Origin of the sequence: Pseudomonas sp. VD-NE ins (assembly GCF_031882575.1) — a bacterium.
In the GTDB taxonomy this organism is placed as follows: Bacteria; Pseudomonadota; Gammaproteobacteria; order Pseudomonadales; family Pseudomonadaceae; genus Aquipseudomonas; species Aquipseudomonas fluorescens_BZ.
Genome location: NZ_CP134772.1, coordinates 4,697,264 through 4,754,934 on the forward strand (window position 1 = coordinate 4,697,264; position 57,671 = coordinate 4,754,934).

Consider the following 57,671-nt stretch of genomic DNA (forward strand, 5'->3'; position numbering starts at 1 on the left):
TCAGCGCTGCGGCAATGCCACGGCCACGCAGGGCGTTGGGCACAAACGTGCGATAGATATCCAGGGTCTGTTTCCCCAGATCCATATAGGTCAGGTAGGCACGATGACCGTCCACATTGGTCTCGAACTGATGACCAGCCTGGTCATGGTGGATGGACAACGCCTCGCTCATCACTACTCCTCGCGGGTCTTGAATTCTGACCCCTACCTTACCGATGTTTTTCCGGCGAAGGAACATCTACGCCACCCCGTGCCTGATGGACACCGAGAAGAGCCACACCGATCTCGCGCAACCTGGCACCTGATAAATAGTAGGCACCATTGGCAAAAATGCTCAAGGTACGCTCGTCATCAAGCGGGTTGACGGGGGTTGCTCCGATGGACGCAGAGGTGACTGGGGAGAAGATCTTCCCGGGCCACTCACCTGAACATTGCCGGATGTTGAGACTTAAGACGTGCAGCCTTTTTTAAAGTCACCTCAACATGGACAAAGATAAGCGAAGCAGCACGCAAAATCGGAACAAAAGTGTGGACGAATTCATCTAGACAGACTTTAGCCAAGACTGCAAAAACAGCACATGGCAACGGGAACTTTTTCTCATTAACTCGCTCAGCTCGGGGCTTGCAGCTGGGTATTTTTTAAACAACGCAGTTAAAAGTTGCTCGAAAAAGAATCAACGCCTACAATTTTTTTTGCTTCTTGCCTTACGTCAGTTTACTTACTACAAGTAATGGGTAGTATGTACGCCGGCTATTTCCTCAATCGTGAGGAGACAGCCACTTAATTGAAAGTCCTTGAAGGGGAACACGATGAACAACGTTCTGAAATTCTCTGCTCTGGCTCTGGCCGCAGTTCTGGCTACCGGTTGCAGCAGCGCATCGAAAGAAACCGAAGCACGTCTGACCGCTACTGAAGACGCAGCTGCTCGCTCCCAGGCTCGTGCAGACGAAGCTTACCGTAAAGCTGATGAAGCTCTGGCTGCTGCTCAAAAAGCACAACAGACTGCTGACGAAGCTAACGAGCGTGCTCTGCGCATGCTGGACAAAGCTAGCCGCAAGTAATAATCCCTCGGGATTGTTATCAAGCCGATCCGATGTCTGGGTCGGCTTTTTTGTGCCTGAAGCTTTTGTCCGGGCAATAAAAAAACCGCCGACGCTTTACACATTGGCGGGTTCTGAACGCCGACTTACTGCTGCAAATCGATCGGTGTGCTCGAGACCATCGGCGCCGAGGTACTCGGTGTGCCGATTTCCGTCGGCAGGCCATCTTCGGCCGCGACTACATCCCGTACCACATCCCAGTTCACGCGCAGGTTGCTGGTGACGTCTTCACGCTTGAGCATCGCGTTGATCACTGCAGTGTGCTTGTCGACCACTGACGGATTGCCCTTGTCGTCGATCGGCGTGTGCGCTTCCAGATAAACCTTGCCGCCACTGCTGCCGAACTTGTAGGCATCGTTGAGGATGCGCACCGACGTGCCTACCGGGACCATGCCGGCCATTTCCAGCACGTTGTTGTTGAACATGCGGAAGCAGCCGTGGCTGGTGCGCATGCCGATACCGAATTTCTTGTTCGAGCCGTGGATCAGGTAACCCGGGGTGCCCAGGGTGAACTTGAACGGGCCTAACGGGTTGTCAGGGCCGGCCGGCACTACGTTCGGCAGCGGATCACCGTCGGCGGCATGTTCAGCCTTGATCGACGCTGGAGGCGTCCAGGTCGGATTTGGCGTCTTGGCGGTGATCGAGGTGTGCGCGATTGGCGAACCCCAACCTTCACGACCGATACCCAGCGGGAACGTGTAAACCACGTTCTTGCCTTTCGGGAAGTAATAGAGGCGGTATTCAGCGAGGTTGATCACGATGCCTTCGCGCGGGCCCGGCGGCAGAATGAAACGGGTCGGCAAGACGATTTCGGTGCCGGCCCCCGGCAACCAGGCATCAACGCCCGGGTTGGCCGCGACCATCTCCGAGTAGCCCAGATCGTACTTCGTACCCAGATCGGCGAAGGTGTCTTCGTACTTGGCTTTGATTACCTGCACCTGACCGATGATGTCTTCACCAGGTGGTGGCAGGGGAAACTCCAATGCAGCAACGGGACCGGCCACACACAGGGCGGCAAGTGACAGGCAGCGGGTGACGGCAGGAAAGCGCGGCAACATCCGGAAAATCCTTCGCATGATCAACAAGGGTATAAGAGCGCGATTGTACACCGCACTTTGAATATTCGGGGAGCCACGCCGATGGACCGTGCTGAATGCGAAAAGATCGCAGCCTTCGTCAGCTCCTACAGGATCACGCGAACCCATGCAGGAGCTGACGCAGGCTGCGATCTTTTGCTCTTAAAGCTCGAAACGCAGCTCTGGCCAGATCGGCGAGGTGCCGCGCTTCTGCGACTCCAGAATTGCCCGGCACAACGAACACAGGCGCTGATCCTGAAACACCCGGCGATCCACACTCGACCAGCGCGGCTGCGCCGGCAGCAGGCTGCCGCACAGGGTGCGATCGGCCGAGCCACCGAGTTCGAGTTGACGGGTCACCAGATGCACCCGCACTTCCTGGCAGGCGAACAGATCCAGCTGCTCGTCAGGCTCGATCAGTTGGTAGGCAAACAGGGACCAGGCAGAACGCGACATCGGGGGCTCCAAATAAGGGGGCGCCACATTAGCCGAAAGCCTGCCCTTAGAAAAGCCTCATAACAGCGGTTTTAGCGTCGGCCAGACATTTTCCAGCAACTTGCCCTGAGCCCCGACTGCCGGGTGCAGACCATCGGCCTGCATCAGGTCCGGATGACCGCCGACGCCGTCGAGGAAAAACGGTACCAGGGGGATCTTTTTATCGTCGGCGAGTTTGCCGTAGACCTCGGCGAAGGCATCGGTGTAACGCTTGCCGTAATTGGGCGGCAGTTGCATGCCGAGCAGCAGCACCTTGGCCCCGCTCTGACGCGAGCTGTCGATCATCGAGGCAAGATTTTGTTGCAATTGAGTTGGCGGCATTCCGCGCAAGCCATCGTTGCCACCCAGTTCGAGGATCACCAGTTCCGGCTTATGCTCTGCAAGCAGCGCCGGCAGCCGCGCCTGGCCTCCGGCACTGGTGTCGCCGCTGATCGAAGCATTGACCACTTTGTCGTCGAAACCCTCCTGTTTGAGCCGTTGTTCGAGCAACGACACCCACCCCAAGCGGGTATCCAGTCCGAAACCGGCGCTGATACTATCGCCAACGATCAGGACAGTACCCGCCGCTGCGTTCTGGGCCATGCACATCAAGGCCAGGCCAGCACTCAAAAACCACACACGCATCGGATTCTCCATGGGCGCAAGCATTCTCACCGCGAAGAACCTCAGCAAAGTGGTTCCCAGCGCGGAAGGTGAACTGACTATCCTGCACGAACTCAGCCTGGAACTGAACAAGGGCGACAGCCTCGCCATCGTCGGCGCCTCCGGTTCGGGCAAATCCACCCTCCTCGGCCTGCTCGCCGGCCTCGACCTGCCAAGCAGTGGCGAAGTCATTCTCGCCGGCCAGAGCCTGAGCAATCTCGATGAGGACCAGCGCGCACGCATTCGTGCCGAGCATGTCGGTTTCGTCTTTCAATCGTTTCAACTGCTCGACAGCTTGAATGCGCTGGAAAACGTCATGCTGCCGCTGGAACTCGACGGCCGCAAAGATGCCCGTGAACGTGCCACCGAATTACTCCAGCGCGTTGGCCTCGGCCAACGCCTGACCCACTCGCCGCGCCAGCTCTCCGGTGGTGAGCAACAACGCGTGGCGATCGCCCGTGCGTTTGCTGCCGAGCCCGACGTGCTGTTCGCCGACGAGCCCACCGGCAACCTCGACAGCCACACCGGTGAGCGCATCAGCGACTTGCTGTTCGAATTGAACAAGGAACGCGGCACCACTCTGGTGCTGGTGACCCACGACGAACGCCTGGCCCATCGCTGCCGGCGCCTGATCCGACTTGAAGCCGGGCTGTTGGTCGCCCCTCTGGAGCCTTGATGGCACGTTTGCCGCTGTTGCGTCTGTTCAGTCTCGCCATACGCCAACTCATGCGCGATGCCCGCGCCGGGGAATTGCGCGTGTTGTTCTTTGCGCTGGTCGTGGCGGTGGCGGCAAGTACCGCCATCGGCTATTTCGGCGCCCGCCTGAACGGCGCGATGATGCTGCGCGCGACCGAATTTCTCGGCGCCGACCTGGTGCTTGAGGGAAGTTCGCCAGCACGCGAAGAACAGATCAGGAGCGGCACCGAGCTGCGTCTAAATCATGCGCAAGTGGTGGAATTTTCCAGCGTCATCGCCACCGACAATGGCATTCAGTTGTCGAGCATCAAAGCCGTCGACCGCGCCTATCCATTGCGCGGTGAACTGAAGAGCGCACCTGCCCCCTTCGCCGCCGAAGAAACCGGCGGTGAACCGCAACCCGGCGAAGCCTGGGTCGAGGCACGCCTGTTGACCGCACTGGATCTGAAGATCGGCGACAGCATTGATGTCGGCATGAAGACATTGAAACTGGCGCGCGTACTGACCTATGAACCGGATCGCGCCGGCAACTTCTACAGCCTCACGCCCCGAGTGATGATCAACATTGATGACCTCGCCGCCACCGGCGTGGTGCAACCCGGCAGCCGCGTGAGTTACCGCGAACTGTGGCGTGGTGAACCGCAGGCGCTGGAAACCTATCGACAGCTGATCAAACCCGGGCTCGCTGCGAATCAGCGGATTCAGGACGCCCGCGATGGCAACCGGCAGATTGGCGGTGCACTGGGTAAGGCCGAGCGCTATCTGAACATGGCCAGTCTGGTCGCGGTGTTGTTGGCCGGCGTGGCAGTGGCGTTGTCGGCGAACCGTTTCGCCAGCCGCCGTTTCGATGCCAGTGCGTTGTTGCGTTGCCTCGGTCTTTCGCGCCGAGAAACCATGGTGCTGTTCAGTTTGCAGTTGACCGTGCTTGGTTTGCTCGCCGCTCTTAGCGGTGCCCTGCTCGGCTGGTTGGCGCAACTGGGCCTGTTCGCTCTGTTGCATGATTTGTTGCCAAGTGACGTGCCACCGGGCGGTCTGTTTCCAGCCATCGCCGGGATCGGCACAGGGCTGGTCGCCTTGGCGGGGTTTGCGCTGCCGCCACTCGCTGCGTTGGGCCGCGTTCCGCCGCTGCGTGTGCTGCGCCGGGACATGCTGCCGATTCCGTCGAGCACGTGGATGGTTTATGGCGCCGCTCTGGGTGCGCTAGGCCTGATCATGTGGCGCCTGAGTCTGGATCTGCTGCTGACATTCGCCTTGCTCGGCGGTGGCGTGGTCGCCGCGTTGGTATTGGGTGGTTTGCTGTTGTTGCTGCTGCAAAGCCTGCGGCGGATGCTCGCCCGTGCTTCGCTGCCATGGCGCTTGGGCCTGGGACAGTTGTTGCGCCATCCGTTGGCAGCGGCCGGCCAGTCGCTGGCGTTCGGTCTGATTTTGTTGTCGATGGCTTTGATCGCCCTGCTGCGTGGCGAACTGCTCGACACCTGGCAAAACCAGCTACCGAAAAACGCTCCCAACTATTTTGCCCTGAACATTCTGCCGGCAGACAAACAGGCCTTTACCGATCACCTGATCAAGGTCTCCGCGCAAGCGGCGCCACTGTATCCGGTAGTGCCAGGACGATTGATCAGCATCAACGGCGACGCCGTGCAGCAAATTGTCAGCAAGGATTCGGCGGGCGACCGCGCCATTCAAAGAGATTTGAGTCTGACCTGGGCCGCTGATTTACCGGCGGGCAACAAGCTCACTGCCGGTGAGTGGTGGAAAGATCAGCCAACCGACAGTGTTCCCGGGGTATCGGTAGAAGGCAAAGTCGCCGAAAGCCTCAAGCTCAAACTCGGCGATCACATGGTGTTCAGTGTCGGCGGCGTCAATCGCGAAGCGAAGGTCACCAGCCTGCGCGAAATCAACTGGGACAATTTCCAGCCAAACTTCTTCATGATCTTCCAGCCCGGTACGTTGAAGGATCTGCCGGCGACTTACCTGACCAGCTTCTATCTGGCCCCCGGTCATGATCAGCAGATCGTCGAACTGTCGCGCGCATTCCCGGCGGTGACCATTCTTCAGGTCGAGGCCCTGCTGGAACAACTGCGCAGCATCCTCGCCCAAGTCACTTTGGCGGTCGAATATGTGCTGTTGTTTGTGTTGGCAGCGGGCATGGCCGTGCTGTTTTCCGGTTTGCAGGCAACGCTGGATGAAAGGATCCGCCAAGGTGCGCTGTTGCGTGCATTGGGTGCGGAGCGGCAGTTGCTGATCAAGGCGCGGCGCATCGAATTCGGCCTGCTCGGTGCAGTCAGCGGATTACTCGCCGCGATCGGCTCGGAAGTGGTGAGTCTGGTGTTGTATCGCTACGCGTTCGATCTGCCGTGGCACCCGCATCCATGGCTCTTGGTGCTGCCATTGATTGGCGCGGCGCTGATTGGTGGTGCCGGCGTGTTCGGTACGCGCCGGGCACTCAACGCAAGTCCACTGACAGTGTTGCGTGAGGGTTGATAGACTCAGGCGGTCTTAATCACAAGAAGTTGCCATGAGCCGTTATCGCCCTCCCCGCACCGCCGGCACCGCGCTGATCACCCCTGAAGGTGAAGCGCGGATGCGCGCCGAATTCCATGAACTGTGGCATGTGCGCCGCCCGCAGGTAACGCAATCGGTCAGCGAAGCGGCGGCTCAGGGCGATCGCTCGGAGAACGCCGAATACACCTATGGCAAGAAAATGCTGCGCGAGATCGACAGTCGCGTGCGCTTTCTTACCAAACGCCTGGAAGCGTTGAAAGTCGTCAGCGAAAAACCCAGTGATCCGAACAAGGTCTACTTCGGCGCCTGGGTGACTATCGAAGACGAAGACGGCAAGCAATCGCGCTACCGCATCGTCGGTCCGGATGAACTGGATCTGAAACTGGGCCTGATCAGCATCGACTCGCCACTGGCCCGCGCCTTGATCGGCAAGGCGCTGGATGCAGAAGTCAGGGTGCAGACGCCAACGGGTGAGCAGTTGGTTTACATCGTCGCCATCGACTATCCGTGAAGCGTATCAGCGGCGAGTGATCAGGCCCTGCCGCGCAACGCGGACCAGTTGCTTGATCATCTCTGGCGCATCTTCGGCAGTCGGGGCCTGAATCACCGCGAGATCAAAACTGTCACTGGCAAAACGCGCCAGCGACTCGCCGTCTTCAACAAACTGGATCAGGAACGCGGCAGGACCGCCACTGCGACGTGGCCAGCCATCGAGATAACGCAACAGCGTCGGCTGATGTTTGCCGCCAAGGAGGATTTTCGGGTTGCGTTGAGTGATATGCGCAGTTATCGGCGCGGGACGTGCTGGAGGGCGTAGTGCATTCATCGTGTCGTGTCTCTGCCTCAAAAGTCTGCATGGCAGGTGAGAGGCAACACCGAACCAGCGCTTTAGCGGTATTTCGAAGCCCTGTTCCGGCTTCTGACGGCAACTGTTGAAGTCACCTGGCGCCCCGCAAGTAGCTGTTTAAATCGGCGCATGGGCAACATCCTAGAGAACGTGACCGATCAGTGTCAAGAATCAGCCGCAACAAAAAAGGCCCGCACAATGCGGGCCTTTTCCTTGAGCCAGAGCGCTTAACCGGCGATGGCGCGATCCACCGAAAGCTTGCCGGCGCCTTCGATCAGCACGGCGAGACTGCCACCGAGCAGGGCCAGAGCGAACTCGTAACCGTTATTGGCCATAAACAGACCGTTGCTGATGTGTACGGTGAAGATCGCCACCAGCGACAGGAAGGTCAGACCCAATGCCGCCGGACGCACCAGCAGGCCGATGATCAAGGCCAGGCCAGCGAAGAACTCAGTGCCACCAGCCAGCGTCGCCATCAGGTAACCCGGGTGCAGACCGATGCTGTCCATGTACTGCGCGGTGCCCGCCAGACCGTAGCCACCAAACAGACCGAAAAGTTTTTGCGAACCGTGGGCAGCGAAGATCACGCCGACAGCGATGCGCAGGATGGTCAGACCGTAGCCGGCGCGGGTGAACAGTACTTTGTTGATCAGAGAGCTCATGGGGGCATTCCTTGTTTTTGCGAGAAGTTGTGTGTGTTGGTTGGCCGCTATATTAATCAGTAAATTTCATGTTAAAAGCGCAAATATTCCGCCATAACAATCAGTTTATTAGATCATTTACGCGAGACGACTTTTTGCGCCCCGGGCTCCAACGACTCCCGCTCCCGGTCGAACGCCAAGTAATACTTGTTCACGCTATTAACATAGCTGACGGGCCCCATTCCTACCTGTTCCATGGCGATGCGCTCAACCTGGAAGAACCACTGATTGGGGTTCAGCCCACGCCGCCGGGCCTCAGCGCGCATGCCCTGCACGCGCTCGGGGCCGATGTTGTAGGCCGCCAGCGTGAAGGCCATGCGTTCGCGCTCATTGAGCTTGGGGCTGTTGAAGAACTTGCGGCGGATCATCGCCAGGTACTTGGCTCCGGCCTGCACATTCGCATCGAGATTCTGAATGTTGTTCACGCCGACTCGCTGAGCGGCGGAAGGCGTGATCTGCATTAGCCCGGTCGGGCCACCGCCGCTGCGCGCGTTGGGTTGCAGGCGTGATTCCTTGAACGCCAGTGCGGCCAGATTGAGCCAGTCCATGTTCTGCGCGTCGGCATGCTTTTGCAGGGTCGGACGCAGTTTTTCCAGGCGCTGGCGGTCACCCTTGGCCAATGGATAGTGGACTTGATAGAGACGGCGATAGATGCGCAGAAACGCAACGTCTTCGTTGGACGGCTTCTTGTAACCGCCGAGGAAGCGGTCAATGCTTGCGCGCAGCATCGAAGCATCGCGGCGCACGAACCAGTATTCCTCGCCCGGCTCGCTGATCATCAGTTGCCGGTCAAAACGCAGCTTCGGCAGGATCTTGCCCCAGCGCTCGGCGATGGGTTGCTCGACGATGGTCAGGTGGAAAATGCCACCCTGAACCATTTCCAGCACATCTTCGACCGCCAGGGTCGGATCGACCCATTCGATCTTGATCGGCGCCAGTTTGTGCAACGCCAGTTTCTGATTGAGCTGACTGACCGCCTCCCCCGCTGCGCTGCCGGCGGGCAATGCCAGGGTTTTGCCGGAAAGCTGCTCGACCTTGGTGTAGCGCCGCTCGCCCTTGATCCCGACCAACACCAGCGGCACATTGCTGGCGATCGGTTCGCTACTGGCCACCGCGTGGCCCGGTTGCAGCTCAAGCAACTCGCCCGGCGCGACCAGATCCCCCTCGCCACGCTGCAAGGCGCCGAGCAATTGATCCTTGGCTTTGGGAATGATCTTGAGGGTGATTTCCTGGCCGTCACGGGCGTGGCCATTGAGGTATTGCTCGAAGGCGCGCAAACGATGGTATTCGACGCCGATGGCCTGGCCCTGCACTTCGCCGGAGCTGTTGCGGCTCTGGTTGACCAGCACGCGCAGTACACGGCTGCTGCGGATCTCGGCCAAGTCGGGCACCTTGGCCGCCGGCACGGCTTGCAGCGGCCCGGGCAGGCGCGCGGCCGCCGTCATCGGCAGTAGCAGCGATCCACACAACAGGAGCAAAACCGAGGGACGAACCATCCACTCTCCGGAAAGAATACGGGGCGATTTCATCGTTAAAAGATCGAAATCACCGACGAAAACAGAGCGCCATGAGCGCTGGCAACGTGCGAGAGACTGGCACAGTAATGGCACTTCTACCAAACCGGTCTGCGTCGCGGCATCAACAGACAGCTATAACTCGTTGTAGTTCTTGGCTTTTCTTATGAATCTACAGCTCTGGTATGCTTTCCGGCCTTCGGCCCGAGGTAGCAACCATGCAACTCATCGATATCGGCGTCAACCTGACCAATCCCAGTTTCGCCGACAAACACCAGGCCGTGCTCGACCGTGCCTATGCTGCCGGGGTCTGCCAACTGGTGCTGACCGGCACCAGCGTCGAAGGCAGCGAACAGGCGCTGGAGCTGTGCCAGCAACTGGATGACAGCGGTCAGCGGCTGTTCGCCACCGCCGGTATTCACCCGCATTCGGCCAGCGACTGGAACGCCGATAGCGCCCGTCGTTTGCGCAGTCTGCTGCAAGAGAACAACGTCGTCGCCGTGGGTGAATGCGGCCTCGATTTCAACCGTGATTTCTCACCCCGCCCCCAGCAGGAAAAAGTCCTCGAAGAACATCTGGCAATGGCCGTTGAACTGCAAATGCCGGTGTTCCTGCACGAGCGTGATGCCAGCCAGCGCCTGCTGGAAATCCTCAAAGGCTTCCGCGATCAACTGCCTGCCGCTGTGGTGCATTGCTTCACTGGCGAGCAAAAAGCGCTGTTCAGCTATCTCGATCTGGATCTGCACATCGGTATCACCGGCTGGATCTGCGATGAGCGCCGTGGCACGCATTTGCATCCACTGGTGAAAGAGATCAAACGTGGACGCTTGATGCTGGAAAGCGATGCACCTTATTTGCTGCCGCGCACTCTTCGACCGAAGCCGAAGAACGGCCGCAATGAGCCGGCGTATCTGACTGAAGTGCTGCGCGAAGTGGCGCTGCATCGCGGTGAAACCGAGGAAGATCTGGCGGCGCACACCACCGCGTGTGCCCGCGCGTTCTACAACCTCCCCGCCCTTCCTGACACACCATAATTCCCTTGTGGGAGCGAGCCTGCTCGCGAAAGCGGTGGTTCAGATGGCAATGATGTTGACTGACACGTCCTCTTCGCGAGCAGGCTCGCTCCCACAGGAGGAACAATGCGCCCTGTTGACTCATATCAAGATCTTCCGAACTGCATAGCGGCACAATGCTGGCACCTTGCCAAAACTGTTTCCGCTATCAGAGAAGACCTCCATGGGTGCCTGGCTTAGCAATATCTCGCTGAAATACAAATTCTGGGCGGTCAATGCGGTCGCCTTCATCACCACCCTGCTGCTGGTGCTGTACGCCGTGCAACTCGAACAACAGGCGCGCAGTCACGCCTCACAGGCTTCGGCGCAAGCCCAGGCGCAATTGCTCAAGGCCTGGCCGGCCGGGCAACCGCTGCCGAAGACCGATCAGGTGCTGACCTTCAAGCGTGGCAAAGCACCGCGCCTGAACGATCAACCCTTGCTGGAAATCACGGAAAGCAACGGCTGGAACGAGATCAATCACCTGCCGCTGTTCGGCGACAACCCGTTGATGGGCGCTGAGGTGTTCAGCCGCGCCGATGGCCAACAGGTTGCGGTGATTGCCTATGGCCCAAGCCTGAGTCAGGTGTTCAGCGAGCGTTTCGCCAACTATGCAGTGGCGGTGTTCATCCTGATGTTCGCCATGCTGTGTGCCTCGCAATTGCTGATCCGCTTCCTGCTCAGCCAGCTCAACACGCTGAAAGACGTGATGCTGCACGTCGAGAAAAGCGGCGATCTCTCGGCACGTGTACCGCTGGCCGGCAAAGACGAAGTCGGGCAGATGGCCAATGCGTTCAACGCGATGCAGGCCGGTTACCAGCGCGTTGTGACGACCGTCGCCAACACCGCGCGGCAACTGGATGTCGGCGCGGCGCGACTGGCATCGAGCATGAACGAAGTGCGCCACGGCATGCTTGGTCAACAGAGCGAAACTGACCAGGCGGCCACGGCGATCAACGAAATGACCGCCACCGTTTATCACATCGCCCAACACGCCGGCGCCACCCGCGACCTGTCGCAGACTGCCGATGGCCTCGCCGGCAGCGGTCAGCAAGTGGTCGCCCGGGTACAGCATTCGATTGCAGGGTTATCCAGCGGCGTGCAGCAGACCGCCGAGATGATTCAACGGCTGGCCGAGGACAGTCAGAAGATCAACGGCGTGGTCAGCGTGATTCACAGCATCGCCGAGCAGACCAATCTGCTCGCCCTGAACGCCGCCATCGAAGCGGCGCGCGCCGGTGAAATGGGCCGAGGCTTTGCGGTGGTCGCCGATGAGGTGCGCAATCTGGCGAAACGGGTGCAGACCTCGACCGACGAGATCACCACGATGGTCTCGGCCTTGCAGGCGGGCACCCGCGATGCGGTGGATTTCATGCAGGAGAGTTCGTACAAGGCCGACGATTGCGTGCAGCAAGCGCAAGAAGCCGGTGCGGCGCTGGCGGAAATCACCGGCGCGGTGGCGCAGATGCGCGAAAGCAATACGCAGATTGCCGTGGCGGCGGAGCAGCAGAGCCAGGTCGCCGAAGAGATGAACCGGGCGGTGGTGAGTATTCGCGATGTGACCGAGAACACCGTGCAGCAAACGGTGGATTCGGCGACGACCAGTAATGAGCTGGCGACGTTGGCTGGGGAGTTGAGCAAGGCCATAGGTCAATTGAAACTCTGAAGGCCCTTTCGCGAGCAAGCTCGCTCCCACATTGGATCTGGTGCGCTCATAAATCCTCTGTGGGAGCGAGCTTGCTCGCGAAGGCGTCAGACGGGGCGACATCGAATCCTGCGATGACGCCTATCACTTCAATAGCCAACCTTGATTCGCCGCCCTCCGCGCCCAGGCCTATTCTTCAACCATGAGTTCAACATGGATCGAGGAGTAGAAAACATGGGCAAACGTCACCCCAACCTTCCCGCGTGGCAATGGCGCGCGTACCCGGGCAATCATCAGCACCCGACCAATCTGGTGCTGCACCTGATTGCCGTGCCGTTGTTCATCGTCGCGTTTCTGCTGATCGTCTCCGGGGTGTTCAGCCTGAGTCTGGCCAGTGTCGCCATCGGCGTGATCGGCATCATCGCGGCGCTGGGTTTGCAGCGCCACGGTCACAGCCTGGAAGCGCAAACCTCCGAGCCGTTCAGTGATCGTAAAGATGCCGTCTCGCGTTTACTGGTCGAGCAGTTTCTGACTTTTCCACGCTTCTTTCTCAGCGGCGGCTGGTGGCGCGCCTGGCGTGAGCGCCACCGTCGGCATTGAGTCAGGCGAAGATCGTGACGGTCTGACGACTCATCGCAATCAACTCACCTTCCGCGCTCCACAGCTTGGCGGCGACATGGCCGTAGCCGTCGGCGGCGTATTCGATGTCGGCCAGGTACTGGCACCAGTCCAGCGTGCTCAAATCGTGTAGCGGCTGTACGAATTCGATGGTCCAGGTCAGCGTGCTGCCAGGCGCAGGCTTCTTCAGATACGGCAACAGCGCGGGTGGCCATGCATCTACCAAGGCCAGCAGATGCGCCTCATTGACTGGCTCTTCTTTGACATCTCCACGCAAACGCACCCAGCCTCCCATCAAACGCGATTGATTGCCGGTGAACGGCATGCCACCGACGCTCCAGCGCATCGCCAGATGGCGCATGAATTCCGGGGTCACGCCTTTGATGAAGGGCAACTCCTGGCATTCGTCCCAGTGTTTCATTGACGGCGCCGGATACGCTTCCACGGCGACCTCCGAGGGCCGCGAGGCACCAAAACTGCCTTGAACGATGGTCACCACCAGGCCATTCTGCATCGCCCGGCCCATGACCTGACTGACGGCTTTGCCTTCGCGCAGCACCTCCACTTCGAAGCTCACCGGGACTTCAGGCTCGACCGGTCCGACAAAGGTGATCGCCAGCGAACGCACCGGGCGATCCGCCGGCACTTGCGCGCGCATGGCTTCATATTGCAGCGCCGCCACCAGACCACCGAAACTGGCACGGCCCTGGCCCCATTCAGCGGGAATCGTCAGTTCCGGTTGGCGGCGGACCGCATCGAGCAGATCGCTAAAGCGCATGGGGCAACCTCAGAAAGCGAGAAAGGAATGCAGGGATCTTAACCAGACCTGCAGAGCGCCGCAGCGTCTATTCCGGTCAAATGGGCTGACAGAAAGGCCTTACCGGGCTAACCGACACACACAACACCCTGTGGGAGCGAGCCTGCTCGCGAAGAGGCCGTGTCAGTCGACATATTTGCCGTCTGAACCAGCGCTTTCGCGAGCAGGCTCGCTCCCACAGGAATCGTTGTGATTGGAGAGTTATTTGAAACAGGCTGAACTGAGTTTTTCCAGCACGCGATCAGCCTTGATTTCAGCTTCGATCATGGTCGCCTGCCAAGTGGCGACGCACGGTTGAAGATCAGCCTCCAGCTCGGCTTTCGCCAACCATTGCCAGCAATCGTGCCAGTCGCCCAACGCGCCTTGCGCGGACTTCAATCGCTTCAACGCTGCGGCGGGCAAGCGGTCCAGTTCGGGATAGGCTTCGATGCCGTAGCGCACGCGCTTGATCAACAGGCGCAGGCGATGGCGGTCGTGGGCTGGATCGTGCAGCGCCTGGTCGAGTTTCCGCCATTGCTTGCCGAGGCGTTTTTCGATGCGCTTGTCCAAGCCCTTGAGCAAGCCCTGACGCTGGGAGGCGCGCAGGAATCGCGGGAAAGCGTCGAGGATCATCAGCAGCGAAGCCACCTCGGCACTCGCCGCCAACGCCGGATAGGCCTCGGCCATTTGCGCCATGCGGCGTTGCGCCGCTTGCGGCTGGTCATGCTGGAGCAGATACGCCGCCAACACCTCGCGATCACGCCACGGGGTGGTCAATTGGCCGACTGCCGAAGCGGCGCCTTCCAGTTGTTCGACACCCGGCAAACCGCGCAATGGCCGCAACAGACTGCGCAAGCGCCGCACCGTGGTGCGCAGATCATGCAGCGCTTCGGGGTCGGTACGTGCCGTCAATCGCGCCTGACAGGCCAGCAGCCGCACCTCCAGACTCAGGACATGAGCCACCAACCGATCAACCAACGCAGACATCACTTGCTCCTGATTCAAATGGCTCTGACGATCATTCTGCTGCCCAGCGAACGCAGCCTCCTTGCCTCACGTCAGCAGCTTAGCGGCCGGCGCGGGATTCGCGAATGTAGAAACGCGCCTTCTCGGCCTTCTTGCTGCAACCTTCAAACCCTTCGAATTGCTGCTGGGTCTTCGCGGCGGTCAGCAGCGACAACGCTTTGGAATAGCTGACGGTGCCGGCAAAGCCTTCGGCCTTGGCCAGATCCAGCTCGTGCCAAGCCGCGTCGAGCTGGCTGCCGCAGCTGTCGCGGTAAGCGGTTTTACCGGCGCAACCGGCCAATGCCAGAGCCATCAACGGCACACAGATCCAGGCTTTCATCACTCACACCTCAAAATAGGTCAACAGTCGTGCAGGTAAGACGGCTTGGCTGCGAAAAAGTGCCTCGCCAGCGGGTGAAACCGCGCAACTGAGAAGGATAGCGCTGAAGGGTCATGCAGTATCAAAAAAACGACGTCGCCGGCGCACTCAACGACCACGGCGATTGAGCCGGCCCGGCGATGGGTGCATTGTGGAACCTTGTCGGGAGGATGCTGGATGAAAAAACGTGTCGCGCTGGTACTGGGCTCCGGTGGCGCCCGGGGCTATGCCCATATCGGGGTCATTGAAGAGATCGAAAAACGCGGTTACGAAATCGCCTGCATTGCCGGTTGTTCGATGGGCGCCGTGGTTGGCGGGATCTACGCCGCCGGCAAACTCGACGTTTACAAGAACTGGATCGAAAGTCTCGACTATCTGGATGTGCTACGGCTGGTCGACGTGAGTTTTCGCCTCGGCGCGATTCGCGGCGAGAAAGTCTTCGGGCAGATTCGCAAGATCGTCGGCGAGGTCAACATTGAAGACTTGCGCATCCCCTACACCGCCGTCGCCGCCGACCTCACCAACCAGCAGGAGATCTGGTTTCAGGAAGGTTGCCTGCATCAAGCCATGCGCGCCTCGGCGGCAATTCCCAGCCTGTTCACCCCGGTGATGCAGGGCAATCGCATGCTGGTCGATGGCGGCATTCTCAACCCGTTGCCGATCGTGCCGGTGGTGTCGAGCCACTGCGATCTGATCATCGCAGTCAATCTCAACTCGACCAACCAGCGTCACTACAAACTGCCGGTGATCCAGCGCCCCGCCGCGTTCCGCTCACGCTTCGACAGCCTGATCAGTTCGCTGGGGTCGAAGATGCCGTTCCGCCGAACACAGGCCGAGCAACTGTTGCGGCTCGAGCAGGAAGCGCTGCGCGCCGAAGCGGCGGACATCAATCCCTGGCTTGACGGTGCCGAGCCGGAGAGCCAGCAACCGGCGGCCGCGCCTGAGCGTGAAGGCGCGCCGAAATCGGCGACCGGTTCGTTCATCATCGATAACGTCGGGCCGGCGTCGTTGCTGGATCTGATCAACCAGAGTTTCGAGGTGATGCAGACCTCGCTGGCGCAGTACAAGATTGCCGGGTATCCGCCGGATATCCTGATCAACGTGCCGAAGCGCGTGTGCCGGTTTTTCGAGTTCTACAAGGCGCCCGAGTTGATCGCGTTGGGACGGGAGATTGCGCGGGATACGCTGGATCGGTATGACAGTGAGCAGAACCGAGAGCCTTGAAGTTCTCCGCAGTCTGTAAGGGCCTCAACGCTGGCAAGCCAGCTCCCACAGTGATCGATGTGATACACAGATTTCAATCACAGCTGAAAAACCTGTGGGAGCTGGCTTGCCAGCGATGGCGTCTGCCGGGACAACACATGACTAAAGATCGTTGTCACTAATCAGCCGATAACCAACCCCTGCCTCGGTCACGATAAATCGCGGCCGCGTCGGATCATCCGCCAGTTTCTGCCGCAAATGCCCCACCACAATCCGCAGATAATGGCTGTCCTCGGTGTGCGTGGGTCCCCAGATATCCTTGAGCAATTGCTGCTGGGTAATCACTCGCCCCGGATGCCGCGCCAGTTGCGCCAGCACCGCGTATTCCTTGCGTGTCAGCGCTACTTCGACACCGTCGAGCAACACCCGCCGATAGGCCAGATCCACCGTCAACGGACCGAAACTCAGCGCCGCCTGCTGCGCCTCCCCCGCGTGTGCCTGACGCAACAACGCACGCACCCGCGCGAGAAATTCCTGAATACCGAAAGGCTTGGTCACGTAGTCATTGGCGCCGCCATCCAGCGCCTGAACTTTCTGCCCTTCGCTGGCGCGCACCGAGAGCACCAGCACCGGCGCCGTGGCCCACTCGCGAAACTCGCGTAGCACTTGCTGGCCGTCCATGTCCGGCAAGCCGAGGTCGAGCACCAGCAAGTCCGGCTTGTTCAGCGCGGCCTGCGCCAGGCCTTCGGCGCCGGTGCCGGCCTCGAGCACTTTGTAGCCTTGGGAAGCGAGGCTGATGCGCAGGAACTTGCGAATCTGCGGTTCGTCGTCGATGACCAAAATGGTCGCGGTCTGGCTCATGAATTCACATCAATACAAAAGATTGGCAAGAGAGTAGCGCAGTCGCAATCAGGCTTCATTGTCCATTCCCGGCTGTGTCTGCAACGGCAAGTGCAAGGTGATGCAAGTGCCGCGTCCGTCGATGCCGTCGGCGACACTGATGCGACCGCCGTGCGCACCGACCATGCCCTGACAGATCGCCAGGCCAAGACCGGTGCCCTGCCCCCCGCGATCTCCCCGGGCAGCGGTGTAGAACATGTCGAAAATCTTCGCCCGTTCCTCTTCGGGAATCCCCGGCCCTTCGTCGCTGACCGAGAAGAAAATCTCTTGATCATCCGCGCCTGCGTTCAGTTGCAGTCGACCGTGAGCTGGCGAAAAGCGCGCTGCGTTTTCCATCACATTGACCAATGCCTGTTCGATCAACGCGGCATGGACGAACAACAACGGCAACTCGCCCGGCACGTCGGTGCTGACCTGCAACGGCGCGAGCACCGCGCGCAGGCGATTGAGCGAACTGCCGACGATGTCGGCGGGCGACACCCAGTCCCGCGCCAGCTTCAGCGCGCCGTGACCGAGGCGGGTCATGTCGAGCAGATTCTGGATGTAGCGATCAAGACGCTCGGCTTCATCGCGGGTGCCTTCGAGCAGTTCACGGCGATCCTCCAGCGGGATCGCTTCGCCGAGGGCCAACAGGCTGTCGATGCTGCCGCGCATGGCGGTCAGCGGCGTGCGCAAGTCATGGGACACGGAGGCCAGCAAGGCACTGCGCAGTTGTTCGGTTTCGCCATGCAGGCGCGCGGCTTCCAGATCATCGGCCAACTGCGCGCGCGCCAGCGCTTGCGCCAACGGCTGACTCAACGCGGTGAGCAAACGACGGCGCTGGCCACTCAAAGTCTGGCCCTCTTTCGCACAGACCCCGAGCAGCGCCAGCGGCCCGTCCTCGACCGACAGCGGCCACCACCACCAACGCCCGAACGGCAATGTGCCGGTGCCCATGCCCGCCGGTTGATCGTGTTGCCAGGCCCAGTCGGCGGCGGCGCGTTCGGACTCGGTAAACTCCAGCGGCCCGCCGGTCTCGACTTTCCAGCCGCCCTGGCCGTCGCGGTTGAGCAGACACAGCTGCAGATCGCTCCAGCCATTGAGGTGTTGCGCGGCGGCGCTGACCACCGCTTGGCGATCGGTCGCGGCGGTGAGTTTGCGCGACAGGTCGAGCAGTTCGGTGGTCTCTTCCTGGGTATCGCGCAGGGCCTGCAATTGCCGACGCTGACGCGCCGCGAGGTTACCCGTGAGCGCCGCCATCAGCAGGAAAAACAGCAAGGTCAGTACGTCTTCTTCGCGCTGAATGCTGAAAGAAAAATTCGGCGGGATGAACAAAAAGTCGTAAGTCAGAAACGACAACGCCGCACAGGCCAGCGCCGGGCCGAGGCTGCTGCGTACCGCCACCAACAACACCGCCGCGAGAAACACCAGTGAGATGTTCGGCAGCGGCAACACGCTCGACACCGCCCACGCCAAGGCACTGGCCAACACCGTGGCGACCAGCGCCAGCGCATAATCGAACCACACCAGCGTCAGCGGGTTTCGTTGGCGCGGTTGATGCTGTTGCTCATCGCTGTCGAGGACGTTGATTTCCAGACCGTGGGCCTGCCGCAGAAGGCGCGCCGCGAGCCCGCCACCGAACAGACGACGGCGCAGACGCGGTCGGGATTGACCGACCAACACCAGACTCGCGCGGCGTTCAGCGGCGTGCTGGATCAGGGTTTTCGCCACCTCACCGGCGCGCAGCAACACCACTTCACCGCCGAGGCGCTCGGCCAGTTGCTGAGCGCTTTGCAGACGCAGACGCGATTGTTCGTCGCGTACGCTGCCGTTGTCGACATGCACCAGACTCCACGGCAAATGCCGCCGCTGCGCGACACGACTGGCGTGGCGCACGAGGCGTTCGGCCTGCGCATCGCCATCGACGCCGACCAGCAATCGCCCACGTACCGCCGGGGCGGCCTGACCGAGTTGGCGATAGCCTTGGGCAAGGTCGTTATCGACCTGCGCGGCGGCGGTTTGCATCGCCAATTCACGCAACGCGGTGAGGTTGGTCTGGGTGAAAAACGCATCGATCGCCGCCCGCGCCTGCTCGGGCACGTAGACCTTGCCTTCGCGCAGACGCTCGAGCAATTCGCGCGGCGGCAGGTCGATCAACAGCAGTTCGTAGGCTTCTTGCAGCACCCAGTCCGGCAGGGTTTCGCGCACTTGCACACCGGTGATGCCGCGCACCTGATCGTTGAGGCTTTCGAGGTGCTGGACATTGACCGTGGTGAACACGTCGATGCCGGCGGCGAGCAGTTCCTGAATGTCTTGCCAGCGCTTGGTGTGACGGCTGCCGGGGGCGTTGCTGTGGGCCAGTTCATCGACCAGCACAAGCTTGGGCCTGGCCGCGAGAATGCCGTCGAGGTCCATTTCTTCGAGCATCACGCCACGGTATTCCGAGCGCACCAGCGGCTGCTGCGGCAAGCCGCCGAGCAGCGCTTCGGTTTCGGCGCGGCCGTGGGTTTCGACTACCCCGGCGAGGACTTTCACGCCCTGACGCAGTTGCGTATGCGCGGCCTGAAGCATGGCGTAGGTCTTGCCGACACCGGGGGCGGCGCCGAGGAAAACCTTGAGGCGGCCACGGCCGTCTCGGGGCAGGTCTGCTAACAGTGCGTCGGCGCGGCCGGAGTCGCTCATGCTTGATGTTCTCTCTTCCTGATAGTTATGCGGTGTTCTTTCGGCCCTCTTCGCGAGCAGGCTCGCTCCCACATTTGGAACGCATATCCCTGTGGGAGCGAGCCTGCTCGCGAATGGCCGCGCCACCGATCTACAGTTTTTCCAGTGCCATGTTCAGCGCCAGCACATTCACCACCGGCGGCCCCACCAGCGGCTGTTCGATGTGCGCATCGAGCAGTTGCTGCACAGTCGATACCGGCAGATTTCGCGCCGCTGCGACACGCGCCAGTTGATAGGCAATTGCCGCCGGTGGCAAGTGTGGATCGAGACCGCTGCCGGAGGTAGTCAGCAAGGCCAATGGCACCGGACCCTGACCGGGCACCTGCAATTTATTGGCATCATCGATCACCCGCGTGGCGAGTGCCGGATTGCTCGGTGCCAGGTTGCTGGCGCTGCTGGAAACGGTCGCAAACGCACCGGCGGATGGCCGTGGGTGGAACCAGGCATCGCCGACAAAATCCTGGGCGATCAACGACGAGCCACGGACCTTGCCGTCGGCGTCGTGCACCAGGCTGCCGTTGGCTTGCGCGGGGAATGCGACTTGGGCGACACCGGTTACCACCAGTGGATAGGCGACGCCGGTGATCAGGGTCATCAGCACCAGCAGGCTAAGGGCGGGACGTATCATTGCGGACATTGCAAAATCCTCGAATTCGTTGGGCAAACTTTGGTGGGGTGTCAGGGGGATCTTTTCCCCCTCACCCCAGCCCTCTCCCCCAAGGGGCGAGGGGGAAAGGGAGCCGACTTGTATGCTTTTCAAAACCTGAGTTCGGCTCGATATCTCAAATCGGTGTAACTCACGCAACCACCTCAATCAGTCCGCTCGCTATAAGTGCGCGAGGGAAAGGGAGCCGATTTCTGTGCTTTTCAAAATCTGAGTTCGGCTCGGTATCTCAAGTCGATGTACCTCTGATAAACCACTCGGTCAGTCCCCTCTCCCTCTGGGAGAGGGTTAGGGTGAGGGGCTTTTTTCAGCCTCACACCAGATGCAGCGCCGTGAGCAACATGTCGATCGCCTTGATCCCCACGAACGGCACCAGAATCCCGCCCAATCCATAGATCAACAGATTGCGCCGCAGCAACGCCGCCGCACTCGCCGCCTGCACGCGCACACCACGCAGCGCCAGCGGAATCAGCACAACGATGATCAAGGCGTTGAACACAATCGCCGAGAGAATCGCGCTCTGCGGACTGGTCAACTGCATGATGTTCAGCACACCCAGTTGCGGATAAATCGAAGCGAACAGCGCCGGCAGAATCGCGAAGTATTTGGCCACGTCGTTGGCGATGGAAAAGGTCGTCAGCGCACCACGGGTCACCAGCAATTCCTTGCCGATCTGTACCACGTCGAGCAGCTTGGTCGGGTCGCTGTCGAGGTCGACCATGTTCGCCGCTTCGCGGGCAGCCTGGGTGCCGTCGTTCATCGCCATGCCGACGTCAGCCTGAGCCAGTGCCGGGGCATCGTTGGCGCCGTCGCCGCACATCGCGACCAGGCGACCGTCGTTCTGCTCGTGACGGATACGCGCGAGTTTTTTCTCCGGGGTGGCTTCGGCGAGAACGTCATCGACGCCTGCTTCAGCGGCGATGGCAGCGGCAGTCAGCGGGTTGTCGCCGGTGACCATCACCGTGCGGATCCCGAGTTTACGCAGCTCGGCAAAGCGCTCGCGAATGCCCGGTTTGACCACGTCCTTGAGGTGGATCGCGCCGAGCAGTTTGCCGTCGGCACAGACCAGCAGCGGGGTGCCGCCGCTCTGGGCAATCTTGTCGATTTCCCGCGACAGGGCCGGCGCCAGATCCGAACGTTTCTGGCCGAGGAAACTCAGCAGCGAATCCACCGCGCCTTTGCGGTAGACACGACCCTGATAGTCGACACCGGACAAACGGGTTTCAGCGCTGAACGGCACAGCGATCAAGGTTTCCAACGCCGGCTCAGGCTGCGGATGCAGACCGCGCAGGTACTCGACGATGGATTTACCTTCAGCGGTTTCGTCGGCCAGCGAAGCGAACAACGCGCCTTCGGCCAGCTCACGACCACTCACACCCGGCGCTGCATACACCGCGCTGCAACGACGGTTGCCGAAAGTAATGGTGCCGGTCTTGTCCAGCAACAGCACATGCACGTCACCTGCCGCTTCCACCGCGCGCCCAGACTTGGCGATCACATTGAGGCGCACCAGACGATCCATCCCGGCGATACCGATCGCCGACAACAGACCGCCAATGGTGGTCGGGATCAGCGTAACCAGCAGCGCCACCAGAAACACCAGCGGCAGGCTGCCATTGGCGAAACGGGCGAACGGTTGCAGGGTCACGACCACCAGCAGAAAGATCAGGGTCAGACCGATCAGCAGGATATCCAGCGCCACTTCGTTCGGGGTCTTCTGGCGTTTGGCGCCTTCGACCAGGGCGATCATGCGGTCGAGGGTCGACTCACCGGGATTGACGGTGATCTTCACCAGCAACCAGTCGGAGACCAGACGGGTGTTACCGGTGACGGCCGAACGATCGCCGCCGGACTCACGAATCACCGGCGCCGATTCACCGGTGATCGCCGCTTCGTTGACCGCCGCGATGCCTTCGATGACTTCGCCGTCACCGGGGATCATCTCCCCGGCTTCGACGCGCACCACATCGCCCTTGCGCAGGCTAGCGGCTGGCACCACTTGAAAGCTGCCATTGGCCTGTTTGCGCCGTGCGCTGAGGCCTTCGCTGCCGGCCTTGAGGCTGTCGGCGCGGGCCTTGCCGCGACCTTCGGCCAAGGCTTCGGCGAAGTTGGCGAACAGCACGGTGAACCACAGCCACAGGGCGATTTGCGCGGCGACGAAAGTCGGCACGTCGGCATCGGGAATGAAGCACAGCACGGTGGTGAAAATCGCCGTCAGCTCAACCACCAGCATCACCGGCGAACGCTTCAGTTGCCGTGGGTCGAGCTTGACGAAGGCTTGCACCAGCGCCGGCCGCCACAGGGCCGAGATCGCGGTTTTCGCTTGTTCCGGCGCCTTGACGGCGGCGGGTTTGATTGCGGGCATATTCATCATCCAGCTCCTAAAATGAAAGGCTTAGAAGCCCATGCTCAGGTGTTCCGCGATTGGGCCGAGCGCCAGGGTTGGCAGGAAGGTCAGGCCGCCCACCAGCAAAATGGTTACGGTCAACAGGGTCACGAACAGCGGGCCATGGGTCGGGAAACTGTTCTGCCCGATCGGCGCGGTTTTCTTCATCGCCAGGCTGCCGGCCAGTGCCAGTACCGGGAGGATGTAACCAAAGCGCCCGATCAACATGCCCAGGCCCAGCATCAGATTGTGGAACGGTGTGTTGGCGCTCAGGCCACCGAACGCCGAACCGTTGTTGGCACTGGCAGAGGTGTAGGCGTAGAGCAACTGGCTGAACCCATGCGGGCCGGGGTTGCTGATGGTCGCTGCAGCACTGGGAACCGCTGCGGCAATCGCACCGAGCACCAGCACGCCCACCGGCATGACCAGCAAGGTCACCACCAGCAATTGCACTTCCCGCGCCTGCAGTTTCTTGCCGAGGTATTCCGGCGTACGGCCAATCATCAGACCGGCGAGAAACACCGCGATCAGCACGTTGAGCAACATGCCGTAGAGCCCGGCACCGACGCCGCCGAAGATCACTTCGCCGACCATCATGTTGACCAGTGCGACCATGCCGCTGAGCGGGTTGAGGCTGTCATGCATGGCGTTGACCGAACCGTTCGAGGCCGCCGTCGTCGTCACCGACCACAGCACCGTGGCGGTGGTGCCGAAGCGCGCTTCCTTGCCTTCCAGCGGCGCGGTCTGTTCAACCGCAGCGTTGTTCAGCGTCGGGTTCGGTTGGTATTCAGCCCACAGCGAGGTCGCGCCGCCGATCAGGAACAGCGCCAGCATGCAGGCGATGATCGCGCGACTCTGACGCAGGTCCTTGACGTAGTGGCCGAAGGTGAACACCAGCGCCACCGGGATCAGAATGATCGAAGCGACTTCAAACAAGTTGCTCCACGCGGTCGGGTTCTCGAACGGATGCGCCGAGTTGACGCCGAAGAAGCCACCGCCATTGGTGCCCAGTTGCTTGATCGCGATTTGACTGGCCGCTGGGCCGAGCGGGATCACTTGATCGACACCCTGCATCGTCACCGCATTCACATATTGCGCGAAGGTTTGCGGCACGCCCTGCCAGACCAGATACAACGCCAGCAACAGGCACAGCGGCAACAGGCCGTAGAGGGTGGCGCGGGTCATGTCGACCCAGAAGTTGCCGAGGGTTTTCGTCGATTTACGGCCGATGCCACGGCACAACGCAACCAGCACGGCGAGGCCGGTGGCGGCGCTGACGAAGTTCTGCACGGTGAGGCCGACCATCTGGCTCAGGTAGCTGAGGGTCGCTTCACCGCTGTAGGACTGCCAGTTGGTGTTGGTCATGAAACTGACCGCGGTGTTGAACGCTTGCGTCCATTCCTGGCCCGGCAGGTTCTGCGGATTCAGCGGCAGGTGATCCTGGAACAACAGAATCGCAAACAACAGGAGGAAACCGGCGAGGTTGAATGCCAGCAGCGCCAGCGTGTACTTCTGCCAGCTCTGTTCAGCCTCGGCGTCGACACCGGCGATGCGATAGCAACCGCGCTCGACCGGGCCGAGAACCGGCGTCAGCCAGGTGCGCTGACCTTCCATTACCTTGTAGTAAAAGCGCCCGAGGAACGGCGCCGGCAGCAAGACCAACGCAAAGAACGCGAGGATCAGCCAATAGTCATAACTGTGCATAGCCGCTCCTAGTTCCGATCCGCGCGCAACAGCGCAACCAACAGATAAATGAACAGCCCCACTGCCAATAGCAGTGACACCCCGTCCAGAACGCTCATGGAAGATCTCCGTGTTACGGCGTATTGCCGCGTGTGGAGGCATTGTCGGAAAGGAGGCTGTAAAGGAACGAGAGCGAGGGTGCTGGCTGTGCATAAAGAAAGCGTAAAGAGTGGGTTTATGCAGGCGTTACAGCAGGTTTTTACGCCGTCAGGCCGGGCCCTTTCGCGAGCAGGCTCGCTCCCACAATTTGAAATGCATTCCCCTGTGGGAGCGAGCCTGCTCGCGAAGACGGCATAACTGCCAGCATCGCACCCAACTGGCGCACAAAAAGCAGCTATCCCACCGCGAACATCCCCGATACGACAGCTTTCAACTCATTACGACTTGTTTCAGCGCACTGGCACGCCCACTGCAAACGCCCTCCCCGAGCTTTCCAAACCGTTCAGGGAGCAAACGCATGAACACACAACTCAAACCCACGCTGGGCACCTTGCACTTGTGGGGCATTGCCGTCGGGCTGGTGATTTCCGGGGAATACTTCGGCTGGAGTTACGGCTGGGGCGTGGCCGGGACACTGGGCTTCCTGGTGACCTCGTTCATGGTCGCGACCATGTACACCTGTTTTATCTTCAGTTTCACCGAACTCACCACGGCGATTCCCCATGCCGGCGGACCGTTTGCCTACAGCCGTCGCGCTTTCGGCGAAAAAGGTGGATTGATTGCAGGCCTGGCCACGCTGATCGAGTTCGTGTTCGCACCCCCGGCGATTGCCCTGGCGATTGGCGCGTACCTCAATGTGCAGTTTCCGGCACTCGATCCAAAACACGCAGCGGTTGGCGCCTATATCGTGTTCATGGGCCTGAACATTCTTGGCGTGAAGCTGGCGGCGACGTTCGAGCTGATTGTTTGCGTGCTGGCCGTCGCCGAGTTGCTGGTGTTCATGGGCGTCGTCGCGCCGGCGTTCAGCTTCAGCAACTTCGCCCTTAATGGCTGGGCGGGGTCGGATGTGTTTGGCGCACCGGCAATTGCCGGGATGTTCGCGGCCATTCCGTTTGCGATCTGGTTCTTCCTCGCCATCGAAGGCGCGGCGATGGCCGCCGAAGAAGCCAAGGATCCGAAGCGCACGATTCCCAAGGCCTACATCAGCGGCATCCTGACCCTGGTGTTGCTGGCGATGGGTGTGATGTTCTTTGCCGGCGGTGTCGGCGACTGGCGCACCTTGGCCAACATCAACGATCCGCTGCCGCAGGCCATGAAAACCGTGGTCGGCGACAACTCCGGCTGGCTGCACATGCTGGTGTGGATCGGCCTGTTCGGTCTGGTTGCCAGTTTCCACGGGATCATTCTCGGCTACTCGCGGCAGTTCTTCGCTCTGGCCCGCGCCGGTTACCTGCCGGTCTCGCTGGCGAAACTCTCGCGTTTCCAGACACCGCACCGCGCAATCATTGTCGGCGGCATCATCGGCATCGCCGCGATCTACAGCGACGGCCTGATCAACCTCGGTGGCATGACCCTCACCGCCGCGATGATCACCATGGCCGTGTTCGGCGCGATCGTGATGTACATCATGAGCATGCTCAGCCTGTTCAAACTGCGTAAATCGGAACCCAATCTCGAGCGTACTTTCCGCGCGCCGTGCTATCCGTTGATTCCGCTGATCGCTTTGGTACTGGCGGTGGTGTGTCTGGTGGCGATGGCGTGGTTCAACGCGTTGATCGGGTTGATCTTCCTCGGCTTCATGGCAGTCGGTTTCGGTTACTTCCTGCTTACCGGACAGCTGCGTGCCGACGCGCCAGCCGATGCGATGCTGACAGGTCATTGAGGGATTTCGGGTGTACCGGGTGCAAGCGGCCTAGAATGGAACCACTGCGAAGTCACTTCGCTCAAACGTGGTATGCAGCGTCGCACGGCGAAATCCTCGCCCGTCGTCCTGCCCTTAAGGAGAGCCGTTATGCCTTGGTATGCCTGGTTGATTCTGGTCGTTGCAATCGGCTCGATCGTCGGCGGATTGATGATGTTGCGCGACACCGCCAACAAGGTCGATCTGACCGATGAAGAGCGCCGACGCGTTGCCCAACGCAATGCCGAAGCGGACGCCAAAGACGCGCAGGACCGCTGAACACAACCCCGCCTGATCGGCGGGGTTTGTGCTTTTTATAGCCATTTGACCTATCCGCACGCTTTTAAGAAGTAGAAGTACAGTCACCATCCAATTTTCCTTGGTTAAGATGGGGACATTGTTGCGGAGAGTTCCAAATGCGTTATTCGCAGGATCATAAAGCCCAGACCCATCAGCGCATCATCAAGGAGGCTTCGGCACGCTTTCGCAAGGACGGAATCGGCGCTACAGGCCTGCAACCCCTGATGAAAGCACTGGGTCTGACCCATGGCGGTTTCTATTCACACTTCAAGTCCAAGGACGAGTTGGTCGAGAAAGCTTTGCAAGAGGCCGGCAACCAGGTCGACGGTTTATGCGCCGAGATTTTTTCCCAGGACAAACCGCTCGATGTCTTCATCGAAACCTATCTGTCCGAATGGCACCAGACATCGCCACATGAAGGTTGTCCGTTGCTGACCATTTCTTCCGAGCTGGGCCTGCGTGGTCAGCCGAGTCCCACCAGCGACGTGGTTCTCAACGCGCGGCTGGAGCAGATCGAGAATAGCCTCGAAGGTGAGAACAGCGCTGACCGCGCCATTGTCATCATGTCGACACTGGTCGGCGCGCTGCTGCTGTCACGCAGTGTCGCGGATGCCGGGTTTGCGCAACGCATCCTCGATGTCACCCGCGATCATCTCAAGAACCGGGACTAAGCCTGCCAGCGCTTGAACAGCACGCTGGCATTGACCCCGCCAAACCCGAAACCATTGGACAGTGCATATTCGATCGACATCGGCCGCGCCTGGCCATGGACGATGTCCACCCCTGCGCTCGCCGGATCGGGATTGTCGAAATTCAAAGTCGGCGGCACCACCTGATCACGAATCGCCAACAGTGTGAAAATGGCTTCAAGCCCACCGGCAGCGCCGAGCAAATGACCGGTGGCTGACTTGGTCGAGGTCACGGCGATTTTATTCTGCGTGCCGAACAACGCTTTGATCGCCGCCAGTTCGCCGAGGTCGCCCACCGGGGTCGAAGTCGCATGAGCGTTGAGGTGCTGCACCTGTTCCGGCTCGATACCCGCCTGCGTCAGTGCCAACGTCATCGCCCGCCGCGCACCGCTGCCATCTTCCGGTCCGGCCGTCAGGTGATAGGCGTCGGCGCTGGTGCCATAACCGACCAGCTCAGCCAAAGGCTTCGCGCCACGCGCCAAGGCATGCTCCAGAGATTCGATCACCAGCAGCCCCGCGCCCTCGCCCATGACGAAGCCGTCGCGACCGCTGTCGAACGGCCGAGAGGCGCGCTCCGGGGTGTCGTTGTAACCGCTCGAGAGTGCCCGAGCTGCCGCAAAACCGGCAAGACTGACGCGGTCGATGCAAGCTTCCGCGCCGCCACACACGGCGATATCCGCTTCGCCGGCGCGGATCAAGCGCGCCGCATCGCCAATCGCTTGAACACCCGCAGCGCACGCCGTCACGGGTGCGCCCAAAGGCCCCTTGAGACCGTGTTGAATGGACACGTGCCCTGCCGCGAGATTGACCAGAAACGACGGGATGGTAAACGGTGACAAACGCCGAGGGCCGCGACTGTCGGTCGTGCGTACAGCGTCGGCAATCGCGCCGAAACCGCCGACACCGGAGCCGATGATCGTCGCCGTACGCTCCTGGCTTTTGCTTTCCGAGGGATGCCAGCCAGCCTGTTCCAGTGCCTGCCGGGCAGCTTCCATGGCGAACAGAATAAAGCGGTCCATCTTCTTCTGTTCCTTGGGTGGCGTGGCGCGATCCGGATCAAATCCTGCCTCGGCGTCCTCTTCCAGCGTTGGCACCGCGCCGCCGACTCGCGTGGGCAAATCAGCGACCGTTGCCTCAGGCAAGTTACGCAAACCAGAACGCCCGGCCAGCAAGCGCTGCCATACGACTTCAAGATCGCTGCCCAAGGGTGAAACCAGGCCCATGCCTGTGACGACTATTCGACGCGAATCCATACCGTGGTGACCTCTGATCAATTCAATTGCCGGACTTGTAGCGTTGGGCTGCAGCACTGCGGGAAAGGTTCGGTGCCATGACATGGCGAGCCGCAACAAAGGCGTGCCATTCGCATGCATCAGGCAGCGAAGGAATGGTGATCAACTCGCCCTGATCCAGGCCGGCCAGCGCCGCATCAACCATCTCGCCTGCGTCCATGACCATTTCTGCCGGAATGCCGCTGGCATCGATGCCGGAACGCTCCCAGATTTCGGTGCGGGTTACACCGGGCAGCACGGCCTGGATCTGCACGCCTGTGCCTTCAAGTTCAGTGTTCAACGACTGGGTCAGGCTCAGTACATAAGCTTTGCTGGCGCTATAAGTAGCGTTGAAGCGTTCCGGAAACAGCGCCACCACCGAGGCGATATTGATGATCGTGCCACGACCGGCCTTGGCGAAACTGGCAGCCGCCGCCGATGCCAGGCGCGTGACGGCGGTGATGTTCAACTGGATCAAGCGCTCCAACTGGTCCATATCGGCGTTGGCCAGCAGTCCGTCCGCTGCCACGCCGGCGTTATTGACGAGCAAGCTGATGCTGGAATCGCTGCGCAGGCGTTGTTCGAGTTTGAGCACGTCACCCTTTTGCGTCAGGTCCGCTTTCAGCACTTCAACCTGAACGCCATGGGCGTCACGCAACTGGCTCGCAGCACTCTCCAGACGGTCCTTGTCACGGGCAACCAGTAGCAGATCAAAACCACGCGCCGCCAGGCGCTGAGCGTAAATCGCACCGATACCGGACGATGCGCCGGTAACCAGAGCAGTACCTTGTGATTGTGCAGAATTCATGAGAGTGCTCCTGGAATACAGATGGAGGAAATCGCCGCTGAAGCGCGTTGGCCCAAAGAACCGGCGAATTATTATAGCCATAATCCAAACGCAATATGATAGACGTAATTTTAGATTGTTCGACGAGCGCCCTTTCCACTGCTATGCGCTGCCATGCACTGGGCAAAACAAAAAGGCCGGTCAATGACCGGCCTCTTGGCATAGAACACTCAGCTTAGTTGACTTCCAGCTTGTCGCGGTTGCGATCCAGAATCGCCTTGCCAATCCCCTTCACTTCCAGCAACTCATCCACCGATGCAAAAGGCCCGTTTGTTTCACGATACGTAACAATTGCTTTGGCTTTAGCCTCACCGACTCCAGCGAGTTCCTTTTGCAGCGTCGCCGCGTCGGCATCGTTGAGATCGACTTTTGCACTTTGGGAAGGTGTCGCTGTATCCATGACCAAAGGCGCTTTGGACGACTCCGCTGGCGCAACAGGTGCGGCAATAGCGGCGATCGAGGCGCTGGTGAGGAAAGCGAAAATCAGAGAGTAAAAATAACCGGTACGCATTAGTGACGCTCCATCATCATTTGAGAAAGCAGCTTTTCCGAAGCTGCTCTCCAAACGTAGGTCATGGTGGAGCCATGTCAAAAATGCGTGCGTTACAGGATGTGAAACAATCAGGGTTCGAGGCGGCGCTGCTGATAGATCCAATCGACGATCTCGCCGTCCGGCATATAGCCACTGACCGTTTCGCGCAGCAGTTGACGGACCCGCGCATAATCATCGCGCTCCACGGCCAGAAGCAATTCGCTCAAGCGGGTTTTCAGCACATCCCACGGCAGGTGGTCTTCGCTCGCCGTCATGATCATCGGGTGCTGGGTGGCGGCCACGTTGTCGCCGATCAACAGCTCTTCGTAGAGCTTTTCGCCTGGGCGCAGCCCGGTGAACTCGATGGAAATATCGCCCTGCGGATTGCGTTCGGAGCGAATGCTCAAGCCGGACAGGTGGATCATTTTTTCTGCCAGCTCAACGATTTTCACCGGCTCGCCCATGTCCAGCACAAACACATCCCCGCCCTGCCCCATCGAACCGGCCTGGATCACCAGTTGGGCGGCCTCGGGGATGGTCATGAAATAGCGGGTAATTTTCGGGTGAGTGACCGTCAGCGGGCCACCGGACTTGATCTGACTGTGGAACAGCGGAATCACTGAGCCCGAGGAACCGAGAACATTGCCGAAACGCACCATGGTGAACCGGGTCTTGTTGACCCGCGACACGTTGGCACTGTCACCAAACAATACCGGTGCGGTTTCACGGCTGAGGGCCTGCAGCGTCAACTCGGCCAGGCGCTTGGTACTGCCCATGATGTTCGTCGGGCGCACGGCTTTATCGGTGGAGATAAGCACAAAATTCGACACGCCCGACTGCAATGCCGCCTGCGCTGTATTGAGCGTGCCGATCACGTTGTTCAGTACACCTTCAGCAATATTGTGCTCAACCATCGGCACATGCTTATAGGCTGCTGCGTGATACACGGTGTCGACTTTCCAGGTTTTCATCACATCGAGCAGCTTGTCTTGATGACGGATGGAACCGAGGATAGGCAACAGTCGTACCGGAACCGACTGCCGGCAACCCCGTTGTTCGAGTTCGGAGAGAATGCTGTAGAGATTGAATTCGCTGTGTTCGAACAACACGAGCGTGGTCGGCCCCAGGGTGAAAATCTGTCGGCACAACTCCGAGCCGATCGAACCACCAGCGCCTGTGACCATCACCACTTTGCCATTGATGCAACGCGCCAACAGGTCCGGTTGGGCCGGTACGGCGTCACGCCCGAGCAAGTCGGCGATATCCACTTCCTGGATATCCTCGACCTTGACGCGACCACTGGCCAGGTCGGTAAAATTCGGCACACTGCGCACGTGCAGCGGAAAACCCTCGAGCAGGTTGAGGATTTCCCGGCGCCTGGCGCGGGTCGACGACGGCAGCGCGAGGAGTATCTCCTGGGCACCGGTGACGTCGATCATGTGTTGAATGTGCTTGGGTTTGTAGACTTGAAGCCCGGAAATCGAACGATCGGAAATGCCCGGATCATCATCGATAAAGGCCACCGGACGCATCACGCGGCCCATGCGCAGAGCGGCAACCAGCTGGTTGCCGGCGACACCGGCACCGTATACGGCGACCTTGGTCAAACCGTCATCGCGGCTGGTAAACGGTACGTGTTGAGCTGCGGTAAACCAGTCGCCCATGAAAAACTGGCGCATGCACAGGCGCAGGCCGCCGATGATCATCATGCTCAACCACCAGTAGTTGAAGATGATCGAGCGCGGCACTACGGCTTCGTGATTGCTGTACCAGTAAACGACGACCGCCAGAATCAGCGAGGACAGGCTGACCGCCTTGACGATGGCAATCAGGGCGTCGTTACCAAAGTAACGCATCACGGCCCGGTACATGCCAAAGCGAATAAAGAGTGGAATGGCGATGACAGGGGCGAAGGCAAAGAGCCAGATGTGAGCCTTCAAGGGGTTGTACATGTCATCGATGCCGAGGCGCACGATGAACGACAACCAGAGGGCAACCCAGACCAGGACGACGTCGGTAGCCACCTGCAGCAAACGTTTGTGCTTACGAGGCAAGCCCAGCAAGACAGTCCGCACTTTATCCATTCAGCCGCTCGAGCACGTGGCTCCCTCCTTAAACAGTCGACGACCAGCATTGTAACCTCAATGCTGGCGTCTTCATCTGAATAATTGGCCCCAGAAAAGGTGAATCGGTTCTCGGAGTAAACGCGGCGACCCTATAGAATTTCACCATTGCCTTTTCGCAACCCCGATGAATCAGGAATTAATCAGACAATGATCCCAGTAGTTGTACTCGGCGACTCTCACGCATTGGTATTCAACTCCGAAACACTGAGAGCACTGCTTCCCGAATACACGTTCGAAGTGACTTCGGTAGGAGGGGCAACCGTTTCTGGATTAAAAAATCCAAACGCCCTGACTCAGGCCATGCCACAGTTCACAGCAGCGCTGGAGGCGACAACGGCCAAAACGGCGATCGTAATGCTGGGCGAGGTCGACACCGGTTTTGTGATTTGGTATCGAGCGCAAAAGCACGGCAACGCTGTATCGCAAATGTTGCAACTGGCAGTTGATAACTATCAGAAACTTCTTCAGGACATTAAACAGACCCATCATGTGATCTGCATCAGCACTCCCCTCCCCACCATTCGAGATGGAATGGATTGGGGCGAGGTTGCCAACTTGCGTAAGGAGGTGCAGGCCACTCTTGCTGAAAGAACCCGGTTGACTATTGAGTTCAATAGTCTGATGGAGGTTTTTTGCGTCCATCAGGGCATCAGTCATATAAACATGGACAGTCTGTCGATGGACGCAACGGGAAGTCTCAAAGAAACGCTGCGAAACCCCGATCCGAGCGACCATCACTACGATCCTTCTGCCCATTCGCAAATGATTGCACCGCTGCTGGCGCCGGTGCTCGAACGTTACGCGCATTCGGATCAATCAAGCGATGTAACCCAGCCTGTCGAAGAACCTCTCGCAAAGAGCAAGCCGACGCTCTTGGGCAGGCTGGTGGAGCGTTTCTTTCGCCGCAGGTGAGGTGACCCTGTCAGGCGTTGTTCCATACGCCTCGCGGAGAACCCTTGCGAATGTAATCGGCAAATGGGTCGCTGCCCGGGATTTCCACACCATGTTGTTCGGCATATACATCGGGCTGGAAGTCTGAGCGAGGCGGCTGCGGGTTTATGCCGCTGGCCCATGCGCGAACATACAAGCGCGCGTCTCGCTCACTGCTGTCGAGCAAGTCCGAGTCCGAAATCAATTGAACATCACGTTTTTCCTGTTGAGCGCGTACAGCGGCTTTAACGCCGACAGACTCAAGTTCCGCAACATATCTGTCCATATCGAAGTAGATTTTCGATGCTGCATGACTCTTGGCGACTGCCTCTTCATACAGTTCACTGGAGTCGGCCAATGCGAAAATTTTTCGCACGGCGCTGTCAACATCAAGATAATCAGCGATGCAGGAATCGCGTAGTCCGCCAAATGAAAGGAAGTCAGATATGCCTGTCGCTTTGTCGAAGCAGAGCACTGGCAATCGCGCATCGAAAGCATCAATGGCGACGTTCGGCAACGGGTCCAATCGAGACGAGATAAACAACAGGTCAGCTTCTTCATACGCCGTTGCAATAGCGGACGTCTCGTCCAGCATCACGAAGCGATCCTCCAGCCCCGAACGCTTGATCTGATCGGCGAGATAAACCGAATAGCCATCTTCTACATCGGGGTTAAAGCCTTTACCGATCCAGACAAAACGAAACTTCTCCCCACCGGGAGTCAGCATGGTTTTGATCGCGCATTGAATGAAGATGTCGGCGCCTTTTCGGAAATTGACATAGCCTGCGCCGAGAATTACGAACTTCCTCTCAGTATCGGTGGCAGGCCGCATCTTGCCGCGCAAGTAATCAGACTCCAATTGCTGCCTTTCCTGTTCGACAACTGGCGCGGGCAGCGCACAATGACCCTGAGGAATAATGTGGGCGCTTAGAGGTTTCAGGGCCGGACATAAATCTTTGGCACTCTCCCAAGTAATGTCCGCGGAAAAAACCAGGTCGCTAGACCACAACTTGGCATCCGAAAACAGGGCGGCGGAATTGGGGTATGCGGACGCAAATTCATGGATCAACGGAATAGCAGGCACGAAATGCCGGGCCAGTGGCTCCAGAACCACGCGGCACTCCATGCTGTTAACCAGTGCGAACTTGAAATTGAAGTCGCTGCACAGTTTTTCAATGGCGAACTGTGTGTAGGGAAGATTGTTTTTCAGTCGCGGGCTCGCCATTGTCGCAACCGCTGCATCTTCGAAGTCCTCAAGAAGCGGGCCATTGCCGAGCAAAAGCGCAACTACGTTGTAACTGGCGGATAAACGCTGTACCAGGTTAAGGGCAAGTATCGGCGCACCTGATCGGGATGCTTCGTGACTGACGACCATGACCGTTTCTCGCGAAGGATCGAACTGACGACTGTCGGACATTTTGATTCTGGGCAGCGTCACGATACGCCAGCTTTCCTGAAAACCATGATTCAGGTAATGGGCAATCGGATCAATTGCCGTGCCGAGATCCGGATTCATTTTCAGATAGAGCGCCGCGTCAAAATTGTCTGGCAGCCTGCGCTTGCCATGTTCAATCTGAACGACCGCCGACGGCTCAACCACAGGGGCTTCAACGATACCTGGCTCAACGGGTGCCTTTGGCTCGCTTACAGGTTGCTGGGGCAACTTGTAGATCTCAACGCTTTCTGATCGTTGGACAAAGAGCCGGGACAGCTTCGAGAAAAAACTATTGCGAGCCAAAATCTATTCCTTCTAATTAAGCAGTTTCAAGGGATCGAGTGCTTCTCCACCTTTGATGAGCGGTGCAGTGTTTCCCAGCCTCTCACCTATCTCGAACCATAAATGTACACAAACCGAAATGTGTCATGCGCCACCTGATTTCGCAGTCCGTGAGACAGACGGGCAATAATCTATTTGGGTGGCGCATGATACACATCCTGGCCGGTTTTCCGACACTTCCGCAGCAGCCGTAATCGGCGATGGGCGGCAGGGAGCGCCCAGGACGCTGCGCCTTGCCCAACTACTTAAGATCGCTCAAGTTCGCCCGCTCGATACTTAACCGCCAGCCAGACAAGTGGCAAGTACGCCACAACCAACCCCAGTGCACCGTCCACTTTCAAGTAGCTCACGCAGAGCGCAATCGGCAGCAGCCAGAACACATTGATCAGCCCGACTGCCACAGTCACGGGCAGGTGCTTGCCAAACTGTCGGGACGCAAACTGATAGGCGTGGCTGCGATGCGCCTCGTAGACTTTATCGCCGCGCAACAATCGACGCATCAACGTGAACGTTGCATCAACGATGAACACGCCAAGCAGTATCAGCCAGACCCACAGCAACCCGGGATCAGTCCATGCCGCCAGCAGCGACAACACGCCAAGGATGATACCGAGGAAGCCACTGCCCGCATCGCCCATGAAAATTTTTGCCGGGGGAAAGTTCCAGCACAGAAAACCGGCAGCGCATACCGCCAGTAACGCAGGTGGCCATAACAGTTGCGGGAAGCCACTGAGCCAGTAAATCAGACAGGCACCAGCGCATGTCGTGACGGCTTCGACACCGGCAATACCGTCAATACCGTCCATGAAGTTGTAGAGATTAAGCATCCAGACCAGATAAAACAGCGCGAGAAAATGCCCGAGCCATCCCAGATCAACGCTGACACCGGCAATCACCAACGGCGATAGCCCACCCACCCAATAAACGCCCCAAGCGGCGGCAGAAAAGTGCGCCAGCAGGCGCCAGCGGGCGGCGATGTGACCGTGATCATCCAGAAAGCCGATAACCGCCGTGATACCGCCGGCGCCGACCAAAGCAATCAACGCCTCCTTAGTCGTCAGCCCGACAGCGAACAAAACGCACATGGCGAAGATAAAGGTCAGGACGATGGCCACACCGCCACCACGCGGTGTTGGGATCGAGTGGGAACTGCGCTGATTGGGAATATCGATCAGGCTGCGCGAAATTGCATAACGACGTAAAAAACCCGTGAGTGCGAACGACAGGATCGCAACAACCGGGACTAGCCACCAGTCATTCATTTTTTTCGAGCATCCAGGAATGGTTTTACTGTGGCGTCCAGAGCCCGCGGAAAACTGACCGGCGGAACCCAGCCCAACAGACGTTGATTCTTACTGATATCGACTTCCAGGGAACCAAAGATGCGCTGTGCGACGGCCTCTTTGCCCAATAGTTTCGCCGCGGCACTCATCAGGCTCACCGGCAACGGTATTAACAGAGAGGGCTTGTGCAGCGCAGCAGACAGACTGCGTAACAGCTCGGTTGTCGAGAGGTCATGCCCGTCGCTGACCAGAAATGTCTGATTAGCCGCCGAAGGGTGCCTCATACACGTCACGATCAAATCCACCAGATTATCCAGACTGACCAGGCTGCGCTTGTTATGCACCGCACCGAACGGCAACGGCACTGCGCGTTGTAGCCAGCGAATCATACTGAGGAAGTTGGCTTTGACGCCCGCGCCATACACCAGAACGGGCCGGATGATGACCACTTCCATTCCGGTAGCGATTGCGAGCGCCTTCAAGCCAAGTTCGGCCTCAAGCTTGGAAATGCCATAAGGGTCGAGGGGCGCGGGCGTGTCATCTGCTGTAAACGCAATGCCAGGCGAAGTTGATTCGCCATTGACCTTGATCGAGCTGATGTAGATGAAGCGCTTCACACCTGCACTTGCAGCCTGCCGGGCCAGATTCAATGTGGCATCGACATTTACCCGCCGAAACTCGGTCAGCGGATCAGCAGCGGATTCATCCATGACATGAACTCGTGCCGCGGAATGCACCACCACATCAACCTGATCAAGCGCATCTCGCCAATCGACATCAGCCGTCAGATCCGCAAACAGGAAACGCCGAATGGATTGGGGGAGATCGCTACATTCCTTGCGCAATGCGGCAATCAGGGAATACTGCCCGCTGGTATCCAGGTGTCGCAGCAAGGCACCACCCAAAAAGCCTGAGCCGCCGGTGACAAGTACCGTTTCAACTTTCATTGTTCAGGCTCGGTAACGAATATTGACGCTTGAAATTGCATCACGACTACTGACCATCAAACTATCCAAAAGAGGATTGGACCCCGCCGCAAACAGCGAGGCCAAACTACACGCCAGTGGAAACCGTGATGCCTGAAAGGACAAGCCCGTGACACTGGTCGTCGCGATATGAATCAGCCGATTTTCGCGGCAACCCGCAGGGCCAGATCTCGCGCATAACGACGAAGCTCTGGAACAGCCGTGGCTTCCCAGAACTGCGCCTTGAGCATTGGCCCGACGTAGCTCAGCCAACTGACAGGGGCGCCGTGCTCATCCTGAACGGAAAGCGCCTCATCGACGCAAACGCCCAGGCCGAGTTTATCCAATCGAATCAGCCCCGACTGCCGCAATTGCACGATCAAGCGATCATCGACCCGCGCCAGATTGGAATTCGGTCCGGTGCAATTGATGATATGCGAAACATCCAGAGACTCTACCGCCGCAGTACCACGCAGCCCGACTTGAACGCGCAAACCATTGGGCAACACTTCGATGTCCTGGATTCTGCCCGCCATCGGCTTCAGCCTGCCCAGCTCCAACTGCGCGGAAAACGCCGCATACGAAGCCGGTGCAACTCTGTGGCGATGGGCGTCCCAATACACTTGGACATGACGCAGGAAACGTCGGCGTTCGGTCTCGCTCAAACGCTCCCACAGTTGTGCCGTGACTGGACGCACGGCGGCAATGACATCACGCCAGTCGACGCCATCCTTAGCGGCAACACGGACCAATGAACGCATGTGGCGCAAATAGCTGCGCACGCTCGGAGCGGAGGCAAGAAGCGTTTGAACCACCTCACCGGCAATGCTATCGACATGCCCCGAAGTACGATGGGGCAACGGCTGGACGCCTCGCCGCGAAAGCATGTACACCGGCCCGGTGTGCCCTTGTTGATCAAGGGTCAGCGCCACATCCAGTGCAGTCAATCCTGCGCCCAGCAACAGAACCGGAGCCTCCGGGTCGATCGGCACCTCGATTTCTCCCGACCACGGATCAGCGAGATAGCGCCCTGCGGCACGGGGAATGGACGTGATGGCCGGGTTGAACGGTGAAAAGTTACCGAACGCGAGAATCACATGATCGGCCAGTATTTCCCGGCCATCAGCAATACGTATCCGGGCTTTTCCGTTCTCCGCTTCGATGCTGTGAGCTTCGGTGGTGATCCGCTCGAAACTGACGCCATCACGGCACTGATGTTCAGCCTCGGCGAGCAGCCCCGAGAGGTATTCGCCGTAGAGCTTGCGAGGAACAAAAGTCCCCGCCGCAGTACCCGGCAAACGGCTTTCGCAAAAACGCAGAAAATGATCAGGCTGATCAACCAGCGCCGTCATGTTCCCCGCTGGCACATTAAGCAAGTGCCGCGAACTGTTGGTTCCATAAGCCAGACCACGGGCCATTTCGCCGGAACGGTTGAGCAACACCACTCGAGTGCCAGGGTTGCACACCTGGAGGAATTGAACAGCGGTTACCGCGCCACTGAACCCGGCACCAATGATGACCAGAGTCTTCAACGTTCGATCCGCCCGACCAGATACTTCATGATCTTCTCGACAGATACGGACACATCTTCTTCAAGTGTGTTGATCGTGATATCCGGGGTCAGCGGAGGCTCGTACAACGAGTCGATACCGGTGAAATTCTTGATCATGCCCGAGCGTGCCTTGCCATACAGCCCCTTCGGGTCGCGGCGCTCACACTCAGGTAACGGCGTACTGATGTAGACCTCAACGAAGAACTCGTCACCGATCACTTTCCTGGCCAATGCCCGGTCAAGGCGAAACGGCGAAATGAAGGCGCTGACGACTATCAGGCCAGCGTCAACGAACAGCTTGCCTACCTCAGCGATCCGGCGGATGTTTTCCGCCCGATCATGATCATTGAACCCGAGATCATTGCACAGACCGAGACGCATGTTGTCTCCGTCCAGCAAGTAGGTATGACGATTATTCTCAAGCAGTGCCTGCTCTAGAGCGTTGGCGATCGTCGATTTGCCGGCGCCGCTAAGCCCGGTAAACCAAAGAACCACAGGGCGCTGCTGTTTAAGAGCGCTCCGCTGCTCCCGGTCGACAACCATCTGATGAGCGACAAGATTTTCCGTCATCGAAACTACACCGCAGTTATATACACATTGACTTAAATCAGGCTTTCCAACGCTGCCAGAAATTAGATCTGAGAGCATTGAACCCAAGTTCGTAATTAAGCGTGAAGAATAGACCCAGCGTCTGCCGGCGCCAAGAAAAACCTCCACACCGGAACAATAGCCGACGCTGTTACTTGGATAACGTCCATCTCTGTAACAACTCATTTACATAAACAGCAACGGATTTTGGAGGCGTGGAATTCGACGACAGCTTTGCCAATAAACCCTCTTCGGCAAGCAGTCGTTTCAATGCGCTTTCAAGGCCCAGCACGCTGCCTGGTTCAAACAGCAATCCATTGAAATCATGGGTCACGGCCTCAGCGATTCCGGGTACATCGGAAGCTACAACCGGGCAACCGGCAGCCTGTGCCGAATAGACGACCAGGGGCGTATTTTCATTCCAGACAGATGGCACTATCAGTGCGTCCAGCCCACCCAATACATCGAATATGTCTTCGTTGGCGAAAGTGCCGCAAAACGTGACGGCTTCATTGCCATCCGCCAGCCGATGCAAGCCGGCTACATAGTCGGGAAATTCCGTCTGCTTGCCGTAAATTCTCAGTTGCACATCGCGCGAAGAAAACTGCCGCAACGCCTCCAAAAGCACATGGCAGCCTTTGTGTGAAGCGAGCGTTCCAATGAATCCCAAGACCAAGGGGCGCTCACGCCGCGCTCGATCTCGCACCACAACTGGCTGATCAAGATTGATGCCGTAGGACGACCTGACCACGATATCTGGCCGCACGCCATTACGGGTCAGCAGGGTTTCGATCATCTGGTTGGGCGCGATGATGCCCTGGAGCATATTCAGCCGCCCGACATTACGCTCAAGACGACCATGCAGTGCGCGCACCTCGCGCACCAGGCCCCCCCCCGCTGGCAGCCGAGGCGAGCGAACAATGCGCACGAGCAAATCGCTGATGACATCCGGAACCGCAGTCGCCAGCCTGCCAATGCGCTCAGGCAGCTGACTTGCAGCAAAATGCACGACACAGTTCCCCGCATCCGTACTTGGCCCCGCACATGTCCGCCCGCCACAACGCAATAATTGCCCGGTAGGACAAATACTCCAGAAGTCGGTTGGCGTGTAATACGCAGGTACACCGGCAGCGACCGCTTTTTCGATCAGGCCGGTGCCGAGACGATTGAGGTGGAAGAAATGCACGACATCCGGCTTGAACTCTTCCAGCAAATGCCCGAAAAAGTCAGCGGCCAGATGGTTGTCATAACCGATCTCGATTTTTGAAGTTTGATCGCCCATGGGCACATAGGCGTGCCGAAAGCGATCAACGAGAATCGAGTCGTAATGATATTGATCGAAGCGCTCACTGTCCGCGAGCGCTTCGGTAGCCGGATAGCCCGTAAAAACCCTGACCTCATGGCCAAGGGCTTTCAATACGCGGGCAACGGACAGGGTCAAAACCTCAGTACCCGCGGAAAACTCCGGGAAAAACTGATGAACCGTGAGCAGAACCTTCATTTGCAACCAACGCTGGCACCGAGCAGACGGTAACTCACCCGACCACCCTCACTTCTGCTGTTCGTTCTTGGCCCACTCGAAAGTTCGCACGATCCCTTCCTTCATCGAAACCTTGGGCTCCCAGCCCAGTTCGTCGCGCGCCAGATCGTTGCTCAGTACACTCACTGGCACATCGAAAGAACGGCCAGGCTTGTAGTTACGGGCAACCGGCTCACCGCTGACTTCTTCGATCATCGACATGAGACTGTTCAGGCTGGTACCCACGCCGGAACTGATGTTGAAGACACTGGCGCTACCCGAGTAGGTAGCCGCCTTGGCGAACGCCTCGGCCACATCGCTGACATGCAGGAAATCGCGTTCGACGCTACCATCCCCCCAAATCTCGATCGGCAAGCCCTTCAGCACGTTATGGATGAACACACCCACCGCGCCCTGCGCAGTCTCCACGCGCTGACGCTCGCCGTAAGGGTTGGCGACCCGCAGAACAACAGGCTTGATGCCATACAGATGGTTGTACATTTGCAGATATTTCTCGATGGTCAGCTTGGTGATGCCATAAGAAACTTCTGGATCTGTCGGGTGTTTTTCATCGATCGGCAGGTACTTCGGAGCGCCATAGACAGTGCCTCCGGAAGAAATGAAAACGATTCTGCCAACCTTGTGCGCAACCATTGCATTGAGCAGTTGCAAACTTGCAACGACATTGCTCTGGACATCGTAGACCGGATCTTCATTCGAGCTTTTCGGCAGCGTGGTGGAGACCAGATGAAAAACAACATCTGCACCTTCTACTGCCTTGTTTATATCACTGGTGGACGACAAATCGCCTGTCATCCATTCGACACATTCATGAGATAAAAACTTACGATATTCAACTACGCGAGGACGCTCAAAAACTCGAATTGAGTGACCATCTAACAACAAACGATCAACAATTGTTGATCCGATAAAACCGCCACCACCAAATACTGTAATTTTCATAACAACTCTCGACTGACATCGAAAAAATGACAAAAAAATTGACGTTAATCAGCCAATAAAAATGACAAAAAAATTAACACAAAAGCGACAAAGCGTCAAGAAACCAACACTTTCAACTTTTGCGCAAACTTTTTAATCAATGGGTTTTTCAGCAAGTATTTAGCGAATGGATATTGGCGAACTTGTGAAATTAACAACCGTAGAATTCCGGCCTTGACTGGAACCTCGGTTTGCGCATCATTTGTCAGGCAATGCGTAGAATAGAGATAATCCAGATAAGATGTCACACGGCGGTTCTCCAGCGCAGTCGTCGCCAGCTCTCTCGCGAGCCCTGCCGGCATGAACGGTTGGGGTGACTGCGCCCTGTTGGCTTGAGCCTCATCCAAGATCTGTAACCACTGACGATTGGTCGCGGCTGCAGTGTAATGAGCCTCGATCAACTGCCGGCACGCCTGCGCCTTTCGCTCACGCATCGCCGGATCTTTCGACAGTACCCTTAATACGTCAACATAGCGACTGACCTCGTCTTCGCCGTGCGGGACCAGATACCCGGTTTCCTCGCCCACCAACTCATCCTGTCCACCAACATCGGCAACCACCGGCACAACGCCTGCAGCCATTGACTCAAGAAGAGCGACCGAGATTCCCTCGTATTCCGAAGGCATTAGCAACACATCGGAAATTGCCAGTAATGAGAGCCACTCAGCATGCGGTTTCGCACCAATTACATGAACTTCTGCACCCAAGCCATACTGCTTGATTGATGCCTCGAACGCCGGACGTAATTCGCCCTCACCGATGATCAATGCATTGAAGCGAATGCCAGCCAGTTTCAAACCGTTGAGGATTTCAGCCAGCTTCAGCGGTCGCTTCTGGTCACACATGCGCCCCGCAAAAATGATGGTAAAGGCCTGTTCATCAAGGCCTAGACCACGCTGTTTTTCAGCTCGCTGAGTTTGCGAAAGCGATACCGGGTGCGATTTGATTCCCGTGTACATGACACGAACTTTCCCGGCATCAGCATTGCGCTCCACCATCCACTCGGACAGATGGCGCGTACTGACCACATTCATGTCCAGTGCATCCTGATAACCGACGCCAAATCGCGGATGCCCGCCGTTGAGCCAGTGCATTTCCTCGGTATGACTCAAGTCCAGGAACGTAGTCGCTGGCGCCTGCGTGCGCAAGTAAGGAAGAAGCTGATAACCCAGCGTACTCCCGGCTACCAATACAGTGTCGATCTGTCTGGAGGCAATGAGATACAAGAGGAACCGTGGAAAATCTGACAGCGAAAGAATATTCGGCAGAATGAAGATATCCGCCGTCCACTCCGCAAACTTGTCCTGCCACCGATGATCAGCCTCAAGAGTAGCGCATACCGTTACATCGGCGCCGCCCGCAACGAGCCCTTGAATGAGATCAATATTGACGCGATCAGCCCCGCCTTCAACCATCCACGGCAGTAAAAACATGACCCTTCTACCGCGCACGTTGCCTTTCAAGGGATTATTGAATACAACGCCCTCGGGCAATGTTTCATAGGCAGAGGGATAACGACGCTGAGGGCTAGGAACAGGCTTGAGCGGCAGTGAGGGTGAAGCGTCTAGGCCTTGTCGCGACGATACTTTGCTAAAGGTCTGCAGAAACTCTGCAATGGTAAAACCCCAATGACCCGCATCCGCCAGGCGAGCGAGAAAGGATGTTGGATCTCTGCCGTCGACGAGAGGCGCTACTTCTTCAGACATCTGCAAGATGGCCGACTTGCGAACCACAATGCCTCTGACTTTGGGATGAGGGTGCTCGAGATAATATTTGCCTTGACTCAAGCTGTGCCGTACTGGCACGCGCTGTTCTCCCGTTATCGTGCCGAAGGAATTGCAAAAAGCGAACTCAGGGTTTGACTCTAGAAACCAGATACCCTTCTCGATAAATGTCGGATCAAACGCTGTTGCTACATCAGCCAGAACTACATATTCAGGAAATGCCCAAACGTCATTCGCGTAAGTGCACTCTGTACGATCAAGTACCTGCACACGCTTATCAATGGCTATAGCGTGCAAGAACTCATCGCCAAATTGCGGCGCCGTGCCACCTTCAAAGCAAATCAGCCATTTCCAGGACTGGAATGTCTGCCCCAGAAGGGATCGATACAGATTCGAAAAATCGGTGAGCGTAGCGCTCGCACTGCTGACGACAAGGACATCAGCTTGCTGAGGACCACCACTCCATCCATTTATTGGTTCGTATCGATTCGCCATTTCAACCGGATCGGCGCTTGGAAGAGCATCAATCTGCGCAGAGTTCGACATAAAATAATTACTTCCCTGCGCCAAAACGCTGAAGACTTTTAAAAAAATTGACTACCGACAAGCTATTAACATCACGTAACCGCAAGAACGGTTTCTCAACGAATGTGTATGTCAGATGGGCGAGCGCGTAAACGCACACAATGAAAATCGGGTAGGCCAGCCACGGATTATCGTAAATACGCTCGTGCAACCCATATCGATTCAAAACATTTATCACCAATATAAAAGCAAAAATATGGCCAAGATAAATTGAATAGGAAATCAGGCTGGTATATTTCACGAACCGATTTACGATATTAAGGCGCGAAGCACTCAGACTGAAAAATGCAGGTATTAACGCCGCGAAAAATATCGCTGAGCACGTGAAAAACAATGATTGCTCCAGCTTGCTGCCAGCAGTCCATGGCAACCCTTGTCGAGTCAGTACTATCAATCCGACAGCGAATGTAAATGGCACATACCAAAACTTGGTCAGACGTTCAAAGATCGGGCGGTGCCAAGTGTAGAGATAAGCGATCAATACCCCGAAACCGATGGCATCAAGGCGGTACAACACTACATAACGTGCATCGTCATATCGCACTGACTGAATCGGCAATCCGATACGCGCAAGAAAAGGCACCACCATAAAGACCAGGATAACGATCGCCGCTGCGTTCTTGACGCCTGCGCCCAGCCCGATCATCAACAACATGACAAGCGGAAAGGTGTAGTAAAACCACTCTTCAACCGCCAGGCTCCAGGACAGACGATAGAAATCCGTCATATTCCATGCAAAGTTCTGCGCAAACACCAAGTAGTGAAACTGCTCGGCGAATGTCGTAGCGCCCGCCCAGTCAAATCGCAACGAAACAAAAAAGAAGAAAATATAGAGCGGCAAAGTCCTCATCCAGCGCCGATACCAAAACTCTGTCAATCCGGCAATCTTCTGTTCGCGCCAATGGGCCGCCTCTTTTAGCAGAATCCTGCCGATAAGAAAACCACTCAGACAAAAGAACAAATCCACACCGAAAGTCGCCAGAAATGCGAATCCGGCCAATACTGGATGCGGTGCCGAGTGCCCGAGCATATGTCCGAAAACAACAAGCAGGCAGGCAATGGTCCGACAAACATCCAGGCCAAAGGAACGATGGGCATTCTGTAGAGCGCCTGCTGCTTGAGGGCTATTCATCAAGTTTCACTTCTTTAGTCCACAAAATGTCACAGCAGCGTCCTTCCGGTGCCCTGAACTGCCCTAGCGCGACGCGGGTAATGGCCATCGGCGCGAACTCTATGCGGTAATGACAAGAGCCGTGACCTTCCTGTTTTTTGGTTTCGACTGGCGTCAAGGCCTTCAGATTGAACTGCTGATTGATGAATCCTTCCGGGCCTGCGCTCGCGGCATTCGCCGGATAAAGGTGCAGGAAAAACTCATCTCCCAACTTTTCGATGTCACAAGCTTGTACTTCCAGGGTGACCCCCGCGCTCGTCACGGTCACATCCACCCCTTGCGGAAGAACGACCGGAGGTGCGACCGGTACGGGCAATTCAACTACCTTGCCGACTCCTGTCCAGCGAGCGAAGGACAACACTCCTATCGCAATCAAGGCGAAAAAAAGGACACCACTCAATATCTTCAGATCGACCTTCACTCTCACTGCCCAATCATTACTGATTACTTTCGCATACCATAAAACCAGCGCTCTGCCCCATTTAGAAGCGAAACACTGGCTCGGTCAGTTATCCTGGCAGATGCCCTGTTACCAGCTGCTTAGCCTGCGCACTACCTTACCGACCAAGCGCCGCAGCGGATTGCTGGCGATGCGACTCGGCACTACGGGCGCCAATGCTGCCGGGTTGAAAAATTCTTCCTGACCCGTGAGCGCGATGAAGTCCAGGTAGTTGAAGCCGTGAATAGCTTCGATCTCCGCTCTATCTTCGCTACTGTTCATCAACTGATACAGTAATTCGACACCAAACAACCGGGTGCCAGGGCAACCGCCGATCTGGATTGCGAACATTGCCAGCAAGTAGCCGCTATTGGCCCCTTTTGGCGTTACCCACTTTTCACTTTCGGGAAACGCTTCAAGTATGTCGGTCAGCGACATGCCAATGTAGTGTTTCTTTTGAAAGTGCCATTCCAGCCACATCCGGGCCAGCCTGTCGGGCCTCTCCCCACTCTCGTTGGATTGATCCGAGAAGATACGGTGCAGGGTCAGTCGCTCTTGAACAACATGGATATCGAAAATCTTCAGTAACCGTGTCCACATTTCGGCATCGTCTGTCTGCGCATGCGCGCTTCTATAGAGACCCGCCTGCTCATAGGCACTGCGCCTGACCAGCGCACTTGGGTGACACAACTGGTTTTCGTTGAAGAATAGCGAACGCAACCAGGCCGTCCGCGGCTTGTTCGGCTGATTGAACCATTCGACGACGAGTGGCTGGTTATTCTCGTCAATACATTGAACATGCGAAAATACCGCACCTATGCCGGGATTTGCTTCCAGCACGGCCACTTGCTTTTCCAGCTTGTCCAGTTCCCAAGCATCATCCGAGTGGTGAATGGCAATATATTCACCGGTACTTTGCGATTCGATAGCACGATTAATATTGTAGATATAACGGCGAGTTCTATCGTTCTGAACCTTGATGATTCTTGGGTCATTGTAGCTTTCGATAACGGCCCACGAACCATCTGGCGAAACATCATCTACAATAATCAACTCCCAATCAGCAAACGTCTGATTGATCACCGAATCGATTGCCTGCCCGATATATTTTTCATGGTTATAGGAGGTAAGAACAACTGAAACTTTCGGCACTTTACGCTCCGTTACGCTTATTAGTTACACGCAATGCCTTGCGCAACGAGGCAGAAATCGCCCCAACAAATTGATACGCTGCAAGGTAATACTTATGCTTCAATGCAAATGTCTCACAACCAGCAATACGCGTTGAAATTTCCGCTTGGGACAGTTCGAGATCAACCTTCAACTGGCTCGCTTCTTTCTTCGACTGGTCCAGCTCAATTACGAGATTTTCGCATTCAGAGCGCAACGCTTCAAGTTGAGCTTGTTGAGCGAGCTTGAGGACCTCCAGGTCATTGTATTGTGCCTCTTTAGCGACCATTTTGGCCTCTAGATCACCATATTGTGCGTCTCTGGCAACCCTATCGGCCTCTTGAGCACTACAGTGCGCCTCAATAGCATATATCTGCTCTTCTTTGCTCTTGGCGAAAGCAGCCCAAGTGTCGCGATCTCCGACAAGCCACTCTTTATCCTTCAGCAGGTCAGCCATCTGTTCATTCAAACATTGGCGCATTTCACCCATGCGTTGATGCCTGCCGCGTAAAAGCTCAACCCCCTTGAGCGCCACCGTCAGCTGCTCTTGCGAGAAACTTTCCTTCGCAGGCGGAATGACTTTTGAATAGCCATATTCCTCAAAATCCCTGGAATAAAGTTCTTCAATCAGCTCCTTGGATCGCGGGCTGATGAATTCCGGCAGATAGGGGATCATGCTCTCGTTCGCGCGAGCAGTCGTAAACGGACTTACATATGCCTCTGCGAGGTGAGCGCGAAGCGCAGCATCAAGCGCCGCAGTATCTTCTATTTTTGAGACGGCGCTGTAAGGGAAAAGTGCAGGCTGGAGCAAATCGTACTGAGGCGTCCAATGACAATCCTTGAAATCGTCGCGCTCGTGGACGTACAGATATTCGAGAAAACACTCGAAAGCCCCCGTCACATCTGACATGAGTTCAATCGGGTGCTCGACGAAATCCTGCCCTTCATAAGGAACAATCTGCAACGGCTCGCGCAGCAGTATTTTCGATTGCCAGGCAGAAAAAATCCGTTTGTAGGGATTTCTCACCAGCGCAAAGCTGAAGTACCCATCGGCCTTTATCTGAGCAAGTCGCTCGGGGGATCTGACGAACATTCCGGGGGCGACGGCGAGCAACGTGTCATGAATGGCCAATTCCGGATCTGTTTCCGAACTGCTTTTCGCTTGCTGAACGGCCTGAACAACACCCTCAAGCTCTGCAAACCACCATTTCACGGAGGTGCACGCCACCTTTGGAGTGGCCACGTAGAACAACTTCCGCTCATCCGAGACGCAGCTATTCCAGGAAAAATAGTCCAGCAAGCGCTGGTCATCACTACTCGTCATTACTTTTTTCTCAATTCTCATTGATTTTTATGCAAAGGGAAATCTTGCCGATATTTACGCTATATCGGGGCCCATACCCGGCCTCCTCATCCATTCGAACATCCCTGTCCCGAGGCATCTGAACGACTGATTCTCCCTCAGCAGATCAAGTTTTTAGAGCAGTTCAAGCGCCGGTTCATCTACGGAAACATCCATATAACCAAACGACCTCAACCCCTGATCCGACACCACCCTGAACATCGAAGCATCCAGAATCCGGTGGCACAGGGTTGGCTCGCTCTCCGACCACACGCCCCCACCGACGAAGTATACGCCGGGGAGCATCACCATCTTGCAGCTGAACGTGACTCGAAACTCGCGCTCAGCGCCTTCACAGTCAAAATATTTCCCTTCATCGGGGAAACGCTGACCGGTAATCACGACGCCCGACACCGTCCGGATGTGCATCGCAAAGAAAACCCGCGAGACCGCGTCAGTGAGGTTGCCCCTCATGACGATATCGTATTCGCCGCCGGCCTTGAGGACATTACAACGACGTCCTTCTTTGTCGAACACCTCGAACGCGTCGATTCGAGCACCTTGTTCGGGGTAGACCGTAGTCGACTCAGGCACCATTCCGGCATCGAAGTACTGGTCTTGCTCTGGCGCATTCTGCTCGGCTTCTACCGGGCTTGCCTCGACAGCAATCCTGTCTGTACCAATTGCGCGGAATTCCTCGATCAATCGAGGCTGTTCTTCGGCTGGTGCGTAGATCAGCTTTTGATAAGCCCGTACCACCTCCATCGGCGATCCGGTACAGACGCGTTCACCGCGCTCCATCAAAATCGCCCGATCACACAGCTCGACAACCTGCGGTCCCGAGTGGGAGACGAACAGAATCGAAGTGCCCTTCGCCTTCAACTCATCGAGCCTGGCGAAACACTTGCGCTGGAAGCGCTCATCACCGACCGCCAGCGCCTCATCGACAATGAGAATGTCCGGGTCAACCATCGCCTGAACGGCAAACGCCAGACGCACGATCATGCCGCTGGAGTACGTCTTGACCGGCTGATGAATGAACTCGCCAATGTCGGCGAATGCCGCAATGTCGGCGTAGCGCTCATCCACTTCCGCACGGCTCAGACCAAGAATCGCGGCGTTCATGTAGACGTTTTCGTGCCCAGTGAATTCCGGGTTGAATCCTGAGCCGAGTTCAAGCAGCGCGCCGATCCGGCCAAGGGTCTGAACATCGCCAACGGTCTGGTTCAACGTACCGCAGATGACCTGAAGCAACGTCGATTTGCCGCTGCCATTACGGCCGACAATACCGACCGTCTCGCCTTTCTTGATTTCGAACGAAACGTCCTTGAGCGCCCAGAACTCCCGATAATATTGTTTGCGCTGTCCAGCAACCATCTGCATGAGACGATCGCGAGGCTTGTCGTAAATGTGATAACACTTGCTGACATTCTGCAGCTTGATCGCGATTTCAGAGGACATCGGCAAACCCCTTTCTAGTCTTCTGGAAGAAGGCAAACCCCAGGTAAGCCACTGCAATCGCTATGCATGCGTAGATGCCGAGCGCCTGCCAATCAGGCTGCTGCCCAAAAAACAGTACGGCCCTCACGTTCTCCACGGCCACGGTGAGCGGGTTGAGCAAAAGCAGATGCCGATACTCCTCCGGCACTGCCGTTGCAGGGTAGAAAATCGGCGCGAGGAACATCAGACCGCTGGTCACCAGGCCAATGAAATGCGCGACATCTCGCATGTAAACACCGATGGCGGCCAACCCCCATGACAGACCCAGGATGATCAGCACCAGAGGCGCTATGACCAGCGGCAGGTAAAACAATGTGAGCGGCGGCATGCCAAAGAACACGCAGTAAGCCAGCAACCACACAATCAGGCTGACCAACGCATGGAACAAGGAAGAGCCGGCGATTACGCACGGCAGTATTTCCAGCGGAAACACGACCTTCTTCACGTAGTTGGCATTTGAAATGATCAGATTGGGCGCGCGGGTGACACACTCTGCGAACAGGTTGAAAACCATCAGGCCGGCGAACAGGATCAACGCGAACTCGGCTTTTGAATCACCGGCCCCCGCCCAGCGTGAGTTGAAGATGAAGCTGAACACGAATGTGTAGATCGCCAGCATCACGATCGGATTGAAGAACGACCAGAGAATGCCCATAAAGGAGCCGCGGTAGCGACCGATGACTTCGCGCTTGATCAAAGCAACGATGAGTGCGCGATTGCGCCAGACACTGGAGAACATGACGCCAGGCGCCGCTGAAAATTTCTGCATTAACCTGCGACCTCAAAAAAACTCATTTTCAAACCCTTTTCACAACATTCATCATCAAATTCCTTTGAAAATGGTCGCTACTGCAAGCCCCAGATTCCCCAGGAGCGTCTGGCGGTAAATACCCGAGCGCCATATCCCGGTGATGCGTCCAGCCAAGCCCCGACTGCGAGCGCTCTTGAACTGGCTCAGCACCTTGCGGTTCTGCTCGGTCAGAAGATGCTCAACCACCTCCAGGTGGTCGATGTTCTGATCGATCCAGCGCCGCAAACGTCCTTGAAACATTTTTCGGATACGCGTAAGGGCGGCCATGAACCCCGCATTGGCGCCTATCGAATTCGTTTCGTGCTGCCGATAGAAAAGATGCGGCACCTGATCGAAATGAAACTGCCCGCCGGCGCCGGTCACCAGCATATAAGCCCACCAGTCATGGGCGACAATGCCCCGAGCCGGCCCCGCCTTCAATAACTCATGCGCCGCGCGATTGAAAACCATCGTGTTTCCGGCGGCGACATTCTGTATGAGCGCATTGGGGAAGCTGAAGTCGCGGCAATATCCGGGGGTCATCCCCACTTCGACACCGGACTCATTGACCACCGTCGTCCGGGAGGCATACAGCGCAGGAACGCCAACGGGTACCTGACGTAGCCATGTCAACGCAGCGCTGAGCTTATCGGCCGCCCAGACATCATCCTGGTCGGACCACGCGTAAAAATCAGCATTGATATTTTCCAGACAGGTCACCGACATGAAGTTGTCGGCGAACCCCGTTCCAGGGCCGGAAAGCAACGTCACTTTCTGCTCCCCCATACGCGCCTGGAACGACTTGAGAATCTCCAGTGTCGAGTCGGACGATCCGTCATCGGAGACGAACAGGCGCCACTGCGCATGTTGCTGCTGCTCAATGGAGCTCAATTGCTCGGAAAGAAATCGCTCACCGTTATACGAGCACAGCAATATCGCGACAGACTCATCCAGCTCCGGCACTTCGACTGTATCGACACTCAGGCCGGAGTTCGCGGAATCCGCTGATAAGGGGCTTGACACTGTATGCTCCACTGCAATTAAAACGCCGGTCGGAAGCCTGAGGAATCATATCCAGTGCTTCGGCGGTATCGGCTCCATTCGTTCCCTTCATGAAGCGGGCGATTATAGAGAACTTTCATCTCCGGTTGTTGGGCTTCGAGCAGGCGAAGCGAAATCGCAAAACCCGCTCCAGCCTCGATCAGGACTTCCTGCCAACGACAGCAGTCAGCCAGCAGACGAAAAAAAACAGAAACTTGTCACGCGGCCGCCGACGGCACTGCCCGCCCCTGACGGATAACCGCAGCAAATCACGCCGCCGCAGAGGCAGCCAGCTGCTGACGAAGGGATTTTTATCCGCCCCGACAAGCAGCGCGATGGCCTGAACTTGCTTGAACCACCAGCCTTCATGGATGGTGACATAGCGTTGAAACAGTGATGTCAACCCGGTATTGGCGCCTACCTGGTTACTCTCGTGCTGCCGATAAAGCATACTCGGCCGCGAATCGATGAACCATTTGAAACCATGGCTGCGAGCGAACGCATAGCAATACCAGTCATGCAAACTGACTTGTTGCAGCCGCTCCCAATCCTGAATGACCTGCTGGCGCAGTGACCGGGCAAGCGCGGGGCTCAACACGTAAGTACAGCCAGGCCCCGCCGCCTCGAACAGAAAATCCCAGGCAACTTGTGGCTGACTCTTGTCGAGCAGGATCGTCTTGCCATCCGGCCAGAAAGCCGTGACATTGCTCGAGTAGGCCTCGACTCCGTGCGAGGCAATGGCTTGTGTAGCGCGCAGCAGCTTGTCGGACTCCCAGATATCATCCTGATCTGCAAACGACACAGCATCGTAATCGTGCAGATCAACATCTCGAATCAAACGAAAAAAATTGCGCGCCGCACCACCAAAACGCCCGGCAGGAGGCAAAAGAATCACGCGGCTGTCGACCTCTCCGAGAGCTTTGCACCAGGCCTCGGTGCCGTCATCGGACAAATCAACGCTGATATGAATAGTGACATCGACGGACTGCTGACCGAGGATCGAGGCTACCTGCTCCTCGATCCACTGCATGCCATTGTAGGCAGCCAGCAAAACCGCAATCTTGGGATGTTTTACTGGCATGCCATTCCTGCTAGCAGCGATTAAACCCACCGGTTGAAAGCGCGAGGCTTTCAAATCAGCGAGAAGGCGAGTCCAGCAGTTTTTGCAGGTACTGACCGTAACCGGTTTTCTTCAAGGCATTTGCCTGAGAACCCAGCTGTTCTGCTGTTATCCAGCCATTGTGGTAAGCAATTTCTTCGAGGCACGCTACTTTCAAGCCTTGACGCTGCTCGATGGTGTGAACGAAGTGACTGGCTTCCAGCAGGGAGTCATGGGTACCGGTATCCAGCCACGCGAAGCCACGGCCGAGCATTTCAACATTCAGCGACTTCTTATTGAGGTAGGCGCTGTTCACATCAGTGATTTCCAGCTCGCCTCGCTCGGACGGCTTGATATTCTTGGCGATTTCCACGACATCGTTGTCGTAGAAATACAGACCGGTCACCGCGTAGTTGGATTTCGGCTTCAACGGCTTTTCTTCGATGCTCAAGGCACGGCCTGTCGCGTCGAACTCGACCACGCCAAAACGCTCCGGATCGGAAACGTGATAGCCAAACACAGTGGCGCCACTCTTCTGCTCGTTGGCGGAGCGCAGGTTGTCCGAGAAGTGCTGGCCGTAGAAGATGTTGTCACCCAGGATCAGGCAGCAAGGGTCCTTGCCGATGAACTCTTCACCGATGATGAACGCTTGTGCAAGTCCATCCGGGCTCGGCTGCTCGGCATAAGTCAGCTCGATACCGTAAAGGCTGCCATCACCCAGCAATTTGCGGAAGTTCGGCAGATCTTCCGGCGTGGAGATGATCAGGATCTCGCGCATACCGGCAAGCATCAGTACCGAAAGCGGGTAGAAAATCATCGGTTTGTCGTAAATCGGCAGCATTTGCTTCGACACGCCGAGGGTCAGCGGATGCAGGCGCGTGCCCGAACCGCCGGCGAGGATGATGCCTTTACGATTATTGGTGGTCATTTGTTCAGAACTTCCCTAAGCATTCGAGTTACACCACTTTGCCAATCCGGCAAGTGTAGAGAAAAATTGTCGCGCAGCTTTTGTGTATTCAAGCGCGAGTTCAACGGACGACGTGCGGCAGTTGGATAAGCCGTTGCCTCAATGGGTTCAATTGCCTGTACGGCAAGCGATTCGCCATTGGCCTTGGCAAAATCCAGCACATGACAAGCATAGCCGTACCATGACACTTCCCCAGCGGCCGCCAAATGATACAAACCGGACAGCTCCGGGCGCTTGAGCGCTTGCTGCAGTGCCAGTACGGTTATATCCGCAATCAGATCGGCACCTGTCGGCGCTCCCACCTGATCAACGATGACATTGAGCTTTTCGCGCTCTTTACCCAGACGCAGCATGGTCTTGGCGAAGTTGCCGCCACGAGCGCTGTAAACCCAACTGGTACGAAACAGCAAGTAACGGCAACCGGAGGCCTGGACGGCGCGCTCCCCGGCCAACTTGCTTTCGCCGTAGCGATTCAGCGGCTGCGGTTCGTCGCCTTCCAGCCAGGGCACTTGCCCGTGACCGTCAAACACGTAATCAGTCGAGTAGTGGACCAACCAGGCACCCACGTCACGAGCTTCGTCGGCGAGAACCTGGATAGCTTGCGCATTCACCAGATTAGCCTGATCTGGCTCGGACTCGGCAGTGTCGACGGCATTGTAAGCTGCCGCATTGACGATCACGTCAGGCTGGACCTTGCGGATTGTCTCGCGCAAGGCCGCCAGGTCGGTCAAGTCACCAGACAACCCGTCAACGCCATGCCGACCCAGTGCGATCAATTCGCCAAGCGGCCGGAGGGAGCGTTGCAGCTCCCATCCCACCTGACCATCCTTTCCTAGAAGAAGGATCTTCATGCCTTGTTCGAACGATCCGCGTAGTTCTGATCGATCCACTGCTGGTAGCTGCCGCTCTTCACGTGCTCTACCCATTCGGTGTTGGTCAGATACCACTCGACGGTCTTGCGAATACCCGTTTCGAAGGTTTCTTCAGGAGTCCAGCCCAGCTCACGCTGGATCTTGCTGGCATCGATTGCGTAACGCTGATCATGGCCCGGGCGATCCTGGACATAGGTGATCAGACTGGCATGCGGGCGATGTGCAGAATCCGGACGCAGTTCGTCAAGCAGGGCGCAAAGTGTATGGACCACTTCGATGTTCTGCTTTTCGTTATGACCGCCAATGTTGTAGGTCTCGCCGATAACACCCTCGGTCACGACCTTGTACAGCGCACGAGCATGGTCTTCTACATAAAGCCAGTCGCGAACCTGATTACCTTTGCCGTAAACCGGCAGCGGCTTGCCTTCCAGCGCATTGAGAATGATGAGCGGGATCAGTTTCTCGGGGAAGTGGCAAGGACCGTAGTTGTTCGAGCAATTGGTGACCAGTGTTGGCAAACCATAGGTGCGAGCCCAGGCACGAACCAGGTGATCGGAACTGGCCTTGCTGGCCGAGTATGGCGAGCTTGGCTGGTAAGGCGTAGTTTCGGTGAACAGATCTTCCGGGCCTTCAAGATCACCATACACTTCGTCAGTGGAGATATGGTGGAAGCGGAAGTTGCTCTTGCGGGTATCGTCCAGCGCCGACCAATAGTGGCGCGCGGACTCGAGCAAAGTGTAAGTACCGATGATGTTGGTCTGAATGAACTCGGAAGGGCCCGAGATCGAGCGATCAACATGGGACTCAGCGGCAAGATGCATGATCGCATCCGGCTGGTGCTCACGCAGAACACGATCAACCTGCTCGCGATCACAGATATCAACGCGTTCGAATGCGTAACGCTCGTCTTGACTAACCTCGGCCAGCGACTCCAGATTGCCGGCGTAAGTCAGTTTATCGACGTTAACGACAGAATCGGTGGTGTTGGAGATGATGTGACGGATGACTGCCGAGCCGATAAACCCGGCGCCGCCGGTTACTAGAATTTTCACGCGAAACCATACCCTTGAGCTGCGGACAGCGCCATCAACGAGCACTGTCTAATCCATGAATGCAGAAGCCACCAAACATGAGGCTTCCGTCAAAGTCAGTCTGAATCGACGCGCAATAAAGCATTGTCGAACAAGGGCTGCATTTTACAGCTTAACGAACGATTTACTAATGGATATAAACAGCGAGGGGCGCAATTTCGACAGACGCCCTGCACCTGCCGCTTTCAGGCAAGGCGTTTGCGAGCTGCTCTGGAGGAGCGCCCCAAAAACCAACCGAGTACTGGCCCCATCAACATACCAATCAGTAACGCCAAGACTACGATCAGTGAAATAGGCAACTGCGGCCCGGTCAAACCTAGAAACAATAAAGATACCGATTGCTGATTCTCGAGCACAAACGCGAGAACCACCAGGATCAATAAAAGAATAAAAACGCCAAGAAGTGCGCGCTTGAGGTTACGCATGAGCGCCCCCTTGAAAGATAGCGACTGTCAAACCCCCTCCTCCTCTTCCTCATTCACCCGATCACGCAGCTCTTTGCCCGGCTTGAAATGCGGAACAAATTTACCGTCAAGACTGACGGATTGACCGGTCTTCGGATTGCGACCGACGCGCGGCGCACGGTAGTGCAGGGAGAAACTGCCAAACCCACGGATCTCGATGCGATCTCCGGTGGCCAGACATTGGGACATTTGTTCAAGCATGGTCTTGATGGCCAACTCCACATCCTTGGATGAGAGCAGCCCTTGATGGGTGACAATTCGTTCGATCAACTCCGACTTCGTCATATTTTTCCCTTCTTTTTCAAGCAGCTAGATCAGCGCTTGAAAGGTTTTAGCACGCCCGGAAGATTTTGAACAGCCCAGGGATTGACATATCTTCCGCCGCGTCGAAACGCCCGTTTTCAGGGCATCACAGCAACAAACGGCACACGGCACACCTAACGACATATCACCAGCATGGTGCGTGTCACGTAGCCTGCCGGGTTGAAGCCAAAAGGAAACTCATCTTCATCCTTGGCATCATCCGATCGCGTGATCACTTTGTACCCCGCGCCCTTGCACTCCTTCGCCGCGCGCTTCTGGCATTTCTCCCAGCCAGAGCCCAACCCGGAGCAATCAACCTCTATACCACTGACGCCACGCACCGCATGGGTTTTGGCACTGGTGGTACAGCCCGCCAGAAGCAGTACAGCCATGAGGACAATAAATTTGTTCATCCACTTCCTTATGCCAGGCAACTGCCCGACGACTACACGCTTAAGACCAAGCTTAGTCGTGAATAGGCGATTGATCCGATTAAAGAAACAGACCACCCGGAAGCCAGATTGGTTTCACCAAAACCCTCATGCAAGCCGCGAACACTAAATCGCGGGCACAAAAAAGGGCGACCGAAGTCGCCCTTTTTATTGCCCAATCAGAACTTAGTTCTGTTTGGCCGCCATTGCCTGGCGCAGCAGGCCAGCCATGGTGGTGTCAGCTGCTTCACCTTCCGGAGCCGATTTCAGGCTCTGGATAGCTTCTTTCTCTTCAGCATCATCTTTCGACTTGATGGAGAGTTGGATCACGCGGCTCTTACGATCAACGCTGATGATCTTGGCCTCTACTTCCTGGCCTTCTTTCAGAACGTTGCGCGCGTCTTCAACGCGGTCACGGCTGATTTCGGAGGCTTTCAGAGTCGCTTCGATATCGTCGGCCAGAACGATGATGGCGCCTTTGGCGTCAACTTCTTTCACAGTGCCAGTAACGATTGCGCCTTTGTCGTTAACCGAGACGTACTCGGAGAACGGATCGCTTTCCAGTTGCTTGATACCCAGGGAGATACGCTCGCGCTCTGGGTCAACCGACAGGATAACGGTGTCCAGCTCGTCGCCCTTCTTGAAACGACGAACAGCTTCTTCGCCAACTTCGTTCCAGGAGATGTCGGACAGGTGAACCAGACCGTCGATGCCGCCGTCCAGACCAATGAAGATACCGAAATCGGTGATCGACTTGATGGTGCCGGAGATTTTATCGCCCTTGTTGAACTGG

The 57,671-nt window shown here is 57.4% G+C and carries 55 protein-coding genes (2 of these 55 running past the window's edge); 12 read left to right on the top strand and 43 right to left on the bottom strand.

Going from position 1 to position 57,671, the window contains the following annotated elements; all coding sequences use genetic code 11:
* Positions 1–172, bottom strand: partial view of a GNAT family N-acetyltransferase gene (locus RMV17_RS20890; protein WP_003226804.1) — the 5' portion only. The gene continues 110 nt to the left of window position 1, outside the view; only the first 172 of its 282 coding nucleotides appear in the window; the start codon lies at positions 170–172; the stop codon falls past the left edge of the window.
* 638 nt (positions 173–810) lie between these two features.
* Here RMV17_RS20890 and oprI point away from each other — a divergent pair.
* Positions 811–1,062 (top strand): outer membrane lipoprotei OprI, encoded by a 252-nt coding sequence (gene oprI, locus RMV17_RS20895; RefSeq protein ID WP_003199355.1) that lies wholly within the window; start codon positions 811–813, stop codon positions 1,060–1,062.
* Between the two features lie 125 nt (positions 1,063–1,187).
* Here the strand turns inward: oprI and RMV17_RS20900 are convergent, their stop codons facing one another.
* From RMV17_RS20900 to RMV17_RS20910, 3 genes are all read right to left on the bottom strand, one after another.
* On the bottom strand, positions 1,188–2,159 hold the full coding sequence (locus RMV17_RS20900; RefSeq protein ID WP_034155252.1) for a L,D-transpeptidase family protein: 972 nt from the start codon (positions 2,157–2,159) through the stop codon (positions 1,188–1,190).
* Between the two features lie 180 nt (positions 2,160–2,339).
* Complete coding sequence (locus tag RMV17_RS20905; RefSeq protein ID WP_007908575.1) at positions 2,340–2,633, bottom strand: hypothetical protein; 294 nt, start codon at positions 2,631–2,633, stop codon at positions 2,340–2,342.
* 57 nt (positions 2,634–2,690) lie between these two features.
* Positions 2,691–3,296 carry an arylesterase gene (locus RMV17_RS20910; protein WP_034155253.1) on the bottom strand — a complete coding sequence of 202 codons (606 nt, stop codon included), beginning with the start codon at positions 3,294–3,296 and terminating at the stop codon, positions 2,691–2,693.
* A 10-nt stretch (positions 3,297–3,306) separates the two neighbouring features.
* Between RMV17_RS20910 and RMV17_RS20915 the strand changes: the two genes are divergently transcribed.
* Genes RMV17_RS20915 through greB form a run of 3 tightly spaced genes read left to right on the top strand, consistent with a single transcriptional unit; the run spans position 3,307 to position 7,026 of the window.
* Positions 3,307–3,990, top strand: a complete 684-nt coding sequence (locus tag RMV17_RS20915) for an ABC transporter ATP-binding protein (protein ID WP_008079923.1) — start codon at positions 3,307–3,309, stop codon at positions 3,988–3,990.
* Positions 3,990–6,494 (top strand): ABC transporter permease, encoded by a 2,505-nt coding sequence (locus tag RMV17_RS20920; RefSeq protein WP_311882244.1) that lies wholly within the window; start codon positions 3,990–3,992, stop codon positions 6,492–6,494. Before RMV17_RS20915 ends, RMV17_RS20920 begins: the two co-directional genes overlap by 1 nt.
* A gap of 34 nt (positions 6,495–6,528) precedes the next feature.
* Entirely contained in the window at positions 6,529–7,026 is a 498-nt protein-coding gene (gene greB / locus RMV17_RS20925) for a transcription elongation factor GreB (RefSeq protein ID WP_129394918.1), read from the top strand.
* A gap of 6 nt (positions 7,027–7,032) precedes the next feature.
* On the opposite strand, the gene RMV17_RS20930 is transcribed toward greB, so the two are convergent.
* From RMV17_RS20930 to RMV17_RS20940, 3 genes are all read right to left on the bottom strand, one after another.
* On the bottom strand, positions 7,033–7,341 hold the full coding sequence (locus tag RMV17_RS20930; RefSeq protein ID WP_034155256.1) for a hypothetical protein: 309 nt from the start codon (positions 7,339–7,341) through the stop codon (positions 7,033–7,035).
* Between the two features lie 248 nt (positions 7,342–7,589).
* Positions 7,590–8,024 carry a DoxX family protein gene (locus tag RMV17_RS20935; protein WP_007908568.1) on the bottom strand — a complete coding sequence of 145 codons (435 nt, stop codon included), beginning with the start codon at positions 8,022–8,024 and terminating at the stop codon, positions 7,590–7,592.
* 113 nt (positions 8,025–8,137) lie between these two features.
* On the bottom strand, positions 8,138–9,559 hold the full coding sequence (locus RMV17_RS20940) for a transglycosylase SLT domain-containing protein (RefSeq protein ID WP_311882249.1): 1,422 nt from the start codon (positions 9,557–9,559) through the stop codon (positions 8,138–8,140).
* Positions 9,560–9,795: 236 nt separating this feature from the next.
* Between RMV17_RS20940 and RMV17_RS20945 the strand changes: the two genes are divergently transcribed.
* The 3 genes from RMV17_RS20945 to RMV17_RS20955 all read left to right on the top strand — a co-directional run bounded on the left by RMV17_RS20945 (position 9,796) and on the right by RMV17_RS20955 (position 12,874).
* Positions 9,796–10,611, top strand: coding sequence for a TatD family hydrolase (locus RMV17_RS20945; RefSeq protein ID WP_034155258.1), 816 nt, complete (start codon positions 9,796–9,798; stop codon positions 10,609–10,611).
* A 202-nt stretch (positions 10,612–10,813) separates the two neighbouring features.
* Positions 10,814–12,295, top strand: a complete 1,482-nt coding sequence (locus tag RMV17_RS20950) for a methyl-accepting chemotaxis protein (protein WP_311882253.1) — start codon at positions 10,814–10,816, stop codon at positions 12,293–12,295.
* Between the two features lie 213 nt (positions 12,296–12,508).
* Positions 12,509–12,874 (top strand): terminase, encoded by a 366-nt coding sequence (locus RMV17_RS20955; protein ID WP_311882255.1) that lies wholly within the window; start codon positions 12,509–12,511, stop codon positions 12,872–12,874.
* 1 nt (position 12,875) lies between these two features.
* On the opposite strand, the gene RMV17_RS20960 is transcribed toward RMV17_RS20955, so the two are convergent.
* The 3 genes from RMV17_RS20960 to RMV17_RS20970 form a co-directional block, all read right to left on the bottom strand.
* Positions 12,876–13,670, bottom strand: coding sequence for a thioesterase family protein (locus RMV17_RS20960; protein ID WP_311882257.1), 795 nt, complete (start codon positions 13,668–13,670; stop codon positions 12,876–12,878).
* Positions 13,671–13,910: 240 nt separating this feature from the next.
* Positions 13,911–14,675, bottom strand: a complete 765-nt coding sequence (locus RMV17_RS20965) for a CHAD domain-containing protein (protein WP_311882259.1) — start codon at positions 14,673–14,675, stop codon at positions 13,911–13,913.
* Positions 14,676–14,754: 79 nt separating this feature from the next.
* Positions 14,755–15,033 (bottom strand): hypothetical protein, encoded by a 279-nt coding sequence (locus tag RMV17_RS20970; RefSeq protein ID WP_007908543.1) that lies wholly within the window; start codon positions 15,031–15,033, stop codon positions 14,755–14,757.
* Positions 15,034–15,249: 216 nt separating this feature from the next.
* On the opposite strand from RMV17_RS20970, the gene RMV17_RS20975 reads away from it, so the two are divergent.
* Positions 15,250–16,296: a patatin-like phospholipase family protein gene (locus RMV17_RS20975; protein WP_034155263.1), complete on the top strand. Its 1,047-nt coding sequence runs from the start codon at positions 15,250–15,252 to the stop codon at positions 16,294–16,296.
* A gap of 141 nt (positions 16,297–16,437) precedes the next feature.
* On the opposite strand, the gene RMV17_RS20980 is transcribed toward RMV17_RS20975, so the two are convergent.
* From RMV17_RS20980 to kdpF, 6 genes are all read right to left on the bottom strand, one after another.
* The gene (locus RMV17_RS20980) at positions 16,438–17,136 is read right to left on the bottom strand and encodes a response regulator (RefSeq protein WP_311882262.1); all 699 of its coding nucleotides are present in this window, start codon (positions 17,134–17,136) and stop codon (positions 16,438–16,440) included.
* A 48-nt stretch (positions 17,137–17,184) separates the two neighbouring features.
* Positions 17,185–19,836, bottom strand: a complete 2,652-nt coding sequence (locus RMV17_RS20985; RefSeq protein WP_034155265.1) for a sensor histidine kinase KdpD — start codon at positions 19,834–19,836, stop codon at positions 17,185–17,187.
* 130 nt (positions 19,837–19,966) lie between these two features.
* Entirely contained in the window at positions 19,967–20,512 is a 546-nt protein-coding gene (gene kdpC / locus RMV17_RS20990) for a potassium-transporting ATPase subunit KdpC (protein WP_311882265.1), read from the bottom strand.
* Between the two features lie 340 nt (positions 20,513–20,852).
* Positions 20,853–22,910, bottom strand: coding sequence for a potassium-transporting ATPase subunit KdpB (gene kdpB, locus RMV17_RS20995; RefSeq protein ID WP_311882267.1), 2,058 nt, complete (start codon positions 22,908–22,910; stop codon positions 20,853–20,855).
* 24 nt (positions 22,911–22,934) lie between these two features.
* Positions 22,935–24,629, bottom strand: coding sequence for a potassium-transporting ATPase subunit KdpA (gene kdpA, locus RMV17_RS21000; protein ID WP_311882269.1), 1,695 nt, complete (start codon positions 24,627–24,629; stop codon positions 22,935–22,937).
* Between the two features lie 8 nt (positions 24,630–24,637).
* Positions 24,638–24,727, bottom strand: coding sequence for a K(+)-transporting ATPase subunit F (kdpF, locus tag RMV17_RS21005; protein ID WP_007899818.1), 90 nt, complete (start codon positions 24,725–24,727; stop codon positions 24,638–24,640).
* Positions 24,728–25,125: 398 nt separating this feature from the next.
* Here kdpF and eat point away from each other — a divergent pair, with 398 nt between their 5' ends.
* The 3 genes from eat to RMV17_RS21020 all read left to right on the top strand — a co-directional run bounded on the left by eat (position 25,126) and on the right by RMV17_RS21020 (position 27,479).
* Positions 25,126–26,490 (top strand): ethanolamine permease, encoded by a 1,365-nt coding sequence (gene eat / locus RMV17_RS21010; protein WP_311882272.1) that lies wholly within the window; start codon positions 25,126–25,128, stop codon positions 26,488–26,490.
* 129 nt (positions 26,491–26,619) lie between these two features.
* A complete protein-coding gene (locus RMV17_RS21015; RefSeq protein WP_007908505.1) occupies positions 26,620–26,787 on the top strand; it encodes a DUF2897 family protein in 168 nt (55 codons plus the stop codon).
* 137 nt (positions 26,788–26,924) lie between these two features.
* Entirely contained in the window at positions 26,925–27,479 is a 555-nt protein-coding gene (locus RMV17_RS21020; protein WP_034155270.1) for a TetR/AcrR family transcriptional regulator, read from the top strand.
* On the opposite strand, the gene fabF is transcribed toward RMV17_RS21020, so the two are convergent.
* The 4 genes from fabF to RMV17_RS21040 form a co-directional block, all read right to left on the bottom strand.
* On the bottom strand, positions 27,476–28,750 hold the full coding sequence (gene fabF / locus RMV17_RS21025) for a beta-ketoacyl-ACP synthase II (RefSeq protein WP_311882277.1): 1,275 nt from the start codon (positions 28,748–28,750) through the stop codon (positions 27,476–27,478). The two genes, RMV17_RS21020 and fabF, sit on opposite strands and share 4 nt — an antisense overlap.
* Before the next feature lie 22 nt (positions 28,751–28,772).
* Positions 28,773–29,576: an SDR family oxidoreductase gene (locus RMV17_RS21030; protein WP_311882279.1), complete on the bottom strand. Its 804-nt coding sequence runs from the start codon at positions 29,574–29,576 to the stop codon at positions 28,773–28,775.
* Positions 29,577–29,790: 214 nt separating this feature from the next.
* Positions 29,791–30,126 (bottom strand): helix-hairpin-helix domain-containing protein, encoded by a 336-nt coding sequence (locus RMV17_RS21035; RefSeq protein WP_034155273.1) that lies wholly within the window; start codon positions 30,124–30,126, stop codon positions 29,791–29,793.
* A gap of 110 nt (positions 30,127–30,236) precedes the next feature.
* Complete coding sequence (locus RMV17_RS21040; RefSeq protein WP_034155274.1) at positions 30,237–32,231, bottom strand: polysaccharide biosynthesis protein; 1,995 nt, start codon at positions 32,229–32,231, stop codon at positions 30,237–30,239.
* A 147-nt stretch (positions 32,232–32,378) separates the two neighbouring features.
* Between RMV17_RS21040 and RMV17_RS21045 the strand changes: the two genes are divergently transcribed.
* Complete coding sequence (locus tag RMV17_RS21045; protein WP_311882284.1) at positions 32,379–33,185, top strand: SGNH/GDSL hydrolase family protein; 807 nt, start codon at positions 32,379–32,381, stop codon at positions 33,183–33,185.
* A gap of 10 nt (positions 33,186–33,195) precedes the next feature.
* On the opposite strand, the gene RMV17_RS21050 is transcribed toward RMV17_RS21045, so the two are convergent.
* The 23 genes from RMV17_RS21050 to rpsA form a co-directional block, all read right to left on the bottom strand.
* Positions 33,196–34,941: a glycosyltransferase gene (locus RMV17_RS21050; RefSeq protein WP_311882286.1), complete on the bottom strand. Its 1,746-nt coding sequence runs from the start codon at positions 34,939–34,941 to the stop codon at positions 33,196–33,198.
* Between the two features lie 284 nt (positions 34,942–35,225).
* Entirely contained in the window at positions 35,226–36,242 is a 1,017-nt protein-coding gene (locus RMV17_RS21055) for a glycosyltransferase family 4 protein (protein ID WP_311882288.1), read from the bottom strand.
* A complete protein-coding gene (locus RMV17_RS21060) occupies positions 36,239–37,210 on the bottom strand; it encodes an SDR family oxidoreductase (protein ID WP_034155277.1) in 972 nt (323 codons plus the stop codon). Before RMV17_RS21060 ends, RMV17_RS21055 begins: the two co-directional genes overlap by 4 nt.
* A 173-nt stretch (positions 37,211–37,383) precedes the next feature.
* Positions 37,384–38,760: an FAD/NAD(P)-binding protein gene (locus tag RMV17_RS21065; RefSeq protein ID WP_311882290.1), complete on the bottom strand. Its 1,377-nt coding sequence runs from the start codon at positions 38,758–38,760 to the stop codon at positions 37,384–37,386.
* Positions 38,757–39,350, bottom strand: a complete 594-nt coding sequence (gene cysC, locus RMV17_RS21070) for an adenylyl-sulfate kinase (RefSeq protein WP_311882292.1) — start codon at positions 39,348–39,350, stop codon at positions 38,757–38,759. Before cysC ends, RMV17_RS21065 begins: the two co-directional genes overlap by 4 nt.
* Before the next feature lie 169 nt (positions 39,351–39,519).
* On the bottom strand, positions 39,520–40,869 hold the full coding sequence (locus tag RMV17_RS21075) for a glycosyltransferase (protein ID WP_311902264.1): 1,350 nt from the start codon (positions 40,867–40,869) through the stop codon (positions 39,520–39,522).
* Positions 40,870–40,917: 48 nt separating this feature from the next.
* Positions 40,918–41,850 carry an NAD-dependent epimerase/dehydratase family protein gene (locus RMV17_RS21080; protein ID WP_007908483.1) on the bottom strand — a complete coding sequence of 311 codons (933 nt, stop codon included), beginning with the start codon at positions 41,848–41,850 and terminating at the stop codon, positions 40,918–40,920.
* 95 nt (positions 41,851–41,945) lie between these two features.
* Positions 41,946–44,159, bottom strand: coding sequence for a glycosyltransferase family 4 protein (locus tag RMV17_RS21085; RefSeq protein WP_311882299.1), 2,214 nt, complete (start codon positions 44,157–44,159; stop codon positions 41,946–41,948).
* 7 nt (positions 44,160–44,166) lie between these two features.
* Positions 44,167–45,330 carry an acyltransferase gene (locus RMV17_RS21090; RefSeq protein WP_311882301.1) on the bottom strand — a complete coding sequence of 388 codons (1,164 nt, stop codon included), beginning with the start codon at positions 45,328–45,330 and terminating at the stop codon, positions 44,167–44,169.
* Positions 45,323–45,790, bottom strand: coding sequence for a hypothetical protein (locus RMV17_RS21095; RefSeq protein ID WP_311882303.1), 468 nt, complete (start codon positions 45,788–45,790; stop codon positions 45,323–45,325). Before RMV17_RS21095 ends, RMV17_RS21090 begins: the two co-directional genes overlap by 8 nt.
* Positions 45,791–45,898: 108 nt before the next feature.
* Positions 45,899–46,960, bottom strand: a complete 1,062-nt coding sequence (locus RMV17_RS21100; protein ID WP_311882305.1) for a glycosyltransferase — start codon at positions 46,958–46,960, stop codon at positions 45,899–45,901.
* 1 nt (position 46,961) lies between these two features.
* A complete protein-coding gene (locus RMV17_RS21105; RefSeq protein ID WP_311882306.1) occupies positions 46,962–48,323 on the bottom strand; it encodes a sulfotransferase family 2 domain-containing protein in 1,362 nt (453 codons plus the stop codon).
* A 132-nt stretch (positions 48,324–48,455) separates the two neighbouring features.
* Complete coding sequence (locus tag RMV17_RS21110) at positions 48,456–49,781, bottom strand: ABC transporter ATP-binding protein (protein ID WP_034155282.1); 1,326 nt, start codon at positions 49,779–49,781, stop codon at positions 48,456–48,458.
* Positions 49,771–50,589, bottom strand: a complete 819-nt coding sequence (locus tag RMV17_RS21115) for an ABC transporter permease (protein WP_007908460.1) — start codon at positions 50,587–50,589, stop codon at positions 49,771–49,773. The genes RMV17_RS21110 and RMV17_RS21115 overlap by 11 nt, the downstream gene beginning before the upstream one ends.
* Before the next feature lie 54 nt (positions 50,590–50,643).
* Complete coding sequence (locus tag RMV17_RS21120; protein WP_034155283.1) at positions 50,644–51,633, bottom strand: glycosyltransferase family 2 protein; 990 nt, start codon at positions 51,631–51,633, stop codon at positions 50,644–50,646.
* A gap of 178 nt (positions 51,634–51,811) precedes the next feature.
* Positions 51,812–52,732 carry a glycosyltransferase gene (locus RMV17_RS21125; protein WP_034155284.1) on the bottom strand — a complete coding sequence of 307 codons (921 nt, stop codon included), beginning with the start codon at positions 52,730–52,732 and terminating at the stop codon, positions 51,812–51,814.
* 55 nt (positions 52,733–52,787) lie between these two features.
* Positions 52,788–53,678: a glucose-1-phosphate thymidylyltransferase RfbA gene (rfbA, locus tag RMV17_RS21130; protein WP_034155285.1), complete on the bottom strand. Its 891-nt coding sequence runs from the start codon at positions 53,676–53,678 to the stop codon at positions 52,788–52,790.
* Complete coding sequence (gene rfbD, locus RMV17_RS21135) at positions 53,675–54,568, bottom strand: dTDP-4-dehydrorhamnose reductase (RefSeq protein ID WP_311882313.1); 894 nt, start codon at positions 54,566–54,568, stop codon at positions 53,675–53,677. Before rfbD ends, rfbA begins: the two co-directional genes overlap by 4 nt.
* A complete protein-coding gene (gene rfbB / locus RMV17_RS21140; protein WP_178087392.1) occupies positions 54,565–55,641 on the bottom strand; it encodes a dTDP-glucose 4,6-dehydratase in 1,077 nt (358 codons plus the stop codon). The genes rfbD and rfbB overlap by 4 nt, the downstream gene beginning before the upstream one ends.
* A 224-nt stretch (positions 55,642–55,865) precedes the next feature.
* Positions 55,866–56,105 (bottom strand): LapA family protein, encoded by a 240-nt coding sequence (locus tag RMV17_RS21145; protein ID WP_034155288.1) that lies wholly within the window; start codon positions 56,103–56,105, stop codon positions 55,866–55,868.
* A 27-nt stretch (positions 56,106–56,132) separates the two neighbouring features.
* Positions 56,133–56,429, bottom strand: coding sequence for an integration host factor subunit beta (ihfB, locus tag RMV17_RS21150; protein WP_003189779.1), 297 nt, complete (start codon positions 56,427–56,429; stop codon positions 56,133–56,135).
* Positions 56,430–56,581: 152 nt separating this feature from the next.
* Complete coding sequence (locus RMV17_RS21155) at positions 56,582–56,860, bottom strand: hypothetical protein (RefSeq protein WP_034155289.1); 279 nt, start codon at positions 56,858–56,860, stop codon at positions 56,582–56,584.
* 204 nt (positions 56,861–57,064) lie between these two features.
* A protein-coding gene (gene rpsA / locus RMV17_RS21160) for a 30S ribosomal protein S1 (protein ID WP_122609279.1) crosses the window boundary here: on the bottom strand, positions 57,065–57,671 show its end. Its footprint extends 1,082 nt past the window's final position; 607 of the gene's 1,689 nt are visible here — the last part of the coding sequence; its start codon lies beyond the right edge, outside the window; it ends in the stop codon at positions 57,065–57,067.

What these genes read in the sequence shown, in the direction of transcription:
- RMV17_RS21035 (WP_034155273.1), bottom strand. Translation starts at nt 30,126, where the DNA reads ATGCGTACCGGTTATTTTTACTCTCTGATTTTCGCTTTCCTCACCAGC.
- oprI (WP_003199355.1), top strand. Translation starts at nt 811, where the DNA reads ATGAACAACGTTCTGAAATTCTCTGCTCTGGCTCTGGCCGCAGTTCTG.
- RMV17_RS20965 (WP_311882259.1), bottom strand. Translation starts at nt 14,675, where the DNA reads ATGTCTGCGTTGGTTGATCGGTTGGTGGCTCATGTCCTGAGTCTGGAG.
- RMV17_RS20915 (WP_008079923.1), top strand. Translation starts at nt 3,307, where the DNA reads ATGGGCGCAAGCATTCTCACCGCGAAGAACCTCAGCAAAGTGGTTCCC.
- RMV17_RS20955 (WP_311882255.1), top strand. Translation starts at nt 12,509, where the DNA reads ATGGGCAAACGTCACCCCAACCTTCCCGCGTGGCAATGGCGCGCGTAC.
- RMV17_RS20940 (WP_311882249.1), bottom strand. Translation starts at nt 9,559, where the DNA reads ATGGTTCGTCCCTCGGTTTTGCTCCTGTTGTGTGGATCGCTGCTACTG.
- eat (WP_311882272.1), top strand. Translation starts at nt 25,126, where the DNA reads ATGAACACACAACTCAAACCCACGCTGGGCACCTTGCACTTGTGGGGC.
- RMV17_RS21060 (WP_034155277.1), bottom strand. Translation starts at nt 37,210, where the DNA reads ATGAAAGTTGAAACGGTACTTGTCACCGGCGGCTCAGGCTTTTTGGGT.
- RMV17_RS21030 (WP_311882279.1), bottom strand. Translation starts at nt 29,576, where the DNA reads ATGAATTCTGCACAATCACAAGGTACTGCTCTGGTTACCGGCGCATCG.
- RMV17_RS20975 (WP_034155263.1), top strand. Translation starts at nt 15,250, where the DNA reads ATGAAAAAACGTGTCGCGCTGGTACTGGGCTCCGGTGGCGCCCGGGGC.
- kdpB (WP_311882267.1), bottom strand. Translation starts at nt 22,910, where the DNA reads ATGAATATGCCCGCAATCAAACCCGCCGCCGTCAAGGCGCCGGAACAA.
- cysC (WP_311882292.1), bottom strand. Translation starts at nt 39,350, where the DNA reads ATGACGGAAAATCTTGTCGCTCATCAGATGGTTGTCGACCGGGAGCAG.
- RMV17_RS20950 (WP_311882253.1), top strand. Translation starts at nt 10,814, where the DNA reads ATGGGTGCCTGGCTTAGCAATATCTCGCTGAAATACAAATTCTGGGCG.
- RMV17_RS21125 (WP_034155284.1), bottom strand. Translation starts at nt 52,732, where the DNA reads ATGCCAGTAAAACATCCCAAGATTGCGGTTTTGCTGGCTGCCTACAAT.
- RMV17_RS21145 (WP_034155288.1), bottom strand. Translation starts at nt 56,105, where the DNA reads ATGCGTAACCTCAAGCGCGCACTTCTTGGCGTTTTTATTCTTTTATTG.
- greB (WP_129394918.1), top strand. Translation starts at nt 6,529, where the DNA reads ATGAGCCGTTATCGCCCTCCCCGCACCGCCGGCACCGCGCTGATCACC.
- RMV17_RS21105 (WP_311882306.1), bottom strand. Translation starts at nt 48,323, where the DNA reads ATGAGAATTGAGAAAAAAGTAATGACGAGTAGTGATGACCAGCGCTTG.
- RMV17_RS20985 (WP_034155265.1), bottom strand. Translation starts at nt 19,836, where the DNA reads ATGAGCGACTCCGGCCGCGCCGACGCACTGTTAGCAGACCTGCCCCGA.
- RMV17_RS20900 (WP_034155252.1), bottom strand. Translation starts at nt 2,159, where the DNA reads ATGTTGCCGCGCTTTCCTGCCGTCACCCGCTGCCTGTCACTTGCCGCC.
- RMV17_RS21110 (WP_034155282.1), bottom strand. Translation starts at nt 49,781, where the DNA reads ATGTCCTCTGAAATCGCGATCAAGCTGCAGAATGTCAGCAAGTGTTAT.
- RMV17_RS20920 (WP_311882244.1), top strand. Translation starts at nt 3,990, where the DNA reads ATGGCACGTTTGCCGCTGTTGCGTCTGTTCAGTCTCGCCATACGCCAA.
- kdpA (WP_311882269.1), bottom strand. Translation starts at nt 24,629, where the DNA reads ATGCACAGTTATGACTATTGGCTGATCCTCGCGTTCTTTGCGTTGGTC.
- RMV17_RS21015 (WP_007908505.1), top strand. Translation starts at nt 26,620, where the DNA reads ATGCCTTGGTATGCCTGGTTGATTCTGGTCGTTGCAATCGGCTCGATC.
- RMV17_RS20960 (WP_311882257.1), bottom strand. Translation starts at nt 13,670, where the DNA reads ATGCGCTTTAGCGATCTGCTCGATGCGGTCCGCCGCCAACCGGAACTG.
- RMV17_RS20935 (WP_007908568.1), bottom strand. Translation starts at nt 8,024, where the DNA reads ATGAGCTCTCTGATCAACAAAGTACTGTTCACCCGCGCCGGCTACGGT.
- fabF (WP_311882277.1), bottom strand. Translation starts at nt 28,750, where the DNA reads ATGGATTCGCGTCGAATAGTCGTCACAGGCATGGGCCTGGTTTCACCC.
- ihfB (WP_003189779.1), bottom strand. Translation starts at nt 56,429, where the DNA reads ATGACGAAGTCGGAGTTGATCGAACGAATTGTCACCCATCAAGGGCTG.
- RMV17_RS21040 (WP_034155274.1), bottom strand. Translation starts at nt 32,231, where the DNA reads ATGGATAAAGTGCGGACTGTCTTGCTGGGCTTGCCTCGTAAGCACAAA.
- RMV17_RS21090 (WP_311882301.1), bottom strand. Translation starts at nt 45,330, where the DNA reads ATGAATAGCCCTCAAGCAGCAGGCGCTCTACAGAATGCCCATCGTTCC.
- RMV17_RS20910 (WP_034155253.1), bottom strand. Translation starts at nt 3,296, where the DNA reads ATGCGTGTGTGGTTTTTGAGTGCTGGCCTGGCCTTGATGTGCATGGCC.
- RMV17_RS21080 (WP_007908483.1), bottom strand. Translation starts at nt 41,850, where the DNA reads ATGAAAATTACAGTATTTGGTGGTGGCGGTTTTATCGGATCAACAATT.
- RMV17_RS20970 (WP_007908543.1), bottom strand. Translation starts at nt 15,033, where the DNA reads ATGAAAGCCTGGATCTGTGTGCCGTTGATGGCTCTGGCATTGGCCGGT.
- RMV17_RS21085 (WP_311882299.1), bottom strand. Translation starts at nt 44,159, where the DNA reads ATGTCGAACTCTGCGCAGATTGATGCTCTTCCAAGCGCCGATCCGGTT.
- rfbD (WP_311882313.1), bottom strand. Translation starts at nt 54,568, where the DNA reads ATGAAGATCCTTCTTCTAGGAAAGGATGGTCAGGTGGGATGGGAGCTG.
- RMV17_RS21055 (WP_311882288.1), bottom strand. Translation starts at nt 36,242, where the DNA reads ATGAATGACTGGTGGCTAGTCCCGGTTGTTGCGATCCTGTCGTTCGCA.
- RMV17_RS20945 (WP_034155258.1), top strand. Translation starts at nt 9,796, where the DNA reads ATGCAACTCATCGATATCGGCGTCAACCTGACCAATCCCAGTTTCGCC.
- kdpF (WP_007899818.1), bottom strand. Translation starts at nt 24,727, where the DNA reads ATGAGCGTTCTGGACGGGGTGTCACTGCTATTGGCAGTGGGGCTGTTC.
- RMV17_RS21155 (WP_034155289.1), bottom strand. Translation starts at nt 56,860, where the DNA reads ATGAACAAATTTATTGTCCTCATGGCTGTACTGCTTCTGGCGGGCTGT.
- RMV17_RS20980 (WP_311882262.1), bottom strand. Translation starts at nt 17,136, where the DNA reads ATGAGCCAGACCGCGACCATTTTGGTCATCGACGACGAACCGCAGATT.
- RMV17_RS20905 (WP_007908575.1), bottom strand. Translation starts at nt 2,633, where the DNA reads ATGTCGCGTTCTGCCTGGTCCCTGTTTGCCTACCAACTGATCGAGCCT.
- RMV17_RS21115 (WP_007908460.1), bottom strand. Translation starts at nt 50,589, where the DNA reads ATGCAGAAATTTTCAGCGGCGCCTGGCGTCATGTTCTCCAGTGTCTGG.
- rfbA (WP_034155285.1), bottom strand. Translation starts at nt 53,678, where the DNA reads ATGACCACCAATAATCGTAAAGGCATCATCCTCGCCGGCGGTTCGGGC.
- RMV17_RS20930 (WP_034155256.1), bottom strand. Translation starts at nt 7,341, where the DNA reads ATGAATGCACTACGCCCTCCAGCACGTCCCGCGCCGATAACTGCGCAT.
- RMV17_RS21020 (WP_034155270.1), top strand. Translation starts at nt 26,925, where the DNA reads ATGCGTTATTCGCAGGATCATAAAGCCCAGACCCATCAGCGCATCATC.
- RMV17_RS21075 (WP_311902264.1), bottom strand. Translation starts at nt 40,869, where the DNA reads ATGAAGGTTCTGCTCACGGTTCATCAGTTTTTCCCGGAGTTTTCCGCG.
- kdpC (WP_311882265.1), bottom strand. Translation starts at nt 20,512, where the DNA reads ATGTCCGCAATGATACGTCCCGCCCTTAGCCTGCTGGTGCTGATGACC.